Origin of the sequence: Rhizobacter sp. Root1221, assembly GCF_001425785.1 — a bacterium.
Taxonomy (GTDB): Bacteria; Pseudomonadota; Gammaproteobacteria; order Burkholderiales; family Burkholderiaceae_C; genus Rhizobacter.
Window position 1 is genome coordinate 57182 of the sequence record NZ_LMDI01000004.1, and the last position, 57671, is coordinate 114852.

Sequence of the window (57671 nt, forward strand, 5' to 3'; positions counted from 1 at the left end):
CGTCCCGCCGCTGCCGCAGGGCGGCATGGTGTTCCCGATGGAGCCCGGGCGCCCCTTCCTCAACTTGATGTAGGCGCCGATTCGCCATTGCCGCGCGTACGGCGTAGATTCGCTCCTTCGCGCGCGAAGTGGCAGCAGTCGTCGAACTGATCAGCGCCCGCGGCTTTGGGGGGCGGACGTGACGGATTCTGCGCGCGAGTTGCTGGGGACCAGTGAAGCCATCGTGCATCTGCGCGCGCTCACGCCCAAGATCGCGCGCAGCGACGCGCCCGTGTTGATCTCAGGCTCGACCGGAACGGGCAAGGAGCAGTTCGCCCGAATTCTTCATCAGCTGAGCCCGCGAGCGAACCATCCCTTCGTCGCCATCAACTGCGCGGCCATTCCCGATTCGCTGTTCGAGTCGGAACTGTTCGGGTTCGAGCGCGGCAGCTTCACCGGCGCTCACCATGCACAGCGAGGCAAGGCCGCGCTCGCCGATGGCGGCGTCCTGTTCCTGGATGAGGTCGGCGAACTGTCTCCGCTGTGCCAATCGAAACTTCTGCGTGTGCTGGAAGAACACGAGGTTCAACCGATCGGTGCGTCGCATCCGATCAAGGTCGACTTTCGCCTGATCGCCGCCACCAACCGTTCGGTCGAAGCGCAGGTCGAGCGGGGGGAGTTTCGAAGCGACCTCTACTACCGGCTCAACGTCGCACGGATCGCGATTCCCGACCTGTGCGAGCGGCCGCAGGACATCTCGGTCTACCTCGACCACTTCATCCAGGCGTTCAACCGGCGCCAGGGCACGAACGTGACTGCGCCGAGCGCCGAACTGATGGAGGTGTTGCTCAACTACCGGTGGCCCGGCAACGTCCGGGAGGTCAGGAACTTCGTCGAGGCCGTTTTCATCGACCCGCCCCCCGGCACGATCGGTCTGCGCGACATCCCGGCGGCCTTCGCCAAGCTGCCGGCGTCGTATGCGCGGCCGGGTGAGGACGAACGCACACGCCTCATCGCTGCGCTGCATAAAACCGACTGGAACAAAGCAGAAGCGGCCAAGGCGCTGCAATGGTCACGCATGACGCTCTACCGCAAGATCACGAAGTACCAGGTCACGCGCAGCGGACATCCCGACATGACCCCCTGAACGTGCCGGAGGTGTCACGCTGTGACGCGCCCCGTGCGCTCATGTGACACCCATCTGCGGCATGTCGACGTGACGCTCCCCCGTGGAAACATGCCGTTGGGCATGGCACGAGTTCTGCACTGGCAGAGCACCAACGGAGAGTGCACGTCCATGACTCAGACGAAACGTGGTTTTGCCAGGATCGACAAGGTGTCCGCCAGCGCGGACCTGTCGACGCCAGCGCTGTACGTCAACTACTTCGAGGTCGGGCACAACCCGTTCGAGTTCCTGATGGACCTCGGCCAGTATCACCCCGGCTCGAGCGAGAGCGATGGCCGCGTTGCGATTCACACGCGCATCGCGACGGCCCCGCCGGTGGCCAAGATGCTGTCCGACCTGCTCGCTCGCGCCGTCGAGGAACACGAAAGCCAGCATGGCGAGATCGCACCGATCGGCCCGCAGGACAACCCGTTCGACATCCTGCTGAGCTCTCTCGGCGATTTCGAGGAGCGCGCGCGTGCGTTGCGGGAACGCGATCGAGCGGCCGATCCCGATGCCGGCAGCCGTCGCGCGCCGATCTCCGACAACGCCGTCAAACCGCCCCGCGCCCGCAAAGGAAAGTGACCCATGACTGCACAGATCCGTCCCAATCGCATGGAAGTGAGCGACCGGTTTCCGATGCTCGGCTTCTCGATCCGAGTCGACGAACCGAACGTCGAAGCGGAAGTCGTGCTCGCCAACGACATCGCGCTGTTCGATGTGCAGAACAAGGCCCGGCGCCATGCGGGCAACTTCTACACGAGCCGCGAGAACGGAACACTGATGGTGCCGCGCGGTGACGGGGTGTTCGTCGTCGCGCCTGAGGTGCTGTCGCGCTTCGTCGGCAGCGACAAGCTGTACTTCGGCCTGGCCACCGGGCGCAGCGGCAACGGCGGCCTGAAGATCGACGCCCTGCCGCGCGAGGGCAGCCCGTATGTCTCGCTGCGGGGCTTCACCGGGCGCTCGCTGCGGCGCAACTTCGGCAATGGACGGCATGGGGTGGCGCCCAGGCTCGAATGGATCGGTGACACACCGCGTCCCGGCAGCGAAAGCGCGCGCCCGGCCGGCGAGCCCGCGCCGATCGGCCGGACCGGTGCCGTCAACGGTGCGCCCGCCGGCACCACGCCGGCTGCGTCCGGTGGCGCGTACGACGACGGGTTCGGGCCCATGCCGGCCATTCCGGCGCGCGAGTCGGCCTACCGAGGCGCCACCGCGGCGCGCAGGTCGACGCCGCAGATGGGGATCACGCTGTCGAGCGGAATGACCCCGGGCGACGCACTCGCCTGGGTGCGCAGCAAGGTCGAACAGGTGGTCGGCGAGCTGGGCCATGCCGTCGATCCGCCCGTGATCAGCCGGCTCGGGGATGGCAGCAGCACGTTCATCACGGCCTGGCAGGCGACCTTTGGAGTCTCAGGACTGCTGCTGCCCGTCAACGCCTTCCTCGCCCTGATCCCGAAGCTGGCACGCGAGGCGGGCGTGACGCTGTCGATCGGCCCCGCGTTTGACACACCACTTTTCGGCGGAGGCCTGGGCGTCGTGTTCGCTCCGGATGGCCAGGTGGCGCTGTTCGGTACGAGCGAGATCAGCGATGACGTGAGTTCGTTGGCCGAGGTCGTGTCCTCGCTGAAGCTCGCGCTGCAGGCCAAGATGAAGCTGGGTTACAACGTGGGGGGCATCGAGGGCTTCGCCAGTCTGGGCAAGGTGGTTTCGAAGAGCCTCGGCGATGAGATCGTCGTCGGCGCCGAGGCGTGGCTGGACGGCGCGGGCAACGGTCTGGGCGGCGCGGTCAGCATCGGTGTCGGCTTCGCGCTGGAACTCTCGGCCAACGCGCAGGCACGGCGCACACCGGCGTCAGCGATGGTCGCCGGTCTTGAAGACCGGCAGAAGGTGCGGCGCCATGCGGGAGATTTCCGGGACATCTTCCAGTGGACCGTGCCTGCTTCCGTGGTGAACGAGATCAACGCGCGTGGCTTCTCGCTGCAGACCATCGACGCGGCCGTGGGCGATCTCAACCTCGATTTCTACAAGGTCGATATCACGCGTTTTCCCAGCGGTTGGGATGGTCCGAAGTTGCTGCAGCATTTCATGCGCAACATCAACCAGTACATCGACACCCGCAACACGGAGTTCACACCGTTCAGCGACCAGGATGCGCAGCGGTTGGCCTCGGCGAACCCGCTCGGCACGGTGTTTCGGCTCAATATCCTGGGGCCGGACAACGCGGCCGTCGTGATCAGTGACGTCAAGCCGCAGTACTTTTCGGTCAGCACCATCTACACGCCCGAAACCGGCGACCATCCGGTCAGCGGGCATCGGATGTTCGGGTACGCGAACGAGCCGGGCAAGACCGTGTTCTTCACGCGCGCGGCCGACCGCCCGAGCCTGCTGCCGATGGGGTTCCAGGAGGCGATCTTCTTCGGGGCCGACAAGCTCTGGAGAAGCATGCAGTCGAAGGTCGTCGCCTTCGTCAACGACAACGGCGGCGTGGCGACGATCATCGAGCCGTTCAGCGAGCGCTTCAACCCGACGGCCGTGCGCGAAGAGTTCGGGCACTACGACGTCGCCCGGGGCATGTCCATGGATACGGCCAATGCCGCGTTCGTCCCGACCGCGCTGCCAGGCGACACGCGAACGCGCGCCGAGCGCATCGGTGGGTCGTTCGCCGGCCGCGTCGGCGAGGCGCTTGACCTGGGCCTCGCGCCGAAGGCGCTCGACGCCTTGCTCAACCTGCTCGACCCGACGGCCCTGGCGCAGCCGATGAGCGCGGTGCGCCGCACCGGCAGCGTGATCGCGAAAGCGCAAGCCACGACGCGCAGCATCAACTGGGACGACGTCGAGCTGATTCCGCAGCCCACCGACTTCAGTTGCTGGGCCGCGGCTGCGGCAATGGTCATCGGCTGGCGCGACCAAGTCAGCCTGACGCCCGACACGGTGGGGGAGATCTGCGCGCGTCCGACGGTCGCCGGGCTCAGCCCTTACGACCGGGCCGTCTTCGCGGGCGAGATCGGGCTGCAGGCCGAGCCGCCGCAGTCCTACTCGGTGGATGGTTTCTACGACCTGCTCACCTACAGCGGTCCGCTGTGGGTCAGCAAGATCGCCGGGGGCGGTGCGACCAGCGGACACGCGGTGGTGATCACCGGCATGTACAGCGACGGCGACCGGCACTTCGTGCGTGTCGCCGACCCGTTGGATCGCATCGTTGGCACGCCGGGCGCGCCCGGTGGCTATGCAAGCACGCACGCGACGGGAAGCCGCTACATCATGCGCTACGAGGATTTCCAGAACGAGTACGAGTTGCGGATCGTTGGCAATCCGCCGACACCGCAGGTCCTGCACGCCGGCGGAACGGGCGGCCGTGTACCGAACACGGGCACGGCCTCCGCGCCGCAAGGTTATGCGATGGCTGCCGGCCGCAAGACAGCGGCCGCGATGCCGTCGCGTGCGCATGCGCTCGATGCCGCCGCGATCGCAACGATCGGTGGTGCCGCTGTGACGCAGCGGGCCTGCGACAGCGGTGGCGTGGCGTGGCAACTTCCGCAATGGGCTGGTCGCAAGCATCCGAACGACGTCGTGCCGGCGAGCGACGCGCCGTTCCAGCCGAGCGTGATCTCGCTGACCGGTTGGCCGTCTGTCGGCGGAACGACGGCCGATGCCATGCTGCGGTGGCGCTACAACGGCACGTCGATCGAGTCGGTCGGCGCCGAGCCCGGCCCCGCCCAGGTGGCGGCAGGTTGGGGCTTGCGGGTCACCGGAACGGTCGAAGACGACGTGCAACTGCATGCGCGCAGCGCTGCCGCTCCGGTGCCCGGCGCGTCGCAGGTGCCGGCGCTGCATGTGGTGCTCACCTACGAGTTCCAGGCGCCGACGCCGGAGGCCGCCCCCACAGCCACCAGCCGCATCACACTGTATGCCGACGGCACCTACGAAATCGACAACGAATGGGTGCCCCGCAGTGCCGGGAGCGGGCCCGACGCGCCCGTGCAAGCGGACGCGCGTGATGCCGCACGCACCAGCAGCCCGCTCCTCATCGGATGACGCGCGTGGCCGATCGTTCTCACCCACTCGCGCCCCCGCCGCCGCGCCAGCCGCGCGGGGTCGCACCAGCTGGTCCTGGTTCGTCGACGCCTTCTCGCGCGATGGACGGTTCATTCTGGGGCGGCCGCACGACAGCGTCTTCCGCAGGTGAATCCGACGGTAACGACCTTGCCGCGCCGTCGTCGAGTCCGGGCGGCAAGGCGCCGCCGGCGACCGAGACGATCGGGCGCCGCGCCGGCGCGCTGTCCGACGAACTCGACTTCCCCGCGTTCGTCGGATCGCTGATTCACGGCACCTGGGACGCGATGGTCGACAGCGCCATCCGCCAGATGGACAGCTATGCAGACCTGGTCGCCGCGGTGTCGAAGCCGCTGGCGCAGTTCCGCGATGAGAACGTCACGGCCAACCAGGCACGTGATTGGCTGATTGCCCAGTACCCCGGCGATCTCGCGCTGGCGCAGCAGGACGGTGCGCCGACGCTGGCGCTGCGCGGCGGTGTCGACGAGTCCGGGGACGGTCCGTCGCCCGGTTGGCTGCGCGATTTCGGCCTGGAAGGGCAGCCGCTGAGCCCGGAACTGCTGGAGGAACAACTCGTTCCGATGGCCCGCGACCGCGTGGCCGGTGACCGCATGCAGACGCTGGCGACGCTGGTGATGCTGGGCATGAACCGCATCGTCGTCCGTGACGGCTCCATCACGGCACGCCTGCGCTTCCGGGCGTCGGCCAGCGACAAGAGCTCGGTGGACTACGCGGTCAGCGATGACCCGGGCAACGGCAGCCCGGCGGGCAGCTGGTCGACACGCGGCAGCACGTCGTACAGCGCGCCGGTCACCAAGGTGGCCACGGTCGGTGTGAATGCGCAGACCGACAGCGCACTGAATGCCGAGCTCTTCGGGGAGGTCAAGATCAACTTCGCGAGCGAGACGATTCCGCTGGACCGCTTCGTCGACGATGCGCGCCGCACCCTGCTGGAGCGCGCGGCGCGGCCGGTACCGATCGCGCCACGTGCCGCACCTGTGGCCGCTGCCATCACCGCGCCAGCCGTGGTGTCGACGGCCCCGACCCCGACCCCGACCCCGCTGCCCGGCGGCGCGCCCCAAGGCGGCGGAGTGCAACCATGAACCGCGCTGAACTCCGGCGGCCGCTCGAGGACATGATCGGCGAACTGGTCGATGGGTTGGCGTCGTTGTCCTCGCTGGAGCTGCGCGTGACCGGCATCGAGCTCGCGCTGCCGGTGGAGACGCGGGTACTGGGCGGCCCGTCCGGCCTGGTCGTGCATGCCGACCTGCCGACGCTGCGCACGCGCACCGCGTTCGACCTCCCGGTCGGCCGATTCGTGCTGCGTCTCGCGGCCACACCGACGGAGAGCGCGGCATGAACTCCTCAGGAAGCACGGCCGTCGCGCTTGAGGACTTCATCCAGGCGGTGCAGTCGCAGCTCGACACGGCGCAGACCCGCATGACGCTGAAGGCGCAGAACGACCGGTTGCCGTTGACGTTCGCGATTCGCGACATCTCGATGGACCTGAAGGCGCATGTCGAACTCTCGCATGGCGAAGTGCGCATCCGCCCGGCCGGCCCGGCCGATGCCAACCCGACCGTCCTGCACCTGGTGTTCACGGCGATCACGCGGCCGATGATCGACGAGAACGCGGTCCAGCTCGCGGTCGACAGCCAGGACGACGTTCCCCTGTCGGACCTCGGCGACGCGCTCGACGACGACGAGCGCCGTCGGCTCGAGGGCATCGGCGTGCGCACCGTGTCCAAGCTCGAGGAGATGAAGAAGCGTGGGTTCGGATCGTCCCTCGGCCGGATCACCCGGCTGCCGGTCGACAAGCTCGAAAGCGTGCTGTCGCGAGCGACACGCCCGATGGTCTCGGACATCGAAGGAGAGGCGCTGCGCGACGGCGCCGACGATCTGCGCCAGCGCTTGCGCGTGAAAGGCAAGAACCTGCTGCGTGACGGCACACCGCCCACCGTCTCGATCGGTGGCCGGCCGGTCAGCGTGATACAGGCGTCCGATCGCGAGATCTTGCTGGCGCCCGACCACGACCAGATGGCGGGTCAGATGAGCCTCTCGCACGACCGGCATTCGGCAACCGACGTGTGGTTCGACCAGCAAGCGGCCGCCTCGCGCGCTGCTGCTCGACAAGCGGCGCCAAGGACGGAGCCATGAGCGCGCTGGGCCGCACCGTGCAACCCTGGTCGCACCGATCGGGCACTTATGCGCTTCCGCGCAGCCTCCTCGTGCGGTTGAAGCTGGGCGAAGTGCCGGCGGGGATCCCGACGGTGCTCGACGTGCGGCGCCATGCGGTGGCGGCCGCGCAGTCAACCGGCCACGATGCGCTGGACCGTGTGGCCAAGGCGTTCGCCGGCGGTGCGATCCGGGTTTCGCGGCTCCATGGTGCGGCGCGGGCGCTGCATGTGATCGGCGGGCGGCACCGCGGCTACTCGGAAGACGAGGAAGTCTCGGGCATCTCGCGCGTGTTGCGCTTCGACGTCGCGCCGGGCACGCACGTGGGATCGATGGCGGTCTCGCTGATGCAACTGGGCATCGTCGAATCCGCCATACCCAACTACGTGTGCACCGTCGGGCTCGATGCGTCCGCGGCGAACGCGGTCAACCCGGATGGAGACGACGGCTGGCCTGCGCGCGACCTGGTCAACGCGCGCGCCGCGCTCGCGTACTGCAACGGCGATCCGGCCATCATCATCGGCTTCGTTGACAGCGGCATCCAACCGGAACATGCCGAGTTCAGCCAACGGCTGCGCCGCGGCTACGACACCGTGCAACTCGGCGCCGGCGAGCTGGCCGGTGGCGTGACGCTGCTTGGCGACAACACCGGTGCCGACACCAATCCGATTGATCGTTTCGTGGGCCACGGCACCGGCTGCGCCGGGATCATCGGCGGGGAGGGCGTGGCCATGCCACCCGGCCTGGCTGGAGAATGCCGGATGCTGCCGATCCGTTCGCTCGGCTCGGCGCGGTTTCCCGGGCGCTCGGCGGCGGTGGGGGTCGGGGCGCTGAGCGATCTCGACATGGGCCTGGTGATGGCGGTGCAGCTCGGCGCCAGCATCATCAACTGCAGCTTCGGAACCGACGACGAAGACCTCGAACCGGGCGCCCCGAAACCGCATGCCGAGGCTGTGTCGTTCGCCACTGCGCGCGATTGCACGCTGGTGGCCGCCTCGGGCAACAGTGGCGACCGTCGCATCTACTGGCCAGCGGCCTATCCGCAGGTTGTTGCGGTCGGCGCGGTCGCGTTGGACCGCTCGATCAGTCCGTTCACGACGCGCGGCGATCACGTCGCCCTGTGCGCGCCGGGAGAACGGATTCTCACGACCTCGCTCGATGGCTATCAACGCGCCACCGGCACCAGCTTCGCGGCGCCATTCGTGGCCGGCGCAGCGGGCCTCCTGGTGGCGCGCGCGCGTGCGCGCTCGGCCTCCCTGGATCCCGCCACGCTGAAGTCGATCCTGATGGCCAGCGCGTCACCGCATCGCGCCGGCGTGGGGTCGGGCCACGGCACCGGTGTGCTCGACGCTGCACGAGCGCTCGAACTGCTCGACCAGGCCATCGATGCCGATGAGAGCACCGCCCTGGGGGGAGCCGATGACGGGTGACTCGAATGCCTCCACCGCCGATGCAGCGTCGACGCGGTGCCGCCTACTTCATCGAAAGGGACCCTCTCCATGACCAGCATCTCCTCCATCAATTTCATCGACGTTGCCAGCCGCGAGAAAGCGGCACTGCAGAGCATCGAGATCGATCTCAAGAACCTCGAGAGCCGCAAGAACAAGAACATCCCGCTCAGCGAGGCCGACGAGGTCGAGCTGGCGCGCTTGAAGGCCATCAAGGAACTGGGCGGAACGAAGTACACCGACCCGCTTTTCGCGTGCACCCGCGCCGAGCTGATGTCTGACAGCACCGGCCTGCAGACGATCGTGATCGACCACGATTCGGACGGCACGCTGAAGGCTCGAAAATCCGAGGGAAACGGAGGTGAGCCCGACCTCGCGACGGTGCGCACGGCCCTCATCCTCGGCCTGCTCCAGCTGAACAAGGCACCACTCCCGCCGCTGGTGGTCGTGGATCGCAAGCATGCCAAGGGTCGCATCCTCGTGGGAGACGAGAACCACGCCAACGCCGCCAAGTTCAGGGAAGCCCTGTTCCAGGCGATCGGGCGCACCGCGGGCCACCTGGCGCTGGCCACCAAGGTCCTGGAGGTGTTCGCCGAGGCCTTGAGCCTGGGCAATGGCGACGGCGCCGACGACGCCGGTGTTTCCTCGCGCGAGTACGCCGAGGTGTTCACGAAACTGATCGACCAGGGCGTCACGGCGAGCGATCCCAATCTGAAGCGGCGCGTCGCTGACTGCCTGGACCGCGTTCAGGAGGTCGGCGAGGAGCGGCCGCTGCACGAATTCGAGATCAACCTGCCCGACCTCGAGGCGACCACGGCGTTCGAGGTGCAGGCCGACCACTGCAAGCTGTTCGGCTCCTTCATCTTCGCGTCGGCCTTCGAAGAGCTGCGCGCGTTCCAGGTCGTCGACACGCTCGTGGACATGTCGCAGCGCGGCGCCATCTCGCTGGTTCGTGGCAAGGCCGGCACGCAGCTCTACAACTACTGGCGTGCCGCACCGAACCGGATGAGCGAGAACGAGCGGCAGACCTTCTATGCGATGACGCTCGGACTGCCCACCGGGCAGCCGGGTGTGGCGGTCAACACCGACTTCCAGGACCTGTGGTTACGCTTCGTCTCATCGGTGTCGACGCTCGTGCGGGAGAGTCGCGTCGACCAGCTGCTGCGCTCGGCGCTGCCGATGGCGATCAACCAGCAGCAGGTCAAGAAGTCGGCACGCGACCTCGCCGTCAACATGTCGGCGCACGGCTACGGCATGGTGTTCTATGCCGCCGTCGACCTGCAGAAGCAGATCAACGAGATGATCTCGCTCTTGCAGGACGAAGAACTTCGTGCCTCATTCGGCGCCCGCGACATGTGGGGCGTGATCGACCAGGTGGCGCAGACCGAACTCGGCGGTGCGCGCAACAGCTCCAAGTACCGGATGCTGGCAACCAGCGGCGCGATCATCACGAGCTGGATGGCCCGCAATACCAATCGGCTGCGCGACCCGACGCTGCCGATGGTCGACATGAATCAGGTCACCAACCCGCCGTCACGCCTGTCGGGCCAGACCGCGGTCTCTGCGCCCACCGACTACGACCTTGTCAATGCCTGCGAGATGTGGCTGGCCGATTCGGCGCTCGGCGACGACCGCGTCGAGCAGATGTCGCAGCCGCGCGAGTCGCCTCAGCAGACCAGCCGGCCGATCCAGATCCCATCGATCGCGCGCGACCTGCTCGAAGGCGTCGGGCTTGGCATGGGCGTGGGCCTCGGTGCCGGCGGAAACGGCAATGGCAACGGCTACGGCTACGCGAACGGCCGTGGCAGCTCGCGCTACCAGGGCTACTAGGAGAACCTCATGTGGCTGAGAACTTCTTCAATGGGTGACGAGCCCTTGAGCATGCACGTCAAGAAGCGGTTGGGTTCGGCTTCGCAGAAGCTGCGCACCGCCAATCCGTCGAGCTTCATGGAAGGCATGATCGAGGACAGCTTTGTCTATCCCGCGGGTGACCCCCGCTATGCGCGCAACGCGCTGGCCCCGGGATCGGCGCCGATCGAGACCTTGTTCAGCACCGCGCAGCCACGCTCGCTGTCTTTCAATCTCGAGCCGCTCGGACCGGACGCGAGCGGCGGCGATCGGCGCGACATGGCGAGCCGCGAGATGCGCCGCATGATTGGCGGAAACTTCGGCAACGAGGCTTTGCGCTGGTTCGACGGGGCGAGCGAATCACAACGTGGCTTGGCGCGCAGCGCGGCGCTGAATTACGGCGCATTCTTCGGCTCCAGCTTCGATGCGAACGGGTTGCAATCGGCGACGATCACCTACGAGGGGGGTGGGCACGCTTCCGGCGAGGTGAACCCGGCATTGGCTCGGCTGATCGGGGCATCGATGTCCGCGATGCCGGGCATGCGGCCGATCTTCACGACGCTGATCGCGGGCCGGGACCATGGCAGCCAGTGGATCACCTTCCTGATGAGCAACGGGTTTCGCCTCGTGGAGATGCAGCCGATGCTCGACGAACTGGGGCTGGGTGGGCGACTCGCCGGCCTGCTGCAGATCGTCGGCATCGCGTTGGGCGGCCGCTTCGACATCCCTCCGGGCGCCGCCCTGGTCGCGTTCGGACGCGGGCCACAGGGCGTCGAACTCGAGCTGCAGGTCATGCTGGATGCGATCGCCGACGTGCCGCCGAACTTCCTGCAGTTGCTCACGATGAACCTGCGCGAACGGCCTCGCGAGCTCGGCGCGCTCGAGAGCTTCCTCGACGCATTCACGCCAGATGACAACGTGTGGCCGGGACGTTTCTCGATCCTCGGCATCCGCATCGGCCCCACGGGCCCCCCGAAGGTGAGCCTGTTCCTGCGGCCGATCGAGTTCGAGATCACGCCGGCTGCGGCGCGGATGCCGAACGGCGGGGCCGCGGACGTCCTGCCCTCCACCGCCGGTTGAGTTCCCGGCCACCGCGCCGCATTCATCATTTCGAGGACGCCACATGCCTGCTACTGCCCGCCCTGTCGCTCAACCGACCGACGCCGCCGCGCCGACGCCGCGCCCCGAGGTGCGCGCGAAGGTGATGGACCTGCTCGGCGGCACCGACTCGTTCCGCCAGATGCCACGGGAGCGTCAGAAGCAGGTGTTGCACGACACCGCCCTGATCGCCGACGCGCTGGTCGGATTGGCGGAACCCGGCACCGCATCGGTCACGTCTCGGGCGTTGGCGGGCGGGGCCGACCAGTGGGCGTCGGACCAGGCGGCAGTCGACGCCATCGGCAACGACACGTTCACTGCCGGAGCCGCGCGCGAGGGGGCGGCAGTGGCCGGTGAGTTCATCAGGCAGGTCAACTTCGTGCAGTTCGTGTCGGGCCTGATCGACGGCGTCTTCAACTCGATCGTGACGTCCAACATCCAGCAGATGGAGGCCTATTCGAAGATGGTCGCCGATGTGTCGAAATCGCTGAACCAGTTCCGCGACGACAACACGTCGCCTGACCAGGGCAAGGACCACTTGGTGGAGCAGTTCCCCGACGTCTTCGACATCGGCGCGGACGGCTTCTCGGGCGATCCGACACCGAAGCTCAAGCTGAAGGACGGCGTGGACCAGGACGGCGCGCTCAGCCGCGTGCGTGGGGCGCTCGGCGACTATGCCGAAGGCTCGATCGATTCGATCGACGTCACTGACCCCGAGGTGCAGGAGACGCTGATCAAGGCTGCGCGCGGCCAGATCGCCACGTCACGCCAGCAACTGCTCGCGACCATGGTGCTGATGGGCCTGTCACGGATCGTCGTGACCAACGGCAAGATCTCCGCGAAGATCATGTACGACTTCAATGCGTCCTCCCAGCGCCAGCTGTCGCGCACGGCGATGGCGCGCGACTACGCGCGGGACTCGGCCGGCAACATGCAGTTGATCGAAGAGAGCGAGAGGGAGGAGGAGACCACCGACAAGGGCAAGCGCGCGTACGAAGGAAGCTACGAATCGGGCAAGTCCAACTACACCGGGACCTACGACGCCGACTACTACACCAAGGGGAAGTACAAGTACGCCCAGCGGCCGACGATGACGGCGCAGAGCATGGCCGCGGAGGTCCAGAACGACAACTTCACCGCCCGCGCCAGCTTGGCCGGGCAAGTGGAGGTGAACTTCAAGTCCGACTACATGCCGCTGGACAAGATGGCCACGCCGGAGATGATGGCGGCAATCCAGATGCGGTCCAAGCCGGTCGATCACAACAAGCCGCAGTACACGCCCGGCCCTGCGAGCGCACCAGCCCCCGCGGCGGCGCCTGCTCCCGCTCCTGCTCCTGCGGTGAGGGCCTGATGATGAGCGCGTCGCTCTCGGCCGCGCCGGCGGCCGGACTGTCCGCCGAGGCGCTCGCGCGTGTGCGGCCGCAGGTGCAGGCGATGCTGATGCGCATTCCGGCGTACTCGCACCTGACCGGTGAGGAACAGACCAGGCTCGCACACGACATGGTGAAGGTGCTCGCCTACATCGACGACCCGAATGGTGTCGTGACGGCGGTGTCGGAACAGGTGCCGTCGGCCGAACCGGTGCTGGCCGCCGCGCAGGCCGACGCCAATGAGCAAACGCGCCAGAACCTCTCGAAGTCGCCGGGCTTCGCTGGCAAGGACTTCGTCGCCGGGGCGGCGGAGCAGGGCGTGAAGCAGTTCACCAACCTGGTGAAGAGCGTGGATTTTCCGGCGTTCGTGGGGGGCTTGATCAACAACGTGTTCCGGGTCATCGTGGAGACGTCGATCGAGCAGATGCGTGCCTACGGCGAGCTGGTGGCGAACGTCGCCAAATCCGTCGAAGACTACATGAGCGAGAACATCGGCGAAGGCCAGGGGCGAGACTATCTGGCACAGCGCTTTCCCGACCTTCTCGACCTTGACATCGACGGTGATGGAAAGTCCAAGCTGCGCATCAAGGCGGAAGACAGCGAAGCGGCCTTGGGCGAGATCCAGAATACCCTGAACATCCCCGGCGAGAAGATCGAGGACATCGATGACGACGACGCGGAGTTGCGCCTGGTCAACGGGGCGCGCCTGACGATGGCGAAGTCGCGCCAACAGCTGCTCGCGTCAATGGTGATGCTGGGCATCAACCGGATCGTCGTGACAGACGGTTCCATCTCTGCAAAGGTCAAGTTCTCGATGCGCTCGTCGGACGAAGGCAAGCGCGACTACCAGGCGGCGGCCTATGACCGGCAGACCAGCCGCAACAAGAGCGTCAGTGCGTTCGGCGGCAGCTTCCTCGGCTTCGGCGGCGGTTCGGTCAATGTCAACGAGCAGTCGCACGTCGCTACCGTCAGCACCAGCAACGACGAAGCCAGTGATTCGAAGCTCGAGATGGACGCCAAGCTGATGGGCGAGGTGCGGGTGAACTTCAAGTCGGACTACCTGCCGCTCGAGAAAATGGCCACGCCGGAGATGATCGGTGCGATCCAGGGCAATTCGAAGCCGGCAGCACCACCTCGCATGGGCACCGTGGCACCGGGCCAGGTGCCGGCGTCCGGGGTGGCTGCGCCGTGAAAGCCGTGCGCTTCGCCGACTGGGTCGCGATGCCGTTCGGCCTCAAGCGGGCCGTGGATGACGCGAGGAACCTGCTGCTCGCCGCAGAGAGCCACGCGGTCATGATGGCCGAGCTGGGCGACATCGACCTGCCCCCTGCCACCATGGCCGATGCCATGCAGCTGCGCGCGATCGCCAGCCTGTACCTTGCCTCGACGCTGGAGGCTGCGGGATTGATCCAGGCCGCGGAAGACTTCACCGCGCTGGTGCGAACCGGGGCGATTCCTGGCGATCTGGGCGAGGCGGCACCGCTCGTCGGGGCCTTCTGGAAGACCCGCGCACAGCGCATCAACGAGGCCGAACGGCTGGCCCTGTTCGGGCGGCTGTTCGGCGCGCCTTCCGGGCCCGACGATGCCGCTGGCAGCGCCAACCGTGACTTCGAGGAACTGCTGCTCGATCTCTGCGACGCCATCATGAAGGCAGCCGATGGCGGTAGCCAGGGCCACTTGCGGACGGAGGGCTTGCGGCTGGCCGAGAACATCGCGTCCACAGCCAACGAGATGGTGCAGATGGCGGCGCGGGAGATTCTCGACAACCTGGGTCAGGCCATCGCGATCCTCAACCATGCCGACGTGCGCGCGATGCTGGCGGCACACACGCTGTGGGATGCGGTGACCTCGATCGACCGCCGATTCAAGCGGCCGCCGCGTCCGACGCTGTCGCATCTGCGCCGCGGACGCGCCGGCATGGCGGTGCTGGCGTGGCTCGCCGATGGGGTGGATTCCCTCGAGCGTGGCGCTGGCGCTTTCCTCTCAGCGGGCGACACGGTGATCGACTCGGCGATCGAGTGGGTCGACGAGACACTGCTGCTCGTGCGCAGCGAGGGGGGCGGTGTGTCCTCCAGCGATGCGGGGCCCGTCGGCGTGGCATCCCCTGGCAGACAGCGCACCGGTTCGGCCTGGCGCGACCTGGGGCGGTGAGCCCATGAGCGCGGGCCCGGTTTCCGCGAGGGCTCTCGAGCGGCCGCCCGGCGAGCTGCGCCAGGCCGTACGCGAGTCGCTACTTGCCGCACCGGAATATGTGTCGCTTCAGGAAGAGGAACGGCGGGCCATCGCCCATTCGCTGGTGCGAATCGCCCACGCCGCCCGGCTCCTGGAGGAGGAGGGGGCGATCGTGCCCCCTCCCGCGCGCAACCGAAGCGCGCCCACGACGAGGGCAATGAACGCCAGCGACGAGCTCGGTGGCCGGGCGGTTGACAGCATGGCCAGCACGACGCGCAACATGATTCGGGCGATCAGCTTCCCCCGCTTCGTCAACGAGCTGATCACCGGCGTCTTCAAGGCGATGGTGGAGACCAATCAGCAGCAGCTTCAACAGTATGTCGAGCTGGTGCGCGGCGTGTCGCAGTCGCTCGATGGCTTCTCCGCGCTGGGCGGCGGCAGCGAGGACATGGCCAAACGCTGGCTGGCGGACCAGTTCCCGCAGAGCTTCGCCATCGAGGCGCCCGATCCCGACGACCAACCCCGCCCCGGCGACGTTCCCGACCCCGATGACGCGCCCGAGCCGCTCCGGCTGATCACGCGAGGGCCTCCGCCCTCGCAGGAGGCATTGCGCGCAACACTCAGTCTCGAACCGGGCGAACAGGTGCCGAGCGGCGGCGGCCCTGAGCTGATCGGGTTCGTGCGCCGATCACTGGCTCGCAACCGCCAGCAGATGCTCGCGACCATGATCCAGATGGGCATGCAACGCATCGTTGTCGATTCCGGCCGCATCAGCGCCGGGATGCGGTTCCACATCGACGCCGGTTCGGCGGCCGCCGAGCAGCGCCACGACGGTTTCGATACCCGCACCACCGTCGGCGCCAGTGGCTCGGCCGGCTTCGGTTGGTGGAGTGCATCGGCGTCGGTGAATTCGACGATCGGCTATGTCCGGACCAGCGATGTGCAGACGCGCGAGGAGGTGAACGCGTCAGCCGACCTCACGAGTTCGGTCGAGCTTCATTTCCGCACCGACCAGGTTCCCCTCGACCGCATTGCCTCGCAGCAGACGGTGCAGCGGCTTCAGCTCAACACGCTGAACCCCGAGCGCGAACTGCAGATTGCCGCGGACACCGATCGAGCGCGCGCCACGGCCAGCCAGGCGGTCGAGACGGCGCGGGCGGCCCGCCCTGCGGCACCGCTGGCGCCCGCCCTGCCCACCGCGCCGCTGCCCACCGCGCCGCTGCCCGACCGGGCCGCCGTGGGCTCCAAGGGAGGCCTTCCGGCAGCCGCGGGAGCGGGTACCGGGAAACCGAGTCATTCCGGTAGTGTCACGACCCACGGCACGGCCGCGCTCCCACCTGGGGGCGCGGCCCAACCTGTGGGGAAGACCCCGGCGGCAGCGGCCCCCGGCGCGTCCTCGGGGAAACCGCCGTAGGCATGCAGGCCGGTGAGTTCATGGCGCACGCCCATCCCTGCCGCGGGACCGGGGCGGTGGATGCTGGACGTCAGTGCAACCGGACAGCAGCGTCGAAGTACCAGGTTCGGCGGATCTCCATCACGTCGACGTCGCGGGCCAGCGCCGGCGGGAACGCGGGGTAGGGCCGCTGGTTTTCAACGATGCGCCGTATCGCTTCATCGACTTCCGGCACGCCGCTGGAGACCACGAACGTCACCGACTCCACGGAGCCGTCGCTTCGGACGGACACCGTCACCATGGGCGGCGTGTGAGGCCGCGCGGCGATGTCGCGCACCGTGTCGACCGCCGTGTTGAGCTGGATCTTGCGGGCCCACGCTTCGGCGTACGCCACGAGTTCGGCGTTGGGGTCGGTGCGCCCCCACAGCCTGACGCGGCGTGCGGTGCTCAGCGACAGGGGCAGCGAATTGGGCGGAGGCTCCGCCGTCGAGGTGGCGTCACGCTGGGCGGCTTCCTCATCGAGTTGGCGTCCGATGGCCCGCAGCACGGCTTCCCGTTTTGCTTCCTTCTTCTCCTGTTCGGCCGCGGCACGCGAGGCCTCCTGCCGCGCGGCAGCCTGCCCTGCAGCCTCCTGGCGTTCGCGTTCCACGCGCGCGGCGTCGGCGCGAGCCGTCTCCTGGCGAGCGGCCTCCTGTCGCCGTGCCTCCTGCTGGGCCGCCGCCTGCCTCGCGGCTTCCTGGCGTTCCGATTCCAGGCGGGCGGTCTCGGCCCGGGCCGTCTCCTGGCGAGCAGCYTCTTGCCGGAGGGTCTCCTGCCGGRCCGCGGCCTGGCGCGCAGCTTCCTGGCGTTCGGACTCCAGCCGGGCGGCTTCGGCTCGGGCGGTTTCCTGGCGGGCAGCCTCTTGCCGGAGGGTCTCCTGCCGGRCCGCGGCCTGGCGCGCAGCTTCCTGGCGTTCGGWYTCCAGCCGGGCGGCTTCGGCTCGGGCTGTCTCCTGGCGGGCGGCCTCTTGCCGGAGGGTCTCTTGCCGGACCGCGGCCTGGCGCGCAGCTTCCTGGCGTTCGGTTTCCAGCCGGGCGGATTCGGCTCGGGCTGTCTCCTGGCGGGCGGCCTCTTGCCGGAGGGTCTCCTGCCGGGCCTCGGCCTGTCGCGCAGCTTCTTGGCGTTCGGACTCCAGCCGGGCGGCTTCGGCACGGGCTGTCTCCTGGCGGGCGGCCTCTTGCCGGAGGGTCTCCTGCTGGACCGCGGTCTGCCGCGCAGCTTCCTGGCGTTCGGACTCCAGCCGGGCGGCTTCGGCACGGGCTGTCTCCTGGCGGGCGGCCTCTTGCCGGAGGGTCTCCTGTCGGACCGCGGTCTGTCGCGCAGCTTCCTGTCGTTCGGACTCCAGCCGGGCGGCCTCGGCTCGGGCCGTCTCCTGGCGAGCGGCTTCTTGCCGCCGGGTTTCCTGCTGGGCCTCGGCCTGTCGAGCGGATTCCTGGCGCTCAGCCTCCAGCCGCGCCGCTTCGACACGAGCCGTCTCCTGGCGCAGCGCCTCCAGCCGGACCGCTGCTTGCCGGGCGATTTCCTGGCGTTCGGTTTCCTCGCGTTCGGCCTGCAGCCGCGCGTCCTCGATGCGGGCTGCTTCCTGGCGAGCGGCTTCCAGCAACTGCGCTTGCCGCGCGGTGGCGTCGCCATCGCCGTCGCCGTCGTGAGGCGCCGAGGTGGGGGCCTCCGGGCGCGACGCGCTTGGCGCGACTGCGACAACAGATGTGGGTGCACGCACGACCGGCGTGGCGTCCTCGGCGGGCGCCGGTTCGGCAACGGCCGGCGTCGTAACGGGCAGGGGCGCCGTAGGGGCGGCTTCAGAACGAATGGGCACAGGCACAGGCACAGGCACAGGCACAGGCACAGGCACAGGCGGCTGGCTGTCCGGCCTCGCCTCCGCTTGCACCAGCGGCTCGTGCGTTGCCGGCTTCTCTTGCGGGCGACGCGCTGGCGGCGTGGCTGGCGCCGGTACGCGGGCAAGAGGCGGCTCGACCGGTGCGCGGGGTGAGGGTTCCTCCCGCGGCCCGGCTGCCGGCCCGGCGGGCGGGACACGTGCCGGCGCCAGCACGATGTGCAGATCGGGCACTTCTGCCCGGCGCTCTTGCCAGGGGAGGGTGAGGCCGGGAAGCCCGCGTTCGTCGCCGCCGAACGCCAGGTTCAACAGCAGCGCGTGGATCAGCAGGGAGAGCAGCAGCGGGCGGGCCACGCCCGTTGGCCTGGGTGCCGCCGCTTCAAAGAAGCTCGTGATCCGCGTGTGGGCCATTGCATCGATTCTCATGGATCCCGGCGCGCTGCTGGCGCCAAGGGCGCCAGACACACCCACGCTAGGGGGGCGATCGGCGCATCGATGGTGGAAGGCGTGGGATTCGAACCCACGGAGGGCTTACGCCCTCGGCAGTTTTCAAGACTGCTGCCTTAAACCGCTCGGCCAGCCTTCCTGTGATGTGGGCGATAGTGTAATCGCGCAGCGGAGCGCATCCCCGGCCCGCCGCGCGGCCAAGGTGCGCGGTGTGACGGCGGCTGCCAGAATCGCCCTAGGAGGTGCGCCGTGACCCTGATCCGCGTTGACCGTTCGACCCTGGTACTCGTCGACTACCAGGCCCGCCTGCTCCCGGCGATCCACCGGTCCGCCGAGGTGCTGGACGCCGCGATCCGCCTGGCGGACGTGGCCCGCGAACTCGGGGTGAGGGTGGTGGGCACCGAGCAGAACCCGGCGGGCCTCGGGCCCACGGCGCCCGCGCTGCAGGTGCGGTGCGACCAGGTGCTGGCCAAGACACACTTCGACGCGTGCGCGGACGGCCTGCTGGCCGGCCGGCCCGCCCACGAGGTGGTGATCGCCGGCTGCGAGTCGCACGTGTGCCTGCTGCAGACGGCGCTGGGCCTGGCCGGCGCCGGCCACACGGTGTGGGTGGTGGCAGACGCCTGCGGCTCGCGCCGCGTGGCCGACCACGACCTCGGCATGCAGCGCCTGCGCGATGCCGGCGTGCGCATCGTCAACGTGGAGATGGTGGCCTTCGAGTGGCTCCGGTCGTGCTCCCACGACCGGTTCAAGGCGGTGCTGGCGCTCATCAAGTCGGCGCCGCTCTGACTTCGGTGGGATCGGCCAACCGAAGTTCAGTCGGCGGCCCTCACAACGGTGGCACCCGGGGTGCCGGCTGGCAGGCGCCCCGTCTGCAACCAGGCGAGGGCCGTGGGCCACAGCGTGGCCTCGAACCGGCTGTGGAAGAACCCGAAGTGCCCGATGGTGTCCACGCCGATGTCGGCCGGTGCGATGCGCAGGTGCGTGCGCTGGCTGCCGCCGAAGTAGCCGAGCAGGCGCTCGGTGGCGGGGATGGTGCCGAACGGGTCGTCGGTGAGGCTGATGGCCAGCACGTGGGCCTTCATCGCGGCGAACGACGGCGGCGGGCCGGACTGCCAGGTTCGCCGGCCGCTGGGCCGGTGTTCGAGGCGCGGGGTGCACGCGGCCCAGTCGCGGGCCACGCCGCGCGGGGTGTCTTCCATCCAGCCGAGCCGCTTGGCCGGCACGTACCCCAGCACGGCGGCCAGCGCGGGCATGGCCACGTGCCACTTCGCCACCATGCGCCAGCGTTCGCGCGGCGCGTAGTCGCGCCAGTAGGCGTACTGCGCGCCCACGGTGACCAGGCGCCGGATCACGGGCGCCGAGGGCGCGAGCCCCGCGGCGCAGCCCCCGAAGCTGTGGCCCACCACGTCGATGGGGCGCCCGGGGAAGGCCGCCGAGGCGTGCTGCAGCACCGCCTCGAAATCCAGGCCGCCCCAGTCGGCCCACGACGCGTCGAACCCGCGCAGCGAGGCCGGACGGGACTCGCCGATGCCACGGTAGTCGTACAGGATCACGTCGGCGCCGTGCGCGAACAGGTGGTCGGCGAACCGGGTGTAGTAGCGGCAGCGCACCGACGTGGCGGCGTTGACGATGACCACCGGCCGGTCGGGCGCCGGCTCGCCATGGGCCCACACGAACCCGCGAAGGGGCGCCCCGTCGCGGGCGTGCAGCGTCAGCGGGCGCTGCATGTCAATGGAACGGCGAGGCCTGGTCGCACGGTACCTGGAACAGCCCCTCGCGTTCGCCGCGCGGGCCCACGCGCATGGCGGTGAGCTGGCCGCCCCACACGCAGCCGGTGTCGAGCGACAACAGGTCGGGGCGGTCGATCAGCCCGAGGGTGGACCAGTGCCCGAACGCCACCGGCACGCCAGCCGTGAGCCGCCCGGGGGCGTCGAACCAGCGGTACAGGCCCGGCGGCGCCTCGCCCTGGCCGTCCTTGCTGTGCAGGTCGATGGTGCCGTCTGCAGCGCAGAAGCGCAGGCGGGTGAGCACGTTGATGGCAAAGCGCAGCCGGGCGTCGCCGGCCAGGGCGGGGTCCCAGCGGTCGGGGGTGTTGCCGTACATCACCGCCAGGAAGTCGGCCAGGTCGGGCGCCTGCAGCCGGGTCTCGATCTCGCCGGCCAGCGCGAGGGTGGTGTCCAGGTCCCACTGGGGCACGATGCCGGCATGCACCATCAGCCAGCCGTGTTCGAAGAGTGCCAGGCGCTGGTGGCGCAGCCAGTCGACGATGGCGGGGCGGTCCACCGCGTCGAGCACGTCGTCGAGCGTGTCGCCCTTCGACGGCTTGCGGGTGCCGTGGGCCACCGCGAGCAGGTGCAGGTCGTGGTTGCCCAGCAGGCAGGTGGCGGTGTCGCCCAGGCCCACCAGGCGGCGCAGCGTGGCGAGCGTGGCCGGGCCGCGGTTGGCCAGGTCGCCGAGCAGGTAGAGCCGGTCGCGCGACGGGGAGAAGTCGACACGTTCGAGCAGGCGTTCGAAAGCGTCGCAGCAGCCCTGCAGGTCGCCGATCAGGTAGTTCATGGGTGCATTGTGCCGTGGGGGGTGGATACGGATTGTCACCGGGGTCTGCTACCCTAGACGCCTTCTTCGTATCGTGCGCGTCCGGACGTTCCCGGGGCGCGCCCCGCATGGACATCGCTCTACTTGTTTTCCTGATCCTGCTCAATGGCCTGTTTGCCATGTCAGAGATGGCACTCACTGCCAGCCGCAAGGCGCGGCTCCAGGTGATGGTCGAAACCGGGGAGTCGGGCGCCCAGGCGGCGATGGACCTGCACGACAACCCCACGAAATTCCTGTCCACGGTGCAGATCGGCATCACGTCGATCGGCGTGCTCAACGGCATCGTGGGCGAGGCCGCCTTCGCCGCACCGTTCGCGCACTGGCTTGCCCGCGGGTTCGACATTTCGGCGCATGCCGCCGGCATCACGGCCACCGGCCTGGTGGTCATGTGCATCACGTTCGTCACCATCATCTTCGGCGAGCTGGTGCCCAAGCGGCTGGGCCAGATGTACCCGGAATCGGTGGCCCGCCTCGTGGCGCCGCCCATGGAGCTGCTGTCGCTCGTCGCGCGCCCGTTCGTCAAGCTGCTGTCGTGGTGCACTGAGGCCACGCTGCGGCTGCTGGGCATCCGCGGCGGCCCGTCGCGTTCGGTGACCGAAGAGGAAATCGCCGCCAGCCTCGAGGAAGGCCTCGACGCCGGGATCATCGAGGCACAGGAGCACCAGATGGTGCGCAACGTGTTCCGCCTCGACGACCGTGAGGTGGGCTCGATGATGATCCCGCGCACGGACATCGTGTGGCTCGATGCCAATGCCGGCGCCGACCAGATCCGCGAGGCCATGTCGGCCCAGGAGCACTCGCGCTACCCGGTGTGCCGCGGCGGCCTGAACGACGTGCTGGGCATCATCAGCGCGCAGAGCCTGCTGCAGCAGCAGCTGCAGGGCCTGCCGCTGTCCCTCACGGAACACCTGCAGCCGCCGGTGTTCGTGCCTGAGACGCTGTCGGGCATGGAGTTGCTCGACCAGTTCCGCGCCACGAGCGCGCAGCTCGTGTTCGTCGTCGACGAATACGGCGAGGTGCAGGGCGTGATCACCGTGCGCGACGTGCTGGAAGCCATCACCGGCGAGTTCTCCACGCCGGCCGACGGCGACGCATGGGCGGTGCAGCGCGACGATGGTTCGTGGCTGTTCGATGGCCTGATCCCCGTGCCCGAGCTGAAGGACCGCCTCGACCTGAAGGACCTGCCCGACGAAGACCGCGGGCGCTACAACACGCTGGCCGGCATGGTGATGCTGCTGCTGGGCCGCCTGCCGCAGACCACCGACTCGGTCGAGTGGGAAGGCTGGCGCTTCGAGGTGGTGGACCTCGACGGCAAGCGCGTCGACAAGGTGCTCGCCACCGCCCTGGAAACCGGAGACCACGACCGATGAGCGCTGCCGCGCTGTACACGCAGCTGGTGCTGCTCGACCGCCAGAAACACCGCACCACCCGCGTGCGCGGCTGGACCGACCGCCGCGCCGCGGCGGGCCTGAACGCCGTTTTCTGCGCGGCCGCCGAATTCGCCGAGGCCTGCAAGGCCTTCCCGCTGCTGTTCATCCGCAGCGGCGAACAGGATGCACGGGGCCAGCCGGTGATCACGCCCGTGTGCCTGCTGGGACTGGAGGCCGGCGAGAACCTCTTCGTCGACGACGGCACCTGGACGGCCGCCTACGAGCCCGCCTTCCTGCGCCGCTACCCGTTCGCGCTGGTGGACGCCCGCCAGGACGGCGGCGACGCGTCGGCCCAGGCCGTGGCGGTGGATGCCGGCTTCGGCGGCCTCGCCGAGCACGGCGACGGCGAGCGCCTCTTCGGCGACGACGGCGAACCCACGCCATACCTGCAGCAGGTGCTGCAGTTCCTGAACGACTACGAAGCGGCGGTGCAGATCACCCGCCCCATCGGCGCCCACCTGCAGTCGCTCGGGCTGCTGAAGGACATGCGCGCGGCCGGCAAGCTCACCAACGGCGAGCCGTTCGCGGTAGACGGTTTCCTCGTGGTGGACGAGGAGAAGCTGCGCGCGCTGCCCGACGACGTGGTGCTGTCCATGCACCGCGGCGGCCTGCTGGCGCTGGTGCACGCGCACCTGGTGTCGCTCAGCAACCTGTCGCGGCTGGTGGACCGGAAGTCGGCCCGGCGGCGGGCCTGACACGTCGCTGTCCACAGCACAGCGCCAGCTGGCAACCTGGCCTTGACTCCCGGCGGCCGCAGGGGATACTGTATGGATGAACAGTATCCCCCAGGGCGCAGCGGCACCGCGCCTTGCGCTGCCCGCCTACGCGGAGTTGCATTGCCGCAGTAATTTCACTTTCCTGACGGGCGCTTCCCACCCCGAGGAACTGGTCGAGCGGGCCATCGCCCTCGGCTACTCGGCGCTGGCCATCACCGATGAATGTTCGCTTGCGGGCGTGGTGCGCGCCCACGTCGCCGCGCGCGAGCGGCCGCTGCACCTGATCGTCGGGGCAGAGATGCGGCTCACGCCGGTGGCCGAGCCGTCGGCGGGCGGGCCGCGGCTGCCGCTGCGGCTCGTGCTGCTGGCGCAGTCGCGCCGGGGGTACGGCAACCTGTCGCAGTGGATCACCGTGGCGCGCCGGCGGGCGGTCAAGGGCAGCTACCTGGCGCACGCGTCCGACCTGGAGGGCCGGGTGCCCCACGCACCCATGCTCGCGGGGCTGCCTGATTGCCTCGGGCTGCTGGTGGTGCAGGCCGGGCAACCGTTCGAGGAGGTGTTCGCCCAGGCCATGTGGCTCAAGACCTGGTTCCAGGACCGGGCGGCGCTCGCGCTCGAGCTGCTGCACCGCCCGGGCGACGACGACCTCGTCACCCACGTGCTGCGGGTGGCCGAACTCACCGGGCTGCCGGTGGTGGCGTCGGGCGACGTGCTGATGCACGTGCGCTCGCGCAAGGCCCTCCAGGACACGCTGGCCGCCACCCGCCTCAACCGCCCCGTGGCCGACTGCGGCTGGCAGCTCGAACCCAATGCCGAACAGCACCTGCGCTCGCGGGCCCGGCTGGCGGCGTTGTACGACCCCGCCTGGCTCGCGCAGACGGTGGCGCTGGCGGCGCGCTGCACGTTCTCGCTGGGGGAACTGAAGTACGAGTACCCGCAGGAACTGGTGCCGCCCGGCGAAACGCCCACCAGCCACCTGCGCGCGCTCACGTGGGCGGGTGTCCCGCGGCGGTTCCCTGGCGGGCTGGAACCCGAACTCGCCGCCCAGATCGACAAGGAACTCGCGCTCATCGCGCAGCTCGGCTACGAGGCCTATTTCCTCACGGTGGCCGACATCGTGGCCTGGGCTCGCGCGCAGGGCATCCTGTGCCAGGGGCGGGGCAGTGCGGCCAACTCGCTCGTGTGCTACTGCCTGCACGTCACCGAGGTGGACCCGCGCCGCGCCACGATGCTGTTCGAGCGGTTCATCAGCGCCGAGCGCAACGAGCCGCCCGACATCGACATCGACTTCGAACACCAGCGGCGCGAGGAGGTCATCCAGTACCTCTACCGCAAGTACGGCCGCCACCGCGCGGCGCTCACGGCGGTGGTGATCAGCTACCGGCCGCGGTCGGCGCTGCGCGACGTGGGCCGGGCCCTCGGCATCGACCAGGCCGCCATCGACCTGCTGGCCAAGAGCCAGCAGTGGTTCGACGGCGACACCGTCAACGCCGACCGGCTGCGCGAGAACGGCTTCGACCCGGACGCCCCCGTCACGCGCCGATGGGTCGAACTCACCGCGCAACTCATCGGGTTCCCGCGCCACCTGAGCCAGCACCCGGGCGGGTTCGTGATCGCGAAGGACCGCATCGAGCAGCTGGTGCCAGTGGAAAACGCCGCGATGGACGGCCGCAGCATCGTGCAGTGGGACAAGGACGACCTCGACGCGCTGGGGCTCATCAAGGTGGACATCCTCGCGCTGGGCATGCTGAGCGCGCTGCGCCGGTCGCTCGAGTACGTGGGCCACAAGCTCGGCCGCCCGTTCACGATGCAGGACGTGCCCGACGGCGACACCCCCACGTACGACATGATCTGCCGCGCCGACACGGTGGGGGTGTTCCAGATCGAAAGCCGCGCGCAGATGAGCATGCTGCCGCGGCTGCAGCCGCGCACCTACTACGACCTGGTGGTGGAGGTGGCCATCGTGCGGCCCGGGCCCATCCAGGGGGGCATGGTGCACCCGTACCTGCGCAACCGCGGCCTGCCGCCCGACCAGATCGAGTACCCCCGCGACGAGATCAAGCCCGCGCTCCAGCGCACGCTCGGGGTGCCCATCTTCCAGGAGCAGGTGATGCAGATCGCCATGCTGGCGGCCGACTTCACCGGCGGCGAAGCCGATGCGCTGCGCCGTGCCATGGCCGCCTGGAAGCGCAAGGGCGGCCTCGGGCCGTTCGAGCGCAAGCTCGTGGGCCGCATGGTGGAGAAGGGTTACGAGCAGGACTACGCCGAACGCATCTTCAAGCAGATCGAGGGCTTCGGCGAATACGGCTTCCCCGAAAGCCACGCGGCCGGGTTCGCGCTGCTCGCGTACGTGAGCAGCTGGCTCAAGTGCCACCACCCGGATGCCTTCCTCACCGGCTTGCTCAACAGCCAGCCGATGGGGTTCTATGCGCCGGCCCAGCTGGTGCGCGATGCGCGGGCGCATGGCGTCACGGTGCAGCCGGTGGACGTGAACGCGAGCGGCTGGGACAGCCACCTCGAGGGGGATGCCGAGCCGTGGCGTGCCGTGCGGCTCGGGCTGCGGCAGGTCAAGGGGTTCACCGAAGCGGCCGCGTGCCGGCTGGCGGCCGCGCGCGCGGAGGCCGCGTTCGCCAGCCCCGAGGACCTGGCACGCCGCGCCGCGCTGAGCGGCCAGGAACTCGAGTGGCTGGCCCAGGCCGACGCGTTGCGGCACGTGCCCGGCGTGACCACGGGCCCGGCGGGCGGGCACCGCCACCAGGCGGCCTGGGCGGTGGCCGGCATCGACACCCGCCCCACCGAACTGCTGCGGGCCACCCGTGTGGTGGAGGCGCCCGCGCAACTCGCCGCGCCCGCGGCCATCGAGGACACCCTGGCCGACTACCGCGCGCTCGGCCTCACGCTTGGCGCCCATCCGCTGGCCCTGCTGCGCGCGCAACTCGATGCCTTCAAGGTGCTGCCGGCCAGCGCGTTGCGCGAGCTGCCGAACGGCCGCCTGGCGCGGGCGAGTGGCCTCGTCACGCACCGCCAGCGCCCGCCCACCGCGAAGGGCACCATGTTCGTCACGCTGGAGGACGACACCGGGGGCATCAACGTGATCGTGTGGCCGAAGGTGGTGGAGGCCCAGCGCAAGCCGCTGCTGGGGGCGGCGCTGCTGACCGTGTTCGGGCAGTGGCAGCGCCAGGGGGAGGGCGACCGGGCGGTGATGCACCTCGTGGCCACGAAGGTGATCGACCACACCCCGCTGCTGCAGGGGCTGGCCACGCGCAGCCGGGATTTCCGGTAACCGCCCCGGGCGAGAAGATCGAGTTCGCCGCGAACGGTCAGGCCGCTTGCGGCTCGGTGTCGCGCGGCGAGGTGGCGTTGGCCGTCACGCGGCGGGCGCTCTGCAGCGCCAGCTTGAGGTCGCGCGGTGACCCGGTGACCACCACGAGGTTGGTGTCGGGGTGGCGGAACGTGCCCGATTCGGCGGCCTTCGGCAGCCACAGCACCGGTGCGGCACCGGCGGCCAGGGCGCCCTTGGCGAGCGCGGCCACCGGGTCGGGCCACAGCGGCTTGTCCTTGGCGTTCACGAGCCGTGGCCCCGTGCTGCCCTTGCCCGGCGTGGACGACCATGTGGCGGTCTTGAACGCATGGATGTCCACCACGAAGCGCATGCCATCGTCGCGGATCACCGCGAGCGGAGCCACCCAGCCGCCCGGCAGGCGCTTGTCGAGCTTGACCGACCACTGGGTGGGCAACGAGAGTGCGGTGCGTGACTTCTCCACGAGGCGGCGGCGCCGCTCGATCCATTCGGCCCGTGCGGCGATGGCCAGCCCGGCCACCCCCACCACGGCAGCGCCGGCGGCCACCTCCCACCACCCGCGGCCGAAGATCAGGCTCACCTGGAGGCTGATGGCTGCCAGGCCGAGGCCGAGCAGGAGTTGAGCGAGCCAGTTGATGAGGGGATTGTGACGCATGGATCCGGGCGAAAAAGGGCACGGGCAACGCAGACGCGCCCATCCGGATTCTGGCAAAGGCGGTGCCCGGCGAGGTGGTACGAATTAACGTTTCGGGGCTCGGCGGCGGCGGCCGCTCCGCCTGAACGAAAATCGGCGGATGCACTTTCTTCTTTCGCCCGCCAAGTCCCTGGATTTCGAGACCCCCGCCCACGTCGAGAGCACCGCGTCGCCGCAGTTCCTGCCGCAGTCGGCCGAACTGATCGGGTTGCTCCGGCCGAAGAGCCCGCAGGAGATCGCCACGCTGATGGACCTCTCCGACAACCTCGCCGCGCTCAACGTCGCCCGGTACGGTGCCTGGTCACGCCGTTTCACTGCACGCAACAGCAAGCCGGCCGTGCTGGCCTTCAACGGCGACGTGTACGACGGCCTGCAGGCCGCCACGCTCGGCGCGGACGACCTCGCGTGGGCGAACGACCACGTCAGCATCCTGAGCGGCCTGTACGGCGTGCTGCGGCCGCTCGACCGCATGCAGCCGTACCGCCTCGAGATGGGCACCGCGCTCGAGAACCCGCACGGCCGCAACCTGTACGCGTTCTGGGGCGACACGCTCGCCCTCTACCTCAACCGCCGCGTGGCGGCCGACCCGGCGCCAGTCATCGTGAACCTGGCGTCGAACGAGTACTTCAAGGCCGCACACCGCAAGGTGCTCAAACCCCGGGTCATCGACTGTGTGTTCGAGGATTGGAAAGGTGGAAAATACAAGGTCATCAGCTTCTTCGCGAAACGCGCGCGGGGCCTGATGGCACGCCATGCCATCACGCATCGCCTCGTCTCGCCGAGCGACCTGCAATCCTTCGCGTCCGACGGTTATGCATTCGACCGCGCCGGCTCGGAACCCGATCGCCTCGTGTTCCGCCGCCGTGTCGCTGGCGTGGCTTGATCCCGGCGCGCACCACGGCACAATGACAGCATGACCGAACAGCAAGTCACCCCTGAACTTCGGCAGTGGATCGTCGACCAGGCCAAGGCAGGCCGCGACCCCGATGCCGTGCTCAAGTCCATGATCGAAAGCGGCTGGAACGAAGACGTCGCGCTGGTCGCGCTCGAGCACACCCTGTCCGGGTTCCTGAAGGAACACGCCGAGGCCAACGGCCTGCCGGTGCCGGTGCGCGTGCCCGAACCCGACCTCTTCGATTCACCATCCACCATCGTGGTCGACGGCCACGAAATCAGCATCGTCATGACGCTGCGCAGCCCCCGCGTGGTGGTGTTCGGCAACATGCTGTCCGACGCCGAATGCGATGAGCTGGTCGCCTTGTCGAAGCAGCGGCTCGCGCGCTCCGAGACGGTGGTCACCAGCACCGGGTCGAGCGAGGTCAACGTCGCCCGCACCAGTGACGGCATGTTCTTCAGCCGTGGCGAGAACCCCGTGTGCGCGCGGTTCGAAGCGCGCATCGCCGCGTTGCTGAACTGGCCCGTCGAAAACGGCGAAGGCCTGCAGATCCTGCGCTACCGGCCGGGTGCCGAGTACAAGCCGCACTACGACTACTTCGACCCGGCGCACACGGGCACGCCCAACATCCTCAAGCGCGGCGGGCAGCGCGTGGGCACGCTCGTGACCTACCTCAACACGCCCACGCTCGGCGGTGCCACCACGTTCCCCGACGTGCACCTCGAGGTGGCGCCGGTCAAGGGCAATGCGGTGTTCTTCAGCTACGACCGGCCGCACCCGATGACCCGCACGCTGCACGGCGGCGCGCCGGTGGTGGACGGAGAGAAATGGGTGGCCACCAAGTGGTTGCGCGAAGGCCGTTTCGAGTGACCACGGCGCGCCGGTAATCTTTCATCGATGGTGTCAACGGGGGCTGCAAGGTCCTCGTTGTGCATGGGAGCGACATGCTCTTCAACCGATGAAAGACCTGACATGAACAAGTTGTTTGCCGCCCTGATCGCTGCTTCGTTCTCGCTGGGTGCGTTCGCCGCGGCGCCGGCTGCCGCTCCGGCTGCTGACGCAGCGTCCGTCCCTGCAGCCAAGGCTGCACCGGCCAAGAAGGCCACGCACGTCAAGAAGGCTGCGCCGGCGAAGAAGGCCGCGGCACCTGCCGCTGCAGCGTCGGCCACCAAGAGCTGAGCGTCGCCCCGCGTTGAAAAGGCCCGGCAACCGCCGGGCTTTTTTCGTGGATGCGTCCGCGGGCTCGGAGGCTGGGGGTCCTTCAGCCTCTCAGGCGCGCTTGCGGTGCGCGGCCCCGTCGAGCGCCGCCGGTTGCGTGGTGCTGCCGAACGGCCGGCTGCGCTCGATGCGCAGCCACTTGCGCTGTTCCCACGTCTGAGGGCCGGTCATGGGCCAGCGTTCGAGCACCGCGGCGAGTTCAGCGCGCGGCAGCCGGCGGTAGGCCGGCGTGCCCGGGCGTAGCAGCCACAGGCCACGGCGCAGGCGCGACGGCAGCGGGGCCTGCGATTCGGCCACCCAGAACACGCATTGCTTGTTTTCCCAGAAGGCCGTGCGCTCGAAGTGCACGCGGCCCGCGAAACCCGTATCGGCCGGGAAGATGAGGTGTTCGTCCGCCAGTTCGACCACCGCGAACGACAGGTCGCCAGGGGTTTCGCCAGTGCCACGATGGACGAAGATCACGCGCTCGACCTGGTCGGCCGTGAAGCGGTCGACTTCAGTGTCGTCGCGGAACACCACGACGTCTGATCCTTGCCAAGCGGTATGCCATGGTGTCTTCATGTGAGGTACTCCACAATTTTGACCACGTTAACGCGGGGGAAGGCGGAGGATGTGTCCACCCGCGTCAATTGGCAAGCGGCTTTGCCGCCATTGGGGTTATTGAAACACTTGCTCACATCCGGGGTGGACTGGGCGGGGGTTGCATCGCGGCGGACTCGAGGCGGCGCACGCCCGGAGCGCCGCTGAGCATCGCGTGGAGCATCGCGGCGGCCACGGCTTCGGCCTCGATGGGCCGCACGCGGCGCGGCACGAAACGCATCACCGGGCGCAGCAGGCGTTCGCCCCACTGTTCCACCGGGCGCACCGTTTGCCCGAGGGCCGCACGGTCGCCGATCAGCAGCGACGGGCGGGCGATCACCACGGTGGAAAAACCGAGCGACGTGACGGCGTCTTCCATCTCGCCCTTCACGCGGTTGTAGAACACCTTCGAGCGGGCATTGGCGCCCAGCGCCGACACCACGGCCAGCCGCATGGCGCCGGCCTCGCGTGCCGCGCGGGCCGTGGCCAGCACCGCATCGAAATCCACCTGGCGGAACGCGGTTCGGGAGCCAGCCGTCTTGATGGTGGTGCCGAGCGCGATGTACACGTCGTCCACCGATGGCAGCACCGGCAGCGCGTTGAACGCCACCGGGTGGTGGCGCAGCTTGTCATGGTGCACCGGGTGCGAGGGCAACCGGCGCACGAGCGCATGGACCATCCGGTAGGACGATTGCGCGAGCAGCATGGGCAGCAGCTGCGAGCCGATGAGGCCCGTGCTGCCCGCCACCCACGCCGTGCGGGCACGGCGCGGGTCGGGAACGGGGGCGGTGAAGGTGACCATCACCGGTCACTGTACTGCGGGCCGCCCCCGGCCACCCCGATCACTTCAGCGCGGGGTAGGCATTGCGCAGCAGCATCATGAACTGGTCATGGAACCACTGCCCGGCGTGCGGTGCGCCGGTGAGGGCGTCGCCGGTCTTGGTGCCGCACATCTCGTCGTAACGCTTGCCTTCGGCGTTCGGCGTGTTGGCCGACGTGTCGCTCGTGCCGTCGGAGTCGCCCGGCGGTTTCACGAACACGAACGCGTCGAGGTGCGGGCGCGAGTTGTCCGGGTTGGCGCGCGGACGCTCGCCGATGCCGGTGTCCTTCACGTTGCACCAGTTGCCACGGTGTGCGCGGCGGTCGATGCGCATGTCGTCCACGTCGGCCGCGGCGGCCGTGGGGCGCTTCGCGCCGCCCCAGCCGTTGCGCGAGGTGTCGACGATGAACGACAGGCTCTGCGGGAAGCCGGCGGCAACGAACTCCTTGCGCAGCGTGTCGACGTAGCTGAGTTCATCGACGACGCGGTTCCACTGGTAGAACTGCGTGGTGCGCCCGGAGTCGACGATGGTGTCGTCGAAGCTGTTGAAGAAAGGTTCGTCGAGCGGCGTGTAGTTCGCGGTGTTGCTGGCGAACCCGCGCACGATGTCGAGGCGGCCGCTGGTGGTCGCGCCCTGGATCAGCGTCTTGAACCCGGCGATGGCCTTGGCCCGGTTGTCGTTCCAGCCGAGCCAGCCCGAGTGGGCGATGTCGAGGTACATCGCGACGTTCTTGACACCGGACAGCTTGTTCAGCGTGTACTGGATGCCTTCCACGTAGACCTTCTTCGCATCGACGGCATCGCAGGCGGGCTTGCCGTTGCCCACGTTCGTCAGCATGTTCGGGTACGAGTCGGGCTCGATCACTGCCACGACGCGCAGGCCTGCGTACGCCGGCCGCGCGACGATCTCGGCGATGCGGTCGATGTACTGCGTCTTGTAGAGCGACATGCCGTTCTGGGCCGAACTCAGTTCCCCGTTCGACGCGAACGCCGCGCAATCGCGGTCAGGCAGGTCGTACACCACGAGCGTGATGGCGAGCGGCTTGAGCGCGCCCGTGCCGCTGATCGCGCGTTGCTGCACCAGGGCGGCATCGAGGTGGTCCACGAGGCCCATCGCGCCGCCGGTCGCGCGCGCGCCGTCGATCGCGGCGATGCGGTCGAGCCACACGGCCGTCGGGAACTTACCGGCCGCCTGCAGCAGTGCGGCGTCGGTCGAACCGGCGGTCACACGCGCCTGCGACACCTTGATCTTCGCCGCGTAGTCCGGATCCAGGTACATCGTGGCGTCGGCGTACGGGTTGCCCGTCGAGATCAGCGGGACGCTGGGTGAGGGGCTCGGGGACGGCGAGGGCGTCGGGGACGGGGTGGGTGCAGGCGTCGGAGCTGGAGCCGGCGTGGGAGCAGGAGCCGGCGTGGGAGCAGGTGACGGTGTCGGCGTTGGGGCCGGTGTCGGAGCTGGCGCAGGCGCAGGCGCAGGCGAAGGCGAAGGCGAAGGCGAAGGCGAAGGCGAAGGCGAAGGCGAACCCGTCGACGGGGCGGGGGCCGGGGTCGGTGTCGGAGAGGGCGCCGGGCTGCCGGTCGACGGTGCCGGCGCGGGCGACGGGGTGCCTCCGGTCGAGGGTGCCGGAGCCGGCGTGGGCGTCGGCGCCGGCGTGTTCGCGCTGGGCGACGGGGCTGGCGAGCTGGCGTTGGCGACGTTGTCGTCACCACCGCCGCAGGCGGACAGCACGAGCGAGAACAGCAGGCTGACGGCCAGCGGGGCGCGGGGTGAGGTCTTGTTTTTCATGGAACTCCCTGGGTTGACGTGTTTACTTGAGGTGCGTGGACAGCACGCTCATCTGCGGCTTGTCGGCGCCATTGGCGGGTTCGATCGAGTACATGTAGGAGCCCCACCACGGGCCGGCGGCCCACCAGGTCCAGCCGGCCCACACATCAGAGTTCGCCTCGACGTGGGCCAGCATCTGGTCGATGGCCTGGTTGCAGTTGGTGTTGGACGCAGCGCCGAATTCGCCGAGCAGCGCGCGGTAGCCGTTCGTGCGCAGCCAGCCGGTGAAGGCCACCAGGCGTTGTGCCGCCGCGGCCGGCGCGACGCAATCGGCGCTCGTGCCGGAGGAGTTGCTATCCGCGTACTGGTGCACCTCGAACACCATGTTCTTGCCCGGGTCGACGATGTTCTTCATCACGGTGCCGTTCGCCGTGCCGTACCCGTTTTCGAGCCAGCTGTGCGCGCCGGTCCACGCGTTGCCGGGCACGGTGACCACGTTGGTGGCGCCGCTGTTGCGGATCGCGGCGATGCCGGCGTTGGCCGCGGAGAGCCACTGTTCGGTGGGCATGTCGTGCGGTTCGTTCATGAGACCGAACACCACGAGCGGGTTGCCCTTGAACTGGGTGGCCAGGCGCGTCCAGAAGTCCGCGAACGCCGAGTTCGGCACGGCGGCGGAACCAATCAGCTGGTCCCGGTAGCGGGCGTAGTTGTGCGGGTCGATCACCACGGTCACGCCGGTGGCGGTCACCTGCTGAACGAAATCGCGCAGGCGGCCGAGCTCGGCGGCATCGAAGGGCTGGTTCAGCGCCGGTTGCAGCCGCTCCCAGAGGAACGGCAGGCGCACGGTGTTCATGCCCTTGCCCTTGAAGTACGCCACGCTGCCCGCGGACGGGTACACGTAGTTGGTGTTGTGCACACCGGGCAGCGTCTGGGGCGCGAACTCGGCACCGGCCAGGCTCACCCCCCGCCACTTCAGGCCGGTGACTGGCTGCTGGGTCACGCCCTCACCGCAGCCGATGCGTGTGGCACCGAGCGCGAGGTCGTCGAGCCACAGCTCGGCCTTGGGTCCGCCGCCCTGGTACAGCTGCCAGCCCATCTTGATGCGGTTGAACGCAGGGAAGACGAAGTCGACCGCGTTGCCGCCGTGCACCTTGGTCGACACGCTCAACTCGGGCTTCGCGACCCCGTCGATCCACACGTCGACGCTGTTGTCGGCGGCCTTCATCTGCCATTCCATGCAGGTCCAACGGCCGCCGGCCGTGGGGGTGGTCTCCTGCCACGAAGTCCAGTCGCCGGTGGGGCCGCCGTCCGCGCCCACGCCCCAGAGCGGGGTGCCGTTGGCCTTGCCGGGGATGTACTGTCCGCCGATCGGGCGCACCGCCGTGCCGTTGCCAGTGCCCGTGGCCTCGACGAGCGTGAAGTGGGCGTAGTCGGGCTTGGTGGGGAACGCATCGACCCACACCCACATGCGGCCGAAGAAACTGTTGCCGACGGGCGCAAACGTGTTGGGGATGAGGAACCCGACGCCGCCCGCTTCGACGGACAGGTGCAGCGCGTTCTTGCCGCGGGCATGCGTTGCGTCCACCGTCACGGTGGCCTGCCGGTTCTCGATCGTCCAGCGGGTGCTCGAGGCCGTGCCCTGGGCGGCGCTTTCGAAGTCCTCGCAGAACAGGTAGGTGCCAGCGCAGGCGCCGGCCGCCGGTGCGGGGGCAGGCGAAGGCGAAGGTGTGGGAGCCGGAGCCGGAGCCGGCGAAGGGGTGGGTGCCGGTGCCGGTGCAGGCGACGGGGTGGGCACGGGCGCAGGCGTCGGTGCCGGAGCAGGGGAGGGCGTGGGAGCCGGCGACGGGGTAGGTGCTGGCGCAGGGACCGGGGCCGGCGCAGGTGCGGGCCCGGGGGTCGGCGCAGGGGACGGTGCAGGAGACGGCGTGGGGGCCGGCGCCGGCGTCGGCGAGGGGGCGGGCGACGGCACGGGCGACGGCACCGGCACCGGTGCGGGCGAGCTGGCGTTGGGCGATGCCGTGGCGGCCACGGAATCGTCGCCGCCGCCGCAGGCGGCCAGCAGGACGGAGGTGCCGAGGGCGGCGCAGACGGCGCGCAGGCGGCGCCGATCGGAGCCGGACGTCGAGTGGGCAGACGGATGGTTCATGGTGGGGTCCAAGGTAGGCATAGAGTCAGAGTGCAGCCGCGTTCAGGCTGTCGAGGAACTGGCGGCTCGGTTGGTAGCCGATCACGCGGGCGGCCGCGTTCTCGCGGCCTTGGCCGTCGAAGAACACGATGCCGGGCGGGCCGAACAGGTCGAAGCGTTTCAGCAGGGCCTTGTCGTGCGCGGTGTTCGCGGTGACGTCGGCCTTGAGCAGCACGAAGTCCTGGAGCTTCTTGCGCACGTCGCCATCGGAGAACGTGAACTTCTCGTACTCCTTGCACGACACGCACCAGTCCGCGTAGAAATCGAGCATCACGGGTTTCCCGGCCGCGGCGATGGCGGCGTCCAGCTCGGCCACCGACCGCACCGTGGTGAACGCCGGCTTGCCGGACTCCGCCGACGTGGCGGACCCGCCGCGCGCGGCCAGGTGGGCCAGCGGTTGCAGCGTGTCGCGTCCGCCCGAGAGGGCGCCCACGAACTGCGCCGCACCCACGAGCGCGAGCAGCACGCCCACACCCTTGAAGAAGCTGCGCCAGCCACCGCCGGCTTCCGGCAGGCGTTCGAACGCACCCAGGTACACGGCGCTCATCAGCAGCAGGGCACCGGCCAGGGCCATCAGGCCCCACGTCGGCAGCACCGGCGACACGAGCCACAACGCCACTGCCAGCAGCAGCACGCCGAACGCGTGCTTGACCTTTTCCATCCAGGCACCTGCGCGCGGCAGCAGCGAGCCGGCAGACAGGCCCACCAGCAGCAGCGGGGCGCTCATGCCACACGCGAGCGAAAAGAGCGCCACACCGCCGATCAACACGTCGTGCGTGCGGCTGATGTACACGAGGGCGCCGGCGAGCGGTGCCGCGACACACGGCCCCACGATCAGTGCCGACATCCCGCCCATCACGAACACCCCGGCGAACGTGCCGCCCTTCAGGCGCCCGGAGGCCGCGCTGACCTTGCTCTGCACGGCACCCGGCATCTGCAGCTCGTAGAACCCGAACATCGACAGCGACAGCCCGGCGAGCAGCAGCGCGAACGCACCGAGCACCCACGGGTTCTGCAACGCGGCCGCGAGGCCTTCGCCCAGCAAGCCCGCCACCACGCCGAACGCGGTGTACACAAGCGCCATGCCGAGGCAGTAGCTGGCCGCGAGGCCCAGGCCTCGGGCGCGCGAGACCGGACCGGCCTGGCCCACGATGATCGACGAGAGGATGGGCACCATCGGCAGCACGCACGGCGTGAACGACAGCAGCAGGCCGGCCGCCGCGAACACGCCGGCGATCACCAGCAGGCTGCCGGATTGCAAGGCGTTCTGGATGCGGCTCGACTCGCCCGATGCGGGCGCGGCGGCTGCGGCGGGGGCCGCTGCCTTGGCGGGGGCGGCCACGTCGACGGGCTCGGCCAGGCGGCGCACGCCGGCCACGGCGCCGTTGGCCACGTCCACCTGGAACGAGCGCACCTCGGGCGGGTAGCAGAGCCCCTGGTCGGCACAGCCCTGGCTCGTCACGTTCAGCACGAACGGGGCGGCGGCCTGGGTGACGCCCACGGGCACCGTGACGGTGTCGCGGTAGGTCTCGACGTCCTTCTGGAAGGTTTCGTCGAACTTGATCTTGCCGGCGGGCAGGTCGGCCTTGAGCACACCGGTGCCCACCGCGGCCTCGAACGCGAAGCGCTCGCGGTACATCATGTAGCCCGGCGCGATGTCGAAACGCAGCGAGACGGTTTGGTCGTCTTGCCGCGAGGCGGTGACCGCGAAGGCTTTTTCAGGGTCGAGGAAGTCGTCGGCGGCGGTGGCGTGGCCCGCGAAGGCGAACCACGACAGGCATGCTGCGGCGAGCCCCCGTGCAAACGGGGAACAGAAACGAGTCATCGGAGGCTCCGGGTCAGAACTTGCGGCTCACGCCCACTTGGACGGAGTCCGCACTGAAGGTGTCGAGGTTGGGGGAACCCTTGCCGAAGCTGCGCCAGTCGCCGCGCTGCTCGTAGCGTTCGTACTTGATGTCGGTGGTCCAGTCCGCGTACCGCACCTCGGCCTTCAGGCCCGCGGTGATGGCCCCGAAGGCCGACATGCGCTGGTCGACCGTCATGTACGTCTGCGGCACGATGGGGCGCGGGTAGATCGCCGCGTCCATCACCGGGTCGTAGTAGAACGACGCAGAACTCTGCGTGTGGTAGCGCAGCGAAGGGGTGAGGGCGAGCCACCGGGTCACCGGCTGCACCCACGCACCTTCGAACGTGTGCGCGCTGATGTCGAACGAATCGCGGTAGTAGCGGTAGCTCGTGCGCAGCGTGGCGTCCCACCCGGCGAAGTGGTGGTTCCAGCGGGCGAGCGCGGCGCCCTGCTTGCGGCGTTCCGGGCGCTTGTCGTTGCGCTTGTACGGGTCGGTGAAATAACCCTCGCCGTCGGTGTACGTGATGTTGGCCTGCACGAGGTCGTTCGCGGTGAGCGCGTGGGTCACCCCGGCGATCACCTCGTTGGAGCGCTTGGCCTCGTTGACCACCACCTTGTTGACCGGGTTGATGACGTCTTCCGAGTGGCCCACACCAAGCGTGAACGTGGTGTTGTTGTCGGGCGTGGCGATACGGCCCTCGATCGACGCCGCGGTGGAGCGGTAGTCGTGTTCGGACGAATGGCTCACGCCCACGCTGACACCACCGCGGGAGAAGTGCCGCGAAATCCGCACGTCACCTGCCTTGCGGTTGTCGCTCATGCCGGGTGCCGACGTGGCGCCGGACACGTCGGTGTAGTACTTCGGCGTGGCGCCCGACACTTCGTCGAGCACGGCCGAGGCCTCCACCGTCCAGTCGGTGCCGATCGGTGCCTGCACGAAGACCGATGGCGACTTCGCCGTGATGCGCTTGAACTTCGTCGGTTCGGTGCCGTCGTAGTTCGGGTACTTCACCTCGACCTTCTGCTGGTCCTGGTAACGCAGGTAGCGCAGCGCGATCACGCCGTGTTCCGGCGCGGTCTCGGCCTGCGCGGCCGGGGCCGCGAGCGAGCCGTGCAGCGCGAGGGCCGCCATCACCACCTTGCCGAACGGGCGTTGGGTCTTGTCAGTTGCAGCCACAGCCACCTCCGCCCACGCCGTAACCGCCGCTTGCGGCTTCCTTGCTCGTGTAGATGTGCTGCTGGTAGCGCTGTTCCAGCGGGTCGCCACCCATCGTCATCTCAGGCTTGGCGAGGTTGCCTTTTTCCCAGGCCTGGGGAGGTGTCAGCACACCACAGCCGGACAATCCGGCGGCCACGAGGGCCAGGGGCAGGAGGTGTTTCAAGGGTCTGCTCCGAAAGGTCACTTGATGCTGGCGAGGGCGGCGACGATGGCGTCTTCCTGCGCACGGCGCTCGTCCGGACGGAAGCCGGCGTGCACGCGGATCACCTGGCCGTCCGGGCCCACGAGCACCGAGCTCGGCATGCCCTTGATCTGGTAACGCTTCGGGCTGTCGCCCTTCGCGTCGAACGCCACCGTGAAGTTCGCCGGGATCTCGGTGAGGAAACGGTCAGCGTCCTCGCGTTTGGCGTCCACGTTGACCGCGACGATCTGCAGGCCCTTCGAGCCGTACTTGGCCTGCATCTCGTTCATCCACGGGAACGACTGCTTGCACGGACCGCACCACGAGGCCCAAAAGTCGACGTAGACGACCTTGCCCTTCAGCGAGGCGAGGCTGACCGGTGCCTGGGTTCCGGCCAGGTCGATCGCGGGGGCGGGTTGCCCCGGTTCGAGGGCCATCGCGGCGCCACCGCCCAGCGTGGTGATGGCGGCGATGACGATGGTGCGGAGGAATCGGGTGTTCATGGAAAAGGTCCTGGAAGTCAGAAGGAGTTGGGGGCGCGGCGGGCGCGGTAGCCCGCGAGCAGCAGCAGCGCGAGGCCGGCGAGGGCGAGCAAGTCGATGGCACCACCGCCCGAGTCGTCGCCGCCGGCGTTGTTGGCGCCCGCATTGGCCACCATGGCACGGCCGGCCAGCGGCACGCTGCGGGTTTCGCCGCCTGCGCCGGTGACGGTCAGCACGCCGGTGCTGTCGCCGGTGGGCGTCGTAGCGACGAACGCGATCGAGACCGAGCACGAGGCATTCGGCGCCAGCGCCTGCGGGACGGTGCATGCGCCGGACGCGCTGTTGACCACCTGGAACGGGCCGCTCGTGTTGATGTCCGTGAGCATCAGCGTCGTGGTGCCGGTGTTCGTGAACTGCGCCGTGGCGGGCGCGGAGGCATGACCCATCACCCCCGTGAAGCCGAGCGAGGCCATGTCGGAGATCAGGTTCGTGCTGCCGGTGGGTGTGTCCGTCGCGGTGCCCGTGCCGGACAGCGAGATGGCGGCCGGCGCCGAGGCGTTCGACGCGATCTTCAGCGTGGCGGCGTGCGTGCCGGCGGCGGCGGGAGCGAACCCGATGCTGACGACACAGCTCGCGCCCTGGGCCAGCGAGGCCGAGGTGCGGCAGCTGGTCTCGGACGTGGTCGTGAAGGCCGCCTTGCCGGTGCCATCGGTGCCGATGCTGGTGAACGTCACGGCGCCAGGCCCCTGGTTCGTCAGCACGAAGGACTTGCCGGCCGACGTGCGGCCCACGGCCGTGTTGTCGAACTGCGCCGTGGTGGGCGTGCCGGCCTGCCACGCGAGCACCGGACCGCTGGACACCGACAACCCGCTCAGCCCGATGGCGACCATCTGGCCCGAGCCCGTGGTCAGCATCAGCGTGCCGCTGGCGCTGCCGCCGCTGGTCGGGACGAACGTCACCGAGATCGTGCAGTTGGCGTTCACCGCGAGCGTGGCTGCGCAGGTGTTGGCCGAGACCTTGAAGGGCCCCGTCACCTCGGTTTTCGTCAGCGTCACGGCCGCCACGTTGCCGTTGGCGATCGAGACCTGCATCGGCGCGGACGTCTGGCCCGGGGCCACGGCCGTGCCGGTGAAGTCGAGCTGTGCCTTGTCGGCGGTCAGCAGGCCCGTTCCGGCGGAGGCCGCGATGCCGGAACCCGACAGCGCGACGTCACCTGGCGACGTGCCGTTCGACTCGACGCGCAGCGTGGCGGACTTGGCGCCGCTTGACGTCGGCGAGAAGGCCAGCGCCACCGTGCAGGATGCACCCGCCGCGATGGTCGTGCCGGCCTTGCAGGTCGACGTGCCCGACACCACGAACGCCGCGGCGTCCGTGCCGGCCGTCGTCACCGCGCTCAGCGTGACACTGCCCGGACCCTGGTTGGTCAGCGTGCGCGACTGCACGGCGCTGGTGGCCCCGACGGTGGTCGACGAGAACGGCCACGAGGTGGCGTTCGACGGCCAGGCGAGCTTCGGCGTGGCGGCCGTTGCCTGGCCCTTCAACGCGACGTCGACCGTCTGGGTGCCGACCGTGATGGTCAGCGTGCCAGTCGATGCGCCCGCCGCGGTGGGCGAGTAGACGACGGACAGCGTGCACGATGCGCCGGCGGCGAGCGTGGACGCCCCGGTGGCGCAAGCGCCGCTCACGCCGGACTGCAGCGCGAAGGGACCCGTCAGCTTGATGGACGAGATGGCTGCCGAGGCGGCGCTGCCGTTGCTCACCACCAGGTTCAACGGGGCCGACGTGCTGCCGGTGACCGCGCCGATCGAGCTGAAGTCGAGCGTCGACGTGCTGACCGTCACCGTGCCGGTGCCCGCGCTGGGGCTCGCGCCCGTGCCGGACAACACCACGTCACCCGGCGGCGTGCCGGTGGAGCCCACTTGCAGGTTGGCCACCTTCGAGCCGGTGCTGCCGGGCACGAAGTTGATGGACACCGTGCAGGTGGCGTTCACGGCAAGCGCGAGGCCCACCTTGCAGGTCGAACCCGAGGCGATCGCGAACGACGAGGCGGCCGCGCCAGCGGTGCCCAGCGACGTCAGCGTCACCGCACCCGGACCCTTGTTCACGAGCGTGAGGCCTTGCGACGCGCTGCTCACACCCACCACGGTGGATGCGAACGTCAGCGACGTGGTGGCCGGCTGCCAGGCGAGCACCGGCAGCGACGTGGAGGTGCCCTGGCCGGTGACCACGATGGAGTTGGGCGAGCTGATCGCGTTGGTCGTCAGCACGACCGATTCCGCCGAGTTGTCGGTGGTGGGCTTGTAGACGATCGTGATCGTGCACGACGCCGCCACTGCGAGGCTGGCCGGGCAATCATGGCTCGATACGTACTCGGCCGACGTGCTCACGATGCTGCCCACCGTCATCGGTGCCGTGCCGCTGTTCGTCAGACGAACCACGCGACCCATCGATTGGGTGTTGAACGTGACACTGCCAAACCCGACGGCGGCTTGCGACAGGGTCACTTCCGGTGCCGGCGTGTTGACGCTGGTGGCGCGCAGCGCGACGGTGGCCTCGCCGGTCTTGGCGTTCGATGCGATGGCCAGCGTGGCCGTCTTCACACCCAGCGTGACCGGCTTGATCTCCACCGTCACGGTGCAGGTGCCCTGGGCGGGGACCGACAGCCCGTTGGTGCAGGTGCCGCCGAGCACGAACGAGCCTGCATCGGCGCCGCTCGTGCCGATGCTGCCGAGGACCAGCGCCGAACCGCCGCTGTTGGTCAGCGTCAGCGTCTTCTTGCTGCTGCTGAGCACGGCCACCACCTGGGCGCCGAGGTCGATCGACGTGGCGTCGAGCGCGATGCCGGGCTCGGGCGTGGCAGTGCCGGTGCCGGAGAAGCTCACCGTGCTCGGGCTGCCGGTCGCGTTGTGGGCGATCGTCAACGTGCCGCTGCGGGTGCCCATGGCGCCGGGGGTGAACACCACGTCGGCCACGCAGCTGCTGCCGCCGGCAACCGTGCCGCCGGCCTGGCAGGTGGAGCTCGCGATGAGCCGGTAGTCGCTCGATTGGCTGCCACCCAGCGTGAGGGCCGACAGCACCAGCGGGCCCGTGCCCGTGTTGCTGATGGTGACCCGCTTCGCGGTTGAGTCGGTGGCGACCACGCTCGAGAAAGTCAGCGCGGTGGGAGACACCGTGATGGCCGGGGACGTGTTCACGGCTGCGCCGCTCAACGACACCGTGGACTTGCCGCCCGTGCCGTTGTGCGCGATGGTCAGCGTGCTGCTGCGGTCACCGACCGCCGTGGGCTTGAAGACCACGTTGACGGTGCAGCTCGCGCCCGCGGCGACGCTGCCGCCGGCGCTGCACGAGCCGCCGGTCACGGCGAAGTCGCTGCCGGCAGTCACGCCGATCGACGAAATGGCCAGCGCACCGGTGGCACCGGCGGCGTTACCCACCGTGACGGTCTGCGCGGCGCTCGTCGTGGCCAGGTTCTGGCTCGCGAACGTCAGCGACGTCGCGGACACCGTGGCCGACGGGGTGGCGACCACCGCAATGTACGTCGGGGTAGCCTGGTACTCGTCGGCGATGTACTTCGCCAGGTGGTTGAACTCGGTGTCGGTGATGAACCCGTGCAACGGGGCCATCTTGGGAATCGACTGCGCGGCACCCTTGATGGCGTTCGCGTTGGCGCCACGCAGGATCACGGGGTCTTCCCGTGGCGTGAGGTGGCACGACAGGCAGGTCCGGACGCCGGTGACGAAGGTCTTCTGGTAGAGCGCCTTGCCTTCGGTGGCACTTTGCGCCAGCGCAACGCCGGACGCGAACGTGGCACCGATGGCCAGCGCCGCGAGGCGGGCGAGTGAGCGTGGAATGATATTCGTCATGCTTTGAGCCACGGCAGGTTCTGGTTGGCGGCAGCCCACATCGCGTCGGTGTGGTCGTTGTTGCCGCGCACGCTCGGATAGCCGAACGCACCGTTGTTGGTGGAGTAGTCGCTGGGCTGGAGTCCCATCGAACGCAGCACCATGCCCATGAACTGGTTGTAGATCAGGCCGCCTCGCCAGGGAATGGGTTCGTTCTTCGACCACGAGAACGCGTTCATGTCGCGGTAGTCGAGCGACTGGCCGGTCTTGAAGAACCCGCCGGCGTTGCCGAACGTGACGATCGGGATGCAGCGGTTGTGGTGGTGGCCCGGGCTGCCGCCGGAGCCGAGTTCATGGCCACTGGCCACGAAGCCCTTGTCGAGCAGCGTGTTGCCGTCGGCGGTCTTCACGGCGTCCATCTTGCGGGCGAGGTCGAGCTGCGCACCTTCGAACTGGCGCTGCACGGCGGCGCTGTAGCCCGCGCGCTTGCTGGGGTCGGCTTCGATGTTGTGGGCGTAGTTGTTGTGCCACGCGTGTTCAGGTTCCGGTCCGAACGTGTAGCTCGTGGGGCCGCAGACGTACACGCGGCTGATGCCAGCGGCGAAGGCCGCGACGACGATGTCGTTCCAGAGCTTCTCGCACTGCACCTGGTTGTCCGGCAACCCGTAGAAGCCGGCTGCGGCCTCGACGGCCGACGTGTCGGTGGTGGGGCGGGGGAAGCTGCTGTTGACCGTCTGCTGCACCTTGCCCTGCACCTCCGACAGCATCGTGAGGTACTCGTCGAGGCGCGTGCGGCAATCGGCGGAGCAGCGCGGGTCGGCCTTCACGAGCGCGGCGTGTTCCTTCACGCTGTCGACCAGCACGGTCTGTGCCGGCGCGTTGGGCGTGGTCGGGGTGGTCGAGGTCTTGAACAGGCGATCGAAGAGCTTGACGTTGCTTTCGGCGGTCTCCTGCGCCTGCACGACGCCCGAGGACGTCTGTGACAGCGACACGGGGTTGCGCACGATCACCGGCTGCAGCGGGCTGCTCGGGTAGAACGTCTTGGAGGCGCCCAGCACCTGGTCGATGGTCGGGTTGGCCGCGTCACCGCCGAGCGGGCCGCCACGGTTGTGGCCCACGCCGGTCGCGAAGTCGAGACCGTTGATGACGTTCATCAGGCTCAGCATGCGGGGCGTCAGGTTGGAACTCTGCGCCTGCAGGATCTCGCTGAGCACAACCTTGCCGCCCGTCACCGCGGTGGGCAGCGGGGTGTTGCGCACGTCGATGCCGGCGAAGTTCTGGGTCTGGCCCGGCGTCAGGCCGAGCAGCGAGCCGTAGAACTGGTCCTGCATCACGCCGTGCCACGTGGTCATGTGCGCGAAGTAGCGCTCGGACGAGGCCGCGGCCAGCGTCTGGGCTTCCGCGTTGCGCGGCAGCAGCGACGGGAGCAGCGGGAGGGCCAGCGCGGCGCCACCGGCGCCCACGAGGAATTGGCGGCGCGAGACGGGATCGAATTTGGGTTTCATTGCGGCCTCTGGATCGACTTGAACTCGTCGCGGGTGACGATGGATGCAAACAGGCTCCGCAGGTTGGCGCCGTTGGCGGCCTGCAGGCGCACGGTGTCGATCACCGACGCATCGTTGGCGGTGTCGGCGCGGCCGAATGCGTAGCGGAAGTAATTGCGGGCGAAGCAGCCTTCGAAGGCGCCGCTGTCGAGCACGTACTGCTGCGCCTGCGCTGCGGTCGAGATCGAGCGTTCGGTCATGCCGTCGAGCAGGGCCACGACGGCGGTGTCGATCGGCTTCTCGCCGCGCGATGCGCCGGCGTCGTCACGCACGACTTCGCTGGCGCGCACGCGGCCGAGCGAGTCGAAGCGTTCGAACACGAAGCCCCACGGGTTCAGCGAGGTCTTGTGGCAGGCCACGCAGGCGGTGTTCGGCATCTCGGTGATGCGCTCGGTGCGTTCGCGCGTGGTGAGCACGGGCGTCAGGTCGGCCGCGGCGTTCGTCTGGTTCATCGCGGGCGGGGGCAGCGACTGGCAGGTCAACGCGCTCAGCACCTTGGCGCCGCGCTGGATCGGCAGTGTCGTGTCGGATGAACCGTTGGCGAGCACCCCGACGCGGGTCAGCAGGCCCACGCGATCGGCTTCGGTGAAGGTGGGCGGCGTGCCGGTTCCGTTCCAGACGGTGGTCTTGTACAACGTGGCGATGTCGGCCGTCTTCGCGAACGAGTGGCGGTCGGTCAGCACCTGTTGCAGCGAGCCGTTCCGGGAGGCGACGTACGACACCATGTCGAGCACCTCGTCGATGGCCGCATCGCGGGTGGTGGCGAGCGGCTTGTACGAGCCGGCGAAGGCGTCGAATTTCGCGTTTCCGACCTTGCCGTTCATGGGAACGAGGTCATCGAGTCGCAACCATTGGCGGAAGAAGCTGCGCAGCGCGGCGTCGGCGCGGGCGTCGCCCATCAGGCGGGTGACCTGCTGCTGGTACACCGAGGGCTGCAGCAGCGTGCCGTTGTCGGCGGCGGCGGCCAGCGTGGCGTCAGGCAGGGTGTCCCACAGGTGAAGCGACAGGCGGGTGGCCAGTTCGTGGGCCGACAGCGGCACGCAGGCGCTGCTGGTGTCGGTGGTGGTGGCGCCGCGCTCGAGCACGAAGTACGACTGCGGCGACGCGATCATGGTGGCCAGCACCTTGGTGACCGCGGCGCGGTCGGTGGCCCCGTTGGCGACCTTCTTGTAGACCGCCACTTCGGCGTCGGTCAGCGGCTGGCGGAACAGCGTGCGGCCGGCACGGCGGATGAAGTTGGTGAGGCAGGCGTCGCCGGTGCAGTTGCCGACGATCGTCGCGGCGCGCTGGTCGGTGCTGGCCAGGTCGGCGGCGAGCGCTTGGGCCACGCTGTGGATGCCGGTCACCTGGCGGGTCGTGACGGTGGGGTCGAGTCGGTAGTAACCCTGGTGCCGGGCGGTCTCGGGGTTGATCGACGCGTCCAGCGGGAACTGGGCGGTGTCGAGCACGAGGGTGCGGATGCGGGCGGGCAGGGCGCTGTCGGTGATCAGCGAGGCGGACCAGTCGGTCAGCACGTTGAGGTACTGGGTCCGTGTCAGCCGGCGCGGCAGCACGGCGCTGAAGCAGCCCGGTGCCGACGTCGTGGCAGCAGCCGTGGCGCGTACCGGGGCCGATTGGGCGTGCGGGTCGGTCGGGATGCCGACGGTCGGCGCGGCGTCGGGCGCGCGCGTGTTGGGGGTGGAAGTGCTTTCCTGGCTGTCGTTGCCATTGCACGCGTGCAAGGCAGCGGCCAGCATCAGCCATCCACAGAGCTTGAGCGGGTGTCGCATCGTCGATCTTCCGGGCCGTTGAGTTGGGGCGGATGCTCGGTGACACGCACCTTCGTGCTGTAACGGAACGCGTCGACCCGGACGCGTGGGGGCATGGGTGAGAAAACGCGGAAAACCCTGCCCTGCAGAGGGAATGCCGTGACAACGTTTTCAAGAATCAATCGGGAAACAATGTGTCGACGCGATACAAACCCTGACACTTGTACGGAATTCCATTCGAATGGCGAGGGTTGGATAGTTCAACCCCCCTGGAACAGGGGGGTGGATGTGAATTGTTAGCGTTTTCTTGCCAGCCTGAAACATCGTTCAGAAATCCGGTGGTATGCACTAATTCTGTTGAAATGAGGTACTTTTATGCCGTTCTGAACACGCAATCCAAAGTGCTTCGCTGCATTTTGGAAGCGGTTTCACAAGCGGTGTGTTCACGTGTGCCGCTGGCGGACAGGCCCGTGTTCATGCGGGTTCTGAAGCCATCACGCGATTGGTTGTATGACAACTTCGGTGTGCTGGAATTGGCGCAACCAAGTGGTTTTCAGAGGGCGACCGGAGCGCACTGACCTCAAGCGTCGGGGTGGTGACAGGTCGGTTGTCGGATGACTCGATGACGCCGAAGTTGGGTTCGGGTGCCGCCGAATGTGACGCCTGCAAGTTGGCGCGGGCACCCTGGCCGGCGGCCGGCCAAAAAAAAAAGACGGCACCGCGGCCGTCTCTTTTCAGGAAAGGCAGCCTCCCGGCTGCCTGGGTTCAACGCTTCGGCGAGTTGGCCGGGCGGGGGCCCGACGGCCGGCCACCATCGCGCCGGGGCTCCGCCGGACGCCCGCCACCACCGCCAGCCGACCGGCCGCCAGGCTGACCCTGGCGCGCTGCGGCGGGCCGGCCGGTGTTGCCACCGCGCCCACCGCCGTTGTTGTGTCCACCACCACCACCGCCGCCGCCGCCCGGGCGGCCACCGCGGCTGCCGCCACGGCCGGCGCCTTCGCCGATCACCATGCGGCCCAGCACGATGGGCTCGGGCTTTTCGTTGGGGGACGGAGCGAAGCCGGGGATGATTTCCTTCGGGATCTCGCGCTTGATGAGCTTTTCGATGTCGCGGAGGAAGCCGTTTTCATCGACGCACACCAGTGACACCGCCTCACCCTGCGCGCCGGCCCGGCCCGTGCGGCCGATGCGGTGCACGTAGTCTTCCGGCACGTTGGGCAGTTCGTAGTTCACGACGTGGGGCAACTGGTCGATGTCGATGCCGCGGGCGGCGATGTCGGTGGCCACCAGCACCTGCAACTCACCGGTCTTGAACTCGGCCAGGGCCTTCGTGCGGGCGCTCTGGCTCTTGTTGCCGTGGATCGCCATGGCGCTGATGCCCTGCTTCTCCAGGTGCTCGACCAGGCGGTTGGCGCCGTGTTTCATGCGGGTGAACACCAGCACCTGATGCCAGTCGTTTTCCTTGATGAGGTGGCACAACAGGTCCTTCTTCATCTCGCGGCCCACCGGGTGGATCTTCTGCGCGATGGTTTCGGCCGTGGTGTTGCGGCGGGCGACCTCGATCAGCTCGGGCTTGTTCAACAGGCGATCGGCGAGGGCCTTGATCTCGTCGCTGAAGGTGGCCGAGAACAGCAGGCTCTGCTTCTTGGCCGGCAGCACTGCGAGCACCTTCTTGATGTCGTGGATGAAGCCCATGTCGAGCATGCGGTCGGCTTCGTCGAGGATGAAGATCTCGACGTGGCTCAGGTCGAGCGTGCCTTGCTGGTGGTGGTCGAGCAGGCGGCCGGGGGTGGCCACGAGGATGTCGACACCCTTGCGGAGCTTGTCGATCTGCGGCTGCATGCCAACACCGCCGAACATCACCATGGAGGTGAGCTTGGCGTACTTGCCGTAGGTGCGCACGCTTTCCTCGACCTGCGCCGCGAGTTCGCGGGTGGGCGTGAGGATCAGGGCCCGGATGGGCAGGCGCCCGCGCGTGTCGCGCACGGCCGGCTTCTGCATCAGGCGGTGCAGCGTGGGCAGCGTGAAGCCGGCGGTCTTGCCGGTGCCCGTCTGGGCGCCGCCCAGCAGGTCGGCACCGGACATCACGACCGGGATGGCCTGGGTTTGGATGGGGGTGGGGGTGGTGTAACCGTACTCTTCAACGGCGCGCAACAGGGGCTCGGCCAAGCCGAGAGAAGCAAAAGACATGGGGGTCCATCAAGAAATCCGCCTGCCGCATGCGTGAGGACCCGGGGGGTCTGTCGACAGGCAGAAGCTGGATTGAGCGGTGCTCGGGCCAAAAGGTTGCAAACGTCCCGGAAGGCATTAGGGTTTGCGCTGATGAACATTCTACAGGGCAGCGCTACAAGCCCACCCCTACGAATACGTGGTGTATGCGCGTCTGTTCGATGCTTGTGCGGCGGAAGTGCAACCCCTCTGAGGGCCTTGGCGGCGGGCGGGTTCCATTTGTCCGGGATAATCCTGCGTTTCCGGTTCCCGATCCCGACCCCCACGCGCGGCGCTTGCGGCCCGGCGTCCCGGCGGGGCGACCCCCCGGTTCCATCACTTTTCTCACGGTAAACCATGGCGCAATACGTTTTCACGATGAACCGCGTCGGCAAGATCGTCCCGCCGAAGCGTCAGATCCTCAAGAACATCTCCCTGAGCTTTTTCCCGGGCGCCAAGATCGGCGTGCTGGGCCTGAACGGTTCCGGCAAGAGCACGTTGCTGAAGATCATGGCCGGCATCGACAAGGACATCGAGGGTGAAGCCACGCCCATGCCCGACCTGAAGATCGGGTACCTGCCGCAGGAACCGGTGATGGACCCGAACCAGACCGTCCGCCAGGCGGTGGAAGAAGGCATCGGCGGTGCGCTCGCCGCGAAGAAGCGCCTGGACGAGGTGTACGCCGAGTACGGCGCCGAAGACGCCGACTTCGACAAGCTCGCCGCGGAGCAGGCCGAGCTGGAAGCCATCATCGCGGCCGCCGGCAGCGAAAACAGCGACCTGCAGCTGGAGATTGCGGCCGATGCGCTGCGCCTGGCGCCGTGGGATGCCATCGTGGGCAAGCTGTCGGGGGGCGAGAAGCGCCGCGTCGCGCTGTGCCGCATGCTGCTGTCCAAGCCCGACATGCTGCTGCTCGACGAACCCACCAACCACCTGGACGCCGAATCGGTCGACTGGCTCGAGCAGTACCTCGCACGTTTCCCCGGCACCGTGGTGGCCATCACCCACGATCGCTACTTCCTCGACAACGCGGCCGAGTGGATCCTCGAACTCGACCGGGGGTCGGGCATTCCGTACAAGGGCAACTACAGCACCTGGCTGGAACAGAAGGAAGCCCGCCTCGAGCAGGAGCAGAAGACCGAGGACGCCCGCACCAAGGCGATGAAGAAGGAACTGGAGTGGGTGCGCCAGAACCCCAAGGGCCGCCAGGCCAAGAGCAAGGCGCGTATCGCCCGCTTCGAGGAACTGAGCGACTTCGAATACCAGAAGCGCAACGAAACCCAGGAAATCTTCATCCCCGTGGCCGACCGCCTGGGCCATGAAGTCATCGAGTTCACGAACGTCAGCAAGAGCTTCGGCGACCGCATGCTGATCGACGACCTGAGCTTCAAGGTCCCGGCCGGCGCCATCGTCGGCATCATCGGCCCGAACGGCGCCGGCAAGTCCACGCTCTTCCGCATGATCGCGGGCAGGGAGCAACCGGACAGCGGCACCGTGAAGATCGGCCCCACCGTCAAGATGGCGTTCGTCGAGCAGAGCCGCGAAAACCTCGAAGGCGACAAGACCGTGTGGCAGGACGTCTCCGGCGGCCTCGACAACCTGACCGTCGGCAAGTTCGTGATGCCGTCGCGCGCGTACCTCGGCCGCTTCAACTTCAAGGGCAACGACCAGCAAAAGCTCGTCGGCAACCTGTCGGGCGGCGAACGCGGCCGGCTGCACCTTGCCAAGACGCTGATCGCGGGCGGCAACGTGCTGCTGCTGGACGAACCGTCGAACGACCTGGACGTCGAAACGCTGCGGGCGCTGGAAGACGCGCTGCTCGAGTTCGCCGGCTCGCTGCTGGTCATCAGCCACGACCGCTGGTTCCTCGACCGCATCGCCACGCACATCCTCGCGGCCGAAGGCGAATCGAAGTGGGTGTTCTTCGACGGCAACTACCAGGAGTACGAGGCCGACAAGAAGAAGCGCCTCGGCGAAGAAGGGGCCAAGCCGAAGCGCCTGCGCTTCAAGGCGCTGAAGTAAGACCGCCCGGCGGGGGTTGACGGCGGGCAAGCGCGCATCGACGATCCGCGCTTTTCGCCATCACGCCCCCATGGCCGCAGCCAAGCCTCGCCGCTCGAAACCGCCCGTCCTCCCGTCGGCCGACCCACCCGCCGATGGGCGCTTCCTGCGCATGGCGCGGCCCGATGCGCTCGATCGCCGCGACCGGTCGTTCCAGCCGAGCGTGGGCCGGGCTCCCGCGCCCACGCTGTTCCCGGCCGCCGGCTTGCCGGTCAAGCACCAGGGGGACAGCAATGCCTGCACCGGGTTTGCGCTGTCGCTTGTGGTCGAGCACCTGCTGCGGGTGTCCGGCCGCGACGCGCGCGCCACCATCTCGCCGTTCATGCTGTACTCGATGGCCCGGCGCTACGACGAGTTCCCCGGGTCCACCGAGGACGGCGGCTCGAGCACGCGCGGGGCGCTGAGGGGCTGGTTCAAGCACGGCGCCTGCGGCGAGGTGCTGTTCCCGGGGCTCGACATGCCGGCCGCGAGCAACTCGCTGGCCGACGACTGGTGGGCCGACGCGGTGCGCCGGCCGCTGGGTGCGTACTACCGCATCGACCCGCACGCCATCACCGACATGCACGCCGCGCTCAACGAGGTGGGCATCCTGTTCGTCAGCGCCGGTTGCCACGAAGGCTGGGACGAAGGCGTGGAGGTGCCGGTGCGCAAGCGCCGCCCCACGTCGTTCAAGGGCGTGTGGCAGATCCCGGTGCGCGGTGGCCAGGCAGCCCATTCGGGGCACGCCTTCGCGATCGTGGGCTACAACGAGGCGGGGTTCCTGATCCAGAACTCGTGGGGCACCGAGTGGGGCTCGTATGGCTACGCGGTGCTCACCTACGACGACTGGCTGCGCAACGCGATGGACTGCTGGGTGGCGCAGCTCGGTGTCGTGACCCACGAGCACACCGCGATCTCGCGATCGATCACGTTGCGAACCGACGCGGCGGGCCGGGTGGCCTTGGCAGCGAGCACCGTGTTGCGTGACCGCGAGATCTCGCCCTTCATCGTGAACATGGGGCACGACGGCTCGCTCAGCAACAGCGGGGTGTTCCGCACGAAACCGGACGATGTGCGCGCCATCGTCGACGTGCACCTGGCCGAGGCGCGCAAGCGCTGGAACCTCGTGGACGACACGGTGGACGTGTGCATCTTCGCGCACGGGGGCCTCGTGGGCGAAGCGCAGGCCGCCGACATCGCGGCGCATTGGATCCCGCTGCTCTACGACCGCCAGATATTCCCGGTCTTCCTGATGTGGGAGACCGATTTCCTGTCGACGGCCCTGGCGTGCATCCACGACGCGGTGGGTCCCATGCCGCGGCAGGCCGACGGCGCCGCGCCACCGGGGCGGTGGTGGAACGAACGCCTGGAGCGGCTTCTCGCGCGGCCCGGCACGCTGATCTGGAACGAGATGAAGCAGAACGCCGAGGCGCTGAGCGCGTACAAGCCTGGCGCGCCCGACGACGCACAGGCCGGTGCGGTGCTGCTGTACCGCCACTTCAAGCACGGCGTGGCGAACAAGAAGATCCGCATGCACGTGGTGGCCCATTCGGCCGGGTGCCTCGTGGCCACCGGCATGATCCACCAGCTGGCCGAGGACGGCATGCGGTTCGAGTCCGTCTCCTTCATGGCCCCGGCGGTGCGGGTCGACACGTTCGATGCCCGCGTGCGCCCGCACCTCCACTCGGGGGCCGTGCAGCGCTACCAGCAGTTCCACCTGACCGACCGCGCCGAGGAAGACGACACCACGTGCGGTCCGTACCGGCGCTCGTTGCTGTATCTCGTGAGCCAGTCGTTCGAAGGGGGCAGCCCGACGCCGGTGCTGGGCATGCAGAAGTACTTCGACGCCTGCGCGCCCGCGTTGCCACGCACCACCGCTTGGGTGGCGCCCGGCCCGGTCAGTGCCAGCGCCAGCCACGGCGGGTTCGACAACGACCCGGGCACCATCGCGCAGATCGTCGACTTCATCGCCGACCGCTGAGCGTATTCAGCCCGGGGGGAAGTGCGGCCCCGGTCCCTGCTCGGACAACTCGTCCAGCGGGTTGCGCAACGGGCAGGCGGTCACGGACAGGCACCCGCAGCCGATGCAACCATCGAGCTGGTCGCGCAGCCGGGTGAGCTGCCCGATGCGGTCGGTGAGGTCCGCGTGCCAGCGCGCGGACAGGCGCGACCAGTCCGCCACCGTGGGCGTGCGTTTCTCGGGCAGGGCCTGCAGCGCCTCGTGAATGGCGCCGAGCGGCACGCCCACGCGTTGGGCCACCTTGATGATCGCCACACGCCGCAGCACGTCACGCGTGTAGCGGCGCTGGTTGCCGCTGTTGCGGTGGCTGTGGATCAGCCCCTTCGATTCGTAGAAGTGCAGCGCCGACACTGCCACGCCGCTGCGGGCCGCGACCTCGCCCACGGTGAGCACCTTGCCGATGTCCGCCGGATCGATTCGCGGCATGAAGAACTCCTTGACCTTGACATAGGTTGAGGTTTTAAGCTGCGACGCATCCGTTGGCAAGCAGGGAGGCACGAACCATGAACAAGCGGGAAGTGGCGGTGGTGGAGGAGGTGGTGGCCGAGGTGCGTGCCACCATGCCGGGGATCGTGGCGGGGTGGCAGCGGGTGTGGGTGCAGTTCCAGTCGTCGGCCGGTTACCTGAGCACCCGGGTGATGTGCGATGCCGCACCGGTGGACGCGGTGCGCCACCGCGCGCTGTTCGTGCGGTTCGAGGCTTGCGCCCGCCGCCTGCGCGGGGCCGCGGCCCACGACACCCCGGCATTCGTGTCATGTGACATCGAGGTGGTGGCCGGCGGTGCGCACACCGCGCGGGTCGCCCGTGACCCGTCGGTGTGGTTCGCGTGACCCGTCAGGGTGCGCTGGCTGCGGCGAAGGTGCGGCCGGCCGCCGGGGAGACCTTCATGGCTTCCTGCACGTCGGCGTTGCCCTCGGCGTCGCCGGTGCGTTGGCGCGCGATGCCGCGGCCATAGCGCGCCGTGAGGTGCGAGGGTTCTGCCTTCAGTGCCGCATCGAAGGCCTGCAGCGCCTCGCGCGGGCGGCCGAGCAGCAGCAGCGCTTGCCCGAACGCGGTCTGGGCTTCGGCGACGGGGCCCGGCATCAGCATCGCGTGATAGCAGTTCTTGAGGCCGGCATCATTGCGCTCGGCGGCCACCTGGATCACGCAGCGGGCGTTGCGCACCCGGGTGTTCTGCGGGTCGAGCAGCACCGCGCGGTTGATGTCGGCCATCGCGGCGGCGGATTGGCCGGCCGCATGGTGCACGATGGCGCGGTCGTACGTGGCCTGGGCGTGTCGAGGGTCGAGCAGGAGTGCGGTGTCGAGGTCGCGCAGCGCGGCCTGTGGTTGCCCTGCTTCGGCCAGCGCGAGACCGCGGCGGGCGAAATCATCGGCACTGACGGCCGCAGCCGCCGGAGATGCTGAATCGGTGTGCCCATGCCGCGGGCTGGCACAGCCCGCCAGGATGGCGACCCACAACACGACGAATGAACTTGCACCGGTCTTCTTCATGAGACGGTCCTCCCTGCGCGGCGTCGTGGCCGCTCACGGACCAAGTCTCGCTGAACTTGGTGAAAATTTGCATCCCGCAGGAAAAAATACAGGGTCTATCCGGGTTGCGGTCAGGGCAAGGTGGCTTCGTGTTCCGGCACGGGGGACGGGATGCCGGCGGCCTGGTCCACCGGGAGCTTCGGGATGTCACGCGGCGGTGTGGCCGCCGCCGCGGCGGCCATGGGCGGCGTGGCCAGGGCCTGCGGGGCCTCTGACGCCGGGGTGGACGCCGGTTCGGGCGCGACGTGGACATCAGGGATCGGCATGGCCACGGGCTTCGCCTCGGCCACCTTGGCCTTGCGCACCGGTGGGGTCGGCGGCAGGGCCAGTCCGCCCCAGGAATCCCAAGCCGAGTGGCGTGCCTCGGGCGGGGCCACGGGCAGATCCTCGACCACGTCGCCGTGCGAGTTCGTGATCAGCACCTTGTGGGAGGAGGTGTTGGCGGCCACGGCGCGGCCGAAGCGGCGCAGCATCTCGAGATCGTTGTGCCAGACGTGGCCTTGCCGGTGCAGGCGGCCCTCGGCGTCGCGGGTGATCTCGACGATGCGGTAGATGGGCTGGCGGTCCCAGCCGGTGTCGTCGGCGAGCGGGCGGAACCCGGTCGTGACAGTGCCGGCCGCCGGGCGCTGGGGCTTGAATCGATCTGACACACGAACTCCCTGCTCGCATTGCTTCAGTGTGCTATCGGCAGGCCACCGGCCAAACTGAACTGACGGCCAGCACTTGCGTGATAAACCGCCGCCGCTGCCGCGATAATGGACGCTGTCCACATGGAGCGGCCATGACAGCGAAGGCAAGCGAAACCCCCGCGCGGGGCACCTACCGGCACGGCGACCTGCGCAACGCATTGCTGCAGGCGGGCATCGCGCTCGCCCGCGAGGGTGGCCCCGAGGCCATCGTGTTGCGCGAGGCCACGCGCCGCGCGGGCGTGGTGCCCAACGCTGCGTACCGGCATTTCGCCAGCCGCGGGGACCTGGTCGACGCGGTGCGCTCGGCGGCGCTGTCCGAGCTTGCGTGCGAGATGGAGGCCGGTGTGGCCCGTGCCACTGCGGGGCTCGACGGCGCCGACGCGGCGCGTGCGGCGTTGCGGGCCGTGGGGCTCGGGTACCTGAAGTTCGCCCGCGAGCAGCAGGGGCTCTTCCTCACGACGTTCCCGTTTCCGAACGACGTGCGGGTCGACACCGACCCGGCCCGGGCCGGCGCGAGCGGGCTGAACCCGTTCCAGCTGCTGGGAGCGGCACTGGACCGCATGGTGGACACCGGCCTGATGGCCGCCTCACGGCGCCCTGGCGCGGAGTTCCTGGCGTGGTCCGCGGTGCACGGGCTGGCGTTGCTGATCATCGACGGGCCGCTGCGGCATGTGCCAACGCCGTTCACCGGACAACTCGCCCAGCGGCTGCTGGACATGGTGGAACAGGGGCTCTGAACCGGATCTTCCGGGAGCGACCTAAGATGCCCGGACCCCGAACTCCCAGGAGACTCCCGATGCGTGGCCCCGCCCTTTGTCGTTGGTTCCTCGTCTCCGCGGTGTCGGTGCACCTGACGCTGGCTTCGGCCGCGTCAGTGGCGCCGGCGGTGTCCGACCGCGGCATGGTGGTCACGGCCCAGCAACTGGCCACGCAGGTGGGGGCCGACGTGCTGGCCCAGGGTGGCAACGCCGTGGATGCCGCGGTGGCCGTGGGCTACGCGCTGGCCGTCGTGTACCCGGCGGCGGGCAACCTGGGCGGCGGCGGGTTCATGACGCTGCACCTGGCCGATGGCCGTGAAAGCTTCATCGATTTCCGCGAAAAGGCCCCGCTCGGCGCCACGGCGGACATGTACCTCGGGCCCGACGGCAACGTGGTCAAGGGCCGCAGCACGGTGGGGCACCTGGCCGTGGGGGTGCCGGGCACGGTGGCCGGGCTCGAGATGGCGCTGGCCCGCTTCGGCACGAAACCCCGCGCGGCGCTGATGGCGCCTGCCATCCGCTTCGCGGACCGCGGCTTCGTGCTCGACGAGGGCGACGCGAAGATGTTCCAGGTGGTGGGCGATGCGCTGAAGGCCGACCCGGCCACCGCGGCCATCTTCGCCAAAGGCGGGGCGGTGCCCAAGGCGGGGGACCGCCTGGTGCAGAAGGACCTGGCCGCCACGCTGCGGCGCATCGCCGCGCGCGGGTCCGACGGCTTCTACCGCGGCCCGGTGGCCGAGGCCATCGTGGCGTCGAGCACGTCCGGCGGCGGCCTGATCCGCCACGCGGACCTGCGCGGCTACACGGCCCAGGAGCGCAAGCCGGTCGAGTGCGACTACCGGGGGTACCGCATCGTGTCGGCGCCGCCGCCCAGTTCCGGCGGCGTGGTGGTGTGCGAGATCCTCAACGTGCTCGAGGGCTATCCGCTGAAGGACCTGGGCTACCGGTCCGCGCAGTCGGTGCACTACCAGATCGAGGCCATGCGGCATGCGTACGTGGACCGCAACAGCTACCTCGGTGACCCCGACTTCGTCACGAACCCGCTCGAACGCCTGCTCGACAAGGGCTACGCGTCCAAGGTGCGCGACGCCATCGACCCCGCCAAGGCCGGCGTCTCGAAGGACATCCGCCCCGGGGTGCCGCCACACGAGGGCACCAACACCACGCACTACTCCATCGCCGACCGGTTCGGCAATGCGGTGGCGGTCACGTACACGCTCAACGAGTGGTTCGGTGCGAAGGTCACCGCGGCGGGCACCGGCGTGCTGCTGAACAACGAGATGGACGACTTCACCGCCAAGCGCGGCGTGCCCAATGCCTACGGCCTCGTGCAGGGCGACGCCAACGCCATCGCCCCGGGCAAGCGCCCGCTGAGCTCGATGAGCCCCACCATCGTCACCCGCGGCGGCAAGCCGGTGATGGTGCTCGGCACACCGGGCGGCAGCCGCATCATCACGACCGTGGTGCACACGATCCTCAACGTCGTGGACTACGGCATGGACATCCAGGAGGCGGTGGACGCCCCGCGGTTCCACCAGCAGTGGCTGCCCGACGTGACCAACGTCGAGCCGTTCGCCCTCAGCCCCGATACCCAACGCCTGCTCACCGAGATGGGCCACAACCTCGGCAAGCCGCACGAAGCCAATCACGTGGCAGCCATCCTGATCGGCACGCCGAAGCTCGATGCCGCGGCATCGGGGCCGGTGCGCTTCTACGGTGCGAACGACCCGCGGCGCCGCTCGGGGCTTGCGAAGGGGCCCTGATCCGGCCTCTTCGCCCGGGCGTTCAGGCGGCCGCCTCGGCCAGCGGCCGGGAGGCGCCGTCGGCGCGGCTCGAGGCCACGAGCAGGCGCGTGTAGGGGTGTTGCGCCTGGTCGTCGCACAGCGCGTCCACGGTGAGGCATTCGAGGATGCGCCCTTGCTGCATCACGGCCACCCGGTCACACAGGTGGGCCACCACCCCGAGGTCGTGGCTGACCATCAGGTAGGTGAGGCCGTCGCGCTCGCGGAGCCCGTCGAGCAGGTTCAGGATCTCGGCCTGCACCGACACGTCGAGCGCCGACGTGGGCTCGTCGAGCAGCAGGATGCGGGGCTGCAGCACCAGCGCACGTGCGATGGCCACGCGCTGGCGCTGGCCACCGGACAGCTGGTGCGGGTAGCGGAAGCGGAAGTCGCCGTTCAGGCCCACCTTGTCGAGGATGGCATCGATGCGCTCGGCCTCGTGGTCGAGCCCGTGGATGCGCAGCGGTTCGGCGAGCGCCGTGTACACCGTGTGGCGCGGGTGCAGCGAACCGTAGGGGTCCTGGAACACCATCTGGACCTGGCGGCAGCGGTCGCGGTCCA

General features: G+C 69.0%; 45 protein-coding genes and 1 tRNA gene (1 of these 46 cut by a window edge). 25 read left to right on the plus strand and 21 right to left on the minus strand.

Annotation, left to right across the window (positions count from 1 at the left end; translation table 11 throughout):
- Nucleotides 1-178: 178 nt before the first annotated feature.
- From ASC87_RS04125 to ASC87_RS04185, 13 genes are all read left to right on the plus strand, one after another.
- A complete protein-coding gene (locus ASC87_RS04125; RefSeq protein WP_082568381.1) occupies nucleotides 179-1126 on the plus strand; it encodes a sigma-54-dependent Fis family transcriptional regulator in 948 nt (315 codons plus the stop codon).
- 150 nt (nucleotides 1127-1276) lie between these two features.
- Nucleotides 1277-1729: a DUF3467 domain-containing protein gene (locus tag ASC87_RS04130; RefSeq protein ID WP_056657118.1), complete on the plus strand. Its 453-nt coding sequence runs from the start codon at nucleotides 1277-1279 to the stop codon at nucleotides 1727-1729.
- Nucleotides 1730-1732: 3 nt separating this feature from the next.
- Complete coding sequence (locus ASC87_RS04135) at nucleotides 1733-5179, plus strand: papain-like cysteine protease family protein (protein WP_056657121.1); 3447 nt, start codon at nucleotides 1733-1735, stop codon at nucleotides 5177-5179.
- 101 nt (nucleotides 5180-5280) lie between these two features.
- Nucleotides 5281-6300, plus strand: coding sequence for a hypothetical protein (locus tag ASC87_RS04140; protein ID WP_056657124.1), 1020 nt, complete (start codon nucleotides 5281-5283; stop codon nucleotides 6298-6300).
- Complete coding sequence (locus tag ASC87_RS04145; RefSeq protein WP_056657127.1) at nucleotides 6297-6557, plus strand: hypothetical protein; 261 nt, start codon at nucleotides 6297-6299, stop codon at nucleotides 6555-6557. The genes ASC87_RS04140 and ASC87_RS04145 overlap by 4 nt, the downstream gene beginning before the upstream one ends.
- An 80-nt stretch (nucleotides 6558-6637) precedes the next feature.
- Nucleotides 6638-7354 carry a hypothetical protein gene (locus tag ASC87_RS04150; RefSeq protein ID WP_235582044.1) on the plus strand — a complete coding sequence of 239 codons (717 nt, stop codon included), beginning with the start codon at nucleotides 6638-6640 and terminating at the stop codon, nucleotides 7352-7354.
- Nucleotides 7351-8802, plus strand: coding sequence for a S8 family serine peptidase (locus tag ASC87_RS04155; RefSeq protein ID WP_056657133.1), 1452 nt, complete (start codon nucleotides 7351-7353; stop codon nucleotides 8800-8802). The genes ASC87_RS04150 and ASC87_RS04155 overlap by 4 nt, the downstream gene beginning before the upstream one ends.
- A gap of 69 nt (nucleotides 8803-8871) precedes the next feature.
- Entirely contained in the window at nucleotides 8872-10650 is a 1779-nt protein-coding gene (locus ASC87_RS04160) for a hypothetical protein (RefSeq protein ID WP_056657136.1), read from the plus strand.
- 51 nt (nucleotides 10651-10701) lie between these two features.
- Nucleotides 10702-11748: a hypothetical protein gene (locus ASC87_RS04165; RefSeq protein WP_200954303.1), complete on the plus strand. Its 1047-nt coding sequence runs from the start codon at nucleotides 10702-10704 to the stop codon at nucleotides 11746-11748.
- Between the two features lie 43 nt (nucleotides 11749-11791).
- Nucleotides 11792-13117, plus strand: coding sequence for a hypothetical protein (locus ASC87_RS04170; protein WP_157603837.1), 1326 nt, complete (start codon nucleotides 11792-11794; stop codon nucleotides 13115-13117).
- 2 nt (nucleotides 13118-13119) lie between these two features.
- Complete coding sequence (locus tag ASC87_RS04175; RefSeq protein WP_056657142.1) at nucleotides 13120-14328, plus strand: hypothetical protein; 1209 nt, start codon at nucleotides 13120-13122, stop codon at nucleotides 14326-14328.
- Nucleotides 14325-15287, plus strand: coding sequence for a hypothetical protein (locus tag ASC87_RS04180; RefSeq protein WP_157603838.1), 963 nt, complete (start codon nucleotides 14325-14327; stop codon nucleotides 15285-15287). Before ASC87_RS04175 ends, ASC87_RS04180 begins: the two co-directional genes overlap by 4 nt.
- A 4-nt stretch (nucleotides 15288-15291) precedes the next feature.
- A complete protein-coding gene (locus ASC87_RS04185; protein ID WP_056657148.1) occupies nucleotides 15292-16722 on the plus strand; it encodes a hypothetical protein in 1431 nt (476 codons plus the stop codon).
- 70 nt (nucleotides 16723-16792) lie between these two features.
- Here ASC87_RS04185 and ASC87_RS30565 read toward each other — a convergent pair whose 3' ends face one another.
- Nucleotides 16793-18985: a TonB family protein gene (locus ASC87_RS30565; RefSeq protein WP_157603839.1), complete on the minus strand. Its 2193-nt coding sequence runs from the start codon at nucleotides 18983-18985 to the stop codon at nucleotides 16793-16795.
- A gap of 85 nt (nucleotides 18986-19070) precedes the next feature.
- A tRNA-Ser gene (locus ASC87_RS04200) sits at nucleotides 19071-19160 on the minus strand.
- Nucleotides 19161-19270: 110 nt separating this feature from the next.
- Here ASC87_RS04200 and ASC87_RS04205 point away from each other — a divergent pair.
- On the plus strand, nucleotides 19271-19810 hold the full coding sequence (locus ASC87_RS04205) for an isochorismatase family protein (RefSeq protein ID WP_056657159.1): 540 nt from the start codon (nucleotides 19271-19273) through the stop codon (nucleotides 19808-19810).
- A gap of 26 nt (nucleotides 19811-19836) precedes the next feature.
- Here ASC87_RS04205 and ASC87_RS04210 read toward each other — a convergent pair whose 3' ends face one another.
- Nucleotides 19837-20751, minus strand: a complete 915-nt coding sequence (locus ASC87_RS04210) for an alpha/beta fold hydrolase (protein ID WP_056657162.1) — start codon at nucleotides 20749-20751, stop codon at nucleotides 19837-19839.
- A 1-nt stretch (nucleotide 20752) separates the two neighbouring features.
- Nucleotides 20753-21580, minus strand: coding sequence for a symmetrical bis(5'-nucleosyl)-tetraphosphatase (locus tag ASC87_RS04215; RefSeq protein ID WP_056657165.1), 828 nt, complete (start codon nucleotides 21578-21580; stop codon nucleotides 20753-20755).
- A gap of 107 nt (nucleotides 21581-21687) precedes the next feature.
- On the opposite strand from ASC87_RS04215, the gene ASC87_RS04220 reads away from it, so the two are divergent.
- The 3 genes from ASC87_RS04220 to ASC87_RS04230 all read left to right on the plus strand — a co-directional run bounded on the left by ASC87_RS04220 (nucleotide 21688) and on the right by ASC87_RS04230 (nucleotide 27048).
- Nucleotides 21688-22989 (plus strand): hemolysin family protein, encoded by a 1302-nt coding sequence (locus ASC87_RS04220; RefSeq protein ID WP_056657167.1) that lies wholly within the window; start codon nucleotides 21688-21690, stop codon nucleotides 22987-22989.
- Nucleotides 22986-23744, plus strand: a complete 759-nt coding sequence (locus ASC87_RS04225; RefSeq protein WP_056657168.1) for a SapC family protein — start codon at nucleotides 22986-22988, stop codon at nucleotides 23742-23744. Before ASC87_RS04220 ends, ASC87_RS04225 begins: the two co-directional genes overlap by 4 nt.
- A gap of 76 nt (nucleotides 23745-23820) precedes the next feature.
- Nucleotides 23821-27048 (plus strand): error-prone DNA polymerase, encoded by a 3228-nt coding sequence (locus tag ASC87_RS04230; RefSeq protein ID WP_056657170.1) that lies wholly within the window; start codon nucleotides 23821-23823, stop codon nucleotides 27046-27048.
- A gap of 37 nt (nucleotides 27049-27085) precedes the next feature.
- Here the strand turns inward: ASC87_RS04230 and ASC87_RS04235 are convergent, their stop codons facing one another.
- A complete protein-coding gene (locus ASC87_RS04235) occupies nucleotides 27086-27721 on the minus strand; it encodes a hypothetical protein (protein ID WP_056657172.1) in 636 nt (211 codons plus the stop codon).
- A 139-nt stretch (nucleotides 27722-27860) separates the two neighbouring features.
- Here ASC87_RS04235 and yaaA point away from each other — a divergent pair, with 139 nt between their 5' ends.
- From yaaA to ASC87_RS04250, 3 genes are all read left to right on the plus strand, one after another.
- Complete coding sequence (yaaA, locus tag ASC87_RS04240; RefSeq protein WP_056657175.1) at nucleotides 27861-28643, plus strand: peroxide stress protein YaaA; 783 nt, start codon at nucleotides 27861-27863, stop codon at nucleotides 28641-28643.
- 30 nt (nucleotides 28644-28673) lie between these two features.
- Complete coding sequence (locus tag ASC87_RS04245; RefSeq protein ID WP_056657178.1) at nucleotides 28674-29525, plus strand: 2OG-Fe(II) oxygenase; 852 nt, start codon at nucleotides 28674-28676, stop codon at nucleotides 29523-29525.
- Nucleotides 29526-29627: 102 nt separating this feature from the next.
- Entirely contained in the window at nucleotides 29628-29834 is a 207-nt protein-coding gene (locus ASC87_RS04250; protein ID WP_056657180.1) for a hypothetical protein, read from the plus strand.
- 90 nt (nucleotides 29835-29924) lie between these two features.
- Here the strand turns inward: ASC87_RS04250 and ASC87_RS04255 are convergent, their stop codons facing one another.
- The 12 genes from ASC87_RS04255 to ASC87_RS04310 form a co-directional block, all read right to left on the minus strand.
- The gene (locus tag ASC87_RS04255) at nucleotides 29925-30434 is read right to left on the minus strand and encodes a hypothetical protein (RefSeq protein WP_157603840.1); all 510 of its coding nucleotides are present in this window, start codon (nucleotides 30432-30434) and stop codon (nucleotides 29925-29927) included.
- 112 nt (nucleotides 30435-30546) lie between these two features.
- Nucleotides 30547-31254, minus strand: a complete 708-nt coding sequence (locus ASC87_RS04260; protein ID WP_056657188.1) for an NAD(P)H-binding protein — start codon at nucleotides 31252-31254, stop codon at nucleotides 30547-30549.
- 40 nt (nucleotides 31255-31294) lie between these two features.
- On the minus strand, nucleotides 31295-32551 hold the full coding sequence (locus tag ASC87_RS04265) for a glycoside hydrolase family 6 protein (RefSeq protein WP_082568384.1): 1257 nt from the start codon (nucleotides 32549-32551) through the stop codon (nucleotides 31295-31297).
- 529 nt (nucleotides 32552-33080) lie between these two features.
- Nucleotides 33081-35183 (minus strand): glycoside hydrolase family 5 protein, encoded by a 2103-nt coding sequence (locus ASC87_RS33015; protein WP_235582045.1) that lies wholly within the window; start codon nucleotides 35181-35183, stop codon nucleotides 33081-33083.
- A 25-nt stretch (nucleotides 35184-35208) separates the two neighbouring features.
- Nucleotides 35209-37047 (minus strand): protein-disulfide reductase DsbD, encoded by a 1839-nt coding sequence (gene dsbD / locus ASC87_RS04275; RefSeq protein WP_056657191.1) that lies wholly within the window; start codon nucleotides 37045-37047, stop codon nucleotides 35209-35211.
- 13 nt (nucleotides 37048-37060) lie between these two features.
- The gene (locus ASC87_RS04280; RefSeq protein ID WP_157603841.1) at nucleotides 37061-38245 is read right to left on the minus strand and encodes a DUF3570 domain-containing protein; all 1185 of its coding nucleotides are present in this window, start codon (nucleotides 38243-38245) and stop codon (nucleotides 37061-37063) included.
- Nucleotides 38232-38450 (minus strand): DUF4266 domain-containing protein, encoded by a 219-nt coding sequence (locus ASC87_RS04285; RefSeq protein ID WP_056657198.1) that lies wholly within the window; start codon nucleotides 38448-38450, stop codon nucleotides 38232-38234. Before ASC87_RS04285 ends, ASC87_RS04280 begins: the two co-directional genes overlap by 14 nt.
- 17 nt (nucleotides 38451-38467) lie before the next feature.
- The gene (locus tag ASC87_RS04290; protein ID WP_056657200.1) at nucleotides 38468-38971 is read right to left on the minus strand and encodes a TlpA disulfide reductase family protein; all 504 of its coding nucleotides are present in this window, start codon (nucleotides 38969-38971) and stop codon (nucleotides 38468-38470) included.
- 17 nt (nucleotides 38972-38988) lie between these two features.
- Nucleotides 38989-42813 carry a choice-of-anchor D domain-containing protein gene (locus tag ASC87_RS04295; protein WP_056657203.1) on the minus strand — a complete coding sequence of 1275 codons (3825 nt, stop codon included), beginning with the start codon at nucleotides 42811-42813 and terminating at the stop codon, nucleotides 38989-38991.
- Nucleotides 42810-44297: a DUF1552 domain-containing protein gene (locus ASC87_RS04300; RefSeq protein WP_056657206.1), complete on the minus strand. Its 1488-nt coding sequence runs from the start codon at nucleotides 44295-44297 to the stop codon at nucleotides 42810-42812. Before ASC87_RS04300 ends, ASC87_RS04295 begins: the two co-directional genes overlap by 4 nt.
- Complete coding sequence (locus ASC87_RS04305; protein WP_056657212.1) at nucleotides 44294-46105, minus strand: DUF1592 domain-containing protein; 1812 nt, start codon at nucleotides 46103-46105, stop codon at nucleotides 44294-44296. Before ASC87_RS04305 ends, ASC87_RS04300 begins: the two co-directional genes overlap by 4 nt.
- Before the next feature lie 744 nt (nucleotides 46106-46849).
- Nucleotides 46850-48274, minus strand: coding sequence for a DEAD/DEAH box helicase (locus tag ASC87_RS04310; RefSeq protein WP_056657215.1), 1425 nt, complete (start codon nucleotides 48272-48274; stop codon nucleotides 46850-46852).
- Nucleotides 48275-48649: 375 nt separating this feature from the next.
- Here ASC87_RS04310 and ettA point away from each other — a divergent pair, with 375 nt between their 5' ends.
- Both ettA and ASC87_RS04320 read left to right on the plus strand, forming a co-directional pair.
- Nucleotides 48650-50314, plus strand: a complete 1665-nt coding sequence (ettA, locus tag ASC87_RS04315) for an energy-dependent translational throttle protein EttA (protein WP_056657218.1) — start codon at nucleotides 48650-48652, stop codon at nucleotides 50312-50314.
- Between the two features lie 70 nt (nucleotides 50315-50384).
- The gene (locus tag ASC87_RS04320) at nucleotides 50385-52313 is read left to right on the plus strand and encodes a C1 family peptidase (protein WP_056657220.1); all 1929 of its coding nucleotides are present in this window, start codon (nucleotides 50385-50387) and stop codon (nucleotides 52311-52313) included.
- 6 nt (nucleotides 52314-52319) lie between these two features.
- Here ASC87_RS04320 and soxR read toward each other — a convergent pair whose 3' ends face one another.
- On the minus strand, nucleotides 52320-52778 hold the full coding sequence (gene soxR / locus ASC87_RS04325; protein ID WP_056657225.1) for a redox-sensitive transcriptional activator SoxR: 459 nt from the start codon (nucleotides 52776-52778) through the stop codon (nucleotides 52320-52322).
- A 77-nt stretch (nucleotides 52779-52855) separates the two neighbouring features.
- On the opposite strand from soxR, the gene ASC87_RS04330 reads away from it, so the two are divergent.
- Entirely contained in the window at nucleotides 52856-53182 is a 327-nt protein-coding gene (locus tag ASC87_RS04330; RefSeq protein ID WP_056657228.1) for a hypothetical protein, read from the plus strand.
- Between the two features lie 4 nt (nucleotides 53183-53186).
- On the opposite strand, the gene ASC87_RS04335 is transcribed toward ASC87_RS04330, so the two are convergent.
- A complete protein-coding gene (locus ASC87_RS04335) occupies nucleotides 53187-53843 on the minus strand; it encodes a tetratricopeptide repeat protein (protein ID WP_056657235.1) in 657 nt (218 codons plus the stop codon).
- A 110-nt stretch (nucleotides 53844-53953) separates the two neighbouring features.
- Nucleotides 53954-54532 (minus strand): hypothetical protein, encoded by a 579-nt coding sequence (locus tag ASC87_RS04340; RefSeq protein WP_056657238.1) that lies wholly within the window; start codon nucleotides 54530-54532, stop codon nucleotides 53954-53956.
- 131 nt (nucleotides 54533-54663) lie between these two features.
- Between ASC87_RS04340 and ASC87_RS04345 the strand changes: the two genes are divergently transcribed.
- Nucleotides 54664-55308, plus strand: coding sequence for a TetR/AcrR family transcriptional regulator (locus ASC87_RS04345; RefSeq protein ID WP_056657242.1), 645 nt, complete (start codon nucleotides 54664-54666; stop codon nucleotides 55306-55308).
- A 59-nt stretch (nucleotides 55309-55367) separates the two neighbouring features.
- Entirely contained in the window at nucleotides 55368-57092 is a 1725-nt protein-coding gene (gene ggt / locus ASC87_RS04350; protein WP_056657247.1) for a gamma-glutamyltransferase, read from the plus strand.
- Nucleotides 57093-57114: 22 nt separating this feature from the next.
- Here the strand turns inward: ggt and ASC87_RS04355 are convergent, their stop codons facing one another.
- Nucleotides 57115-57671, minus strand: partial view of an ABC transporter ATP-binding protein gene (locus ASC87_RS04355; RefSeq protein WP_056657251.1) — the 3' portion only. The gene runs 223 nt beyond the window's last position; the window shows 557 of its 780 coding nt (coding positions 224-780); its start codon lies beyond the right edge, outside the window — the gene reads right to left on this strand; the stop codon is at nucleotides 57115-57117.

Coding starts and splice junctions, on each gene's coding strand:
- ASC87_RS04130 (WP_056657118.1), top strand. CDS start 1,277: ATGACTCAGACGAAACGTGGTTTTGCCAGGATCGACAAGGTGTCCGCC.
- ASC87_RS04135 (WP_056657121.1), top strand. CDS start 1,733: ATGACTGCACAGATCCGTCCCAATCGCATGGAAGTGAGCGACCGGTTT.
- ASC87_RS04140 (WP_056657124.1), top strand. CDS start 5,281: ATGGACGGTTCATTCTGGGGCGGCCGCACGACAGCGTCTTCCGCAGGT.
- ASC87_RS04145 (WP_056657127.1), top strand. CDS start 6,297: ATGAACCGCGCTGAACTCCGGCGGCCGCTCGAGGACATGATCGGCGAA.
- ASC87_RS04150 (WP_235582044.1), top strand. CDS start 6,638: ATGACGCTGAAGGCGCAGAACGACCGGTTGCCGTTGACGTTCGCGATT.
- ASC87_RS04155 (WP_056657133.1), top strand. CDS start 7,351: ATGAGCGCGCTGGGCCGCACCGTGCAACCCTGGTCGCACCGATCGGGC.
- ASC87_RS04160 (WP_056657136.1), top strand. CDS start 8,872: ATGACCAGCATCTCCTCCATCAATTTCATCGACGTTGCCAGCCGCGAG.
- ASC87_RS04165 (WP_200954303.1), top strand. CDS start 10,702: ATGCACGTCAAGAAGCGGTTGGGTTCGGCTTCGCAGAAGCTGCGCACC.
- ASC87_RS04170 (WP_157603837.1), top strand. CDS start 11,792: ATGCCTGCTACTGCCCGCCCTGTCGCTCAACCGACCGACGCCGCCGCG.
- ASC87_RS04175 (WP_056657142.1), top strand. CDS start 13,120: ATGAGCGCGTCGCTCTCGGCCGCGCCGGCGGCCGGACTGTCCGCCGAG.
- ASC87_RS04185 (WP_056657148.1), top strand. CDS start 15,292: ATGAGCGCGGGCCCGGTTTCCGCGAGGGCTCTCGAGCGGCCGCCCGGC.
- ASC87_RS04210 (WP_056657162.1), bottom strand. CDS start 20,751: ATGCAGCGCCCGCTGACGCTGCACGCCCGCGACGGGGCGCCCCTTCGC.
- ASC87_RS04215 (WP_056657165.1), bottom strand. CDS start 21,580: ATGAACTACCTGATCGGCGACCTGCAGGGCTGCTGCGACGCTTTCGAA.
- ASC87_RS04220 (WP_056657167.1), top strand. CDS start 21,688: ATGGACATCGCTCTACTTGTTTTCCTGATCCTGCTCAATGGCCTGTTT.
- ASC87_RS04225 (WP_056657168.1), top strand. CDS start 22,986: ATGAGCGCTGCCGCGCTGTACACGCAGCTGGTGCTGCTCGACCGCCAG.
- ASC87_RS04230 (WP_056657170.1), top strand. CDS start 23,821: ATGAACAGTATCCCCCAGGGCGCAGCGGCACCGCGCCTTGCGCTGCCC.
- ASC87_RS04235 (WP_056657172.1), bottom strand. CDS start 27,721: ATGCGTCACAATCCCCTCATCAACTGGCTCGCTCAACTCCTGCTCGGC.
- yaaA (WP_056657175.1), top strand. CDS start 27,861: ATGCACTTTCTTCTTTCGCCCGCCAAGTCCCTGGATTTCGAGACCCCC.
- ASC87_RS04245 (WP_056657178.1), top strand. CDS start 28,674: ATGACCGAACAGCAAGTCACCCCTGAACTTCGGCAGTGGATCGTCGAC.
- ASC87_RS04250 (WP_056657180.1), top strand. CDS start 29,628: ATGAACAAGTTGTTTGCCGCCCTGATCGCTGCTTCGTTCTCGCTGGGT.
- ASC87_RS04255 (WP_157603840.1), bottom strand. CDS start 30,434: ATGAAGACACCATGGCATACCGCTTGGCAAGGATCAGACGTCGTGGTG.
- ASC87_RS04260 (WP_056657188.1), bottom strand. CDS start 31,254: ATGGTCACCTTCACCGCCCCCGTTCCCGACCCGCGCCGTGCCCGCACG.
- ASC87_RS04265 (WP_082568384.1), bottom strand. CDS start 32,551: ATGTACCTGGATCCGGACTACGCGGCGAAGATCAAGGTGTCGCAGGCG.
- ASC87_RS33015 (WP_235582045.1), bottom strand. CDS start 35,183: ATGAACCATCCGTCTGCCCACTCGACGTCCGGCTCCGATCGGCGCCGC.
- dsbD (WP_056657191.1), bottom strand. CDS start 37,047: ATGACTCGTTTCTGTTCCCCGTTTGCACGGGGGCTCGCCGCAGCATGC.
- ASC87_RS04290 (WP_056657200.1), bottom strand. CDS start 38,971: ATGAACACCCGATTCCTCCGCACCATCGTCATCGCCGCCATCACCACG.
- ASC87_RS04295 (WP_056657203.1), bottom strand. CDS start 42,813: ATGACGAATATCATTCCACGCTCACTCGCCCGCCTCGCGGCGCTGGCC.
- ASC87_RS04300 (WP_056657206.1), bottom strand. CDS start 44,297: ATGAAACCCAAATTCGATCCCGTCTCGCGCCGCCAATTCCTCGTGGGC.
- ASC87_RS04305 (WP_056657212.1), bottom strand. CDS start 46,105: ATGCGACACCCGCTCAAGCTCTGTGGATGGCTGATGCTGGCCGCTGCC.
- ASC87_RS04310 (WP_056657215.1), bottom strand. CDS start 48,274: ATGTCTTTTGCTTCTCTCGGCTTGGCCGAGCCCCTGTTGCGCGCCGTT.
- ettA (WP_056657218.1), top strand. CDS start 48,650: ATGGCGCAATACGTTTTCACGATGAACCGCGTCGGCAAGATCGTCCCG.
- ASC87_RS04320 (WP_056657220.1), top strand. CDS start 50,385: ATGGCCGCAGCCAAGCCTCGCCGCTCGAAACCGCCCGTCCTCCCGTCG.
- soxR (WP_056657225.1), bottom strand. CDS start 52,778: ATGCCGCGAATCGATCCGGCGGACATCGGCAAGGTGCTCACCGTGGGC.
- ASC87_RS04330 (WP_056657228.1), top strand. CDS start 52,856: ATGAACAAGCGGGAAGTGGCGGTGGTGGAGGAGGTGGTGGCCGAGGTG.
- ASC87_RS04335 (WP_056657235.1), bottom strand. CDS start 53,843: ATGAAGAAGACCGGTGCAAGTTCATTCGTCGTGTTGTGGGTCGCCATC.
- ASC87_RS04345 (WP_056657242.1), top strand. CDS start 54,664: ATGACAGCGAAGGCAAGCGAAACCCCCGCGCGGGGCACCTACCGGCAC.
- ggt (WP_056657247.1), top strand. CDS start 55,368: ATGCGTGGCCCCGCCCTTTGTCGTTGGTTCCTCGTCTCCGCGGTGTCG.